Source organism: Proteiniclasticum sp. (assembly GCF_003514505.1).
Taxonomy (GTDB): domain Bacteria; phylum Bacillota; class Clostridia; order Clostridiales; family Clostridiaceae; genus Proteiniclasticum.
In genome coordinates, this window is record NZ_DOPX01000007.1 from 1 (window position 1) to 55,772 (window position 55,772).

Annotated in this window: 55 protein-coding genes, 7 tRNA genes and 1 pseudogene; 49 read left to right on the forward strand and 14 right to left on the reverse strand. The window is 42.2% G+C overall.

Annotated features, from left to right (window positions below):
- Window positions 1-257: 257 nt before the first annotated feature.
- From gyrA to dnaA, 7 genes are all read right to left on the reverse strand, one after another.
- A complete protein-coding gene (gyrA, locus tag DEF30_RS00900) occupies window positions 258-2,825 on the reverse strand; it encodes a DNA gyrase subunit A (protein WP_294095333.1) in 2,568 nt (855 codons plus the stop codon).
- 13 nt (window positions 2,826-2,838) lie between these two features.
- Entirely contained in the window at window positions 2,839-4,839 is a 2,001-nt protein-coding gene (gyrB, locus tag DEF30_RS00905) for a DNA topoisomerase (ATP-hydrolyzing) subunit B (protein WP_294095336.1), read from the reverse strand.
- Between the two features lie 14 nt (window positions 4,840-4,853).
- Window positions 4,854-5,114 carry an extracellular matrix regulator RemB gene (remB, locus tag DEF30_RS00910; protein WP_031575602.1) on the reverse strand — a complete coding sequence of 87 codons (261 nt, stop codon included), beginning with the start codon at window positions 5,112-5,114 and terminating at the stop codon, window positions 4,854-4,856.
- A 1-nt stretch (window position 5,115) separates the two neighbouring features.
- Window positions 5,116-6,210: a DNA replication/repair protein RecF gene (recF, locus tag DEF30_RS00915; protein WP_294095356.1), complete on the reverse strand. Its 1,095-nt coding sequence runs from the start codon at window positions 6,208-6,210 to the stop codon at window positions 5,116-5,118.
- A gap of 90 nt (window positions 6,211-6,300) precedes the next feature.
- Entirely contained in the window at window positions 6,301-6,513 is a 213-nt protein-coding gene (gene yaaA, locus DEF30_RS00920) for a S4 domain-containing protein YaaA (RefSeq protein WP_294095517.1), read from the reverse strand.
- Between the two features lie 6 nt (window positions 6,514-6,519).
- Window positions 6,520-7,620, reverse strand: coding sequence for a DNA polymerase III subunit beta (gene dnaN / locus DEF30_RS00925; protein ID WP_294095359.1), 1,101 nt, complete (start codon window positions 7,618-7,620; stop codon window positions 6,520-6,522).
- Window positions 7,621-7,922: 302 nt separating this feature from the next.
- The gene (dnaA, locus tag DEF30_RS00930) at window positions 7,923-9,272 is read right to left on the reverse strand and encodes a chromosomal replication initiator protein DnaA (RefSeq protein ID WP_294095362.1); all 1,350 of its coding nucleotides are present in this window, start codon (window positions 9,270-9,272) and stop codon (window positions 7,923-7,925) included.
- A 558-nt stretch (window positions 9,273-9,830) separates the two neighbouring features.
- Here dnaA and rpmH point away from each other — a divergent pair.
- The 11 genes from rpmH (at window position 9,831) to DEF30_RS00985 (ending at window position 18,695) form a co-directional block, all read left to right on the forward strand.
- Window positions 9,831-9,965, forward strand: coding sequence for a 50S ribosomal protein L34 (rpmH, locus tag DEF30_RS00935; RefSeq protein ID WP_031575587.1), 135 nt, complete (start codon window positions 9,831-9,833; stop codon window positions 9,963-9,965).
- A 50-nt stretch (window positions 9,966-10,015) separates the two neighbouring features.
- Window positions 10,016-10,393, forward strand: coding sequence for a ribonuclease P protein component (gene rnpA / locus DEF30_RS00940; protein ID WP_074913007.1), 378 nt, complete (start codon window positions 10,016-10,018; stop codon window positions 10,391-10,393).
- Entirely contained in the window at window positions 10,362-10,577 is a 216-nt protein-coding gene (gene yidD / locus DEF30_RS00945; protein WP_294095372.1) for a membrane protein insertion efficiency factor YidD, read from the forward strand. The genes rnpA and yidD overlap by 32 nt, the downstream gene beginning before the upstream one ends.
- Window positions 10,578-10,595: 18 nt before the next feature.
- Window positions 10,596-11,282 carry a YidC/Oxa1 family membrane protein insertase gene (locus tag DEF30_RS00950; RefSeq protein ID WP_074913005.1) on the forward strand — a complete coding sequence of 229 codons (687 nt, stop codon included), beginning with the start codon at window positions 10,596-10,598 and terminating at the stop codon, window positions 11,280-11,282.
- A gap of 40 nt (window positions 11,283-11,322) precedes the next feature.
- A complete protein-coding gene (gene jag / locus DEF30_RS00955; protein ID WP_294095379.1) occupies window positions 11,323-12,024 on the forward strand; it encodes an RNA-binding cell elongation regulator Jag/EloR in 702 nt (233 codons plus the stop codon).
- A gap of 218 nt (window positions 12,025-12,242) precedes the next feature.
- Window positions 12,243-13,610 carry a tRNA uridine-5-carboxymethylaminomethyl(34) synthesis GTPase MnmE gene (gene mnmE, locus DEF30_RS00960; RefSeq protein WP_294095382.1) on the forward strand — a complete coding sequence of 456 codons (1,368 nt, stop codon included), beginning with the start codon at window positions 12,243-12,245 and terminating at the stop codon, window positions 13,608-13,610.
- Window positions 13,611-13,622: 12 nt separating this feature from the next.
- On the forward strand, window positions 13,623-15,524 hold the full coding sequence (mnmG, locus tag DEF30_RS00965) for a tRNA uridine-5-carboxymethylaminomethyl(34) synthesis enzyme MnmG (protein ID WP_294095384.1): 1,902 nt from the start codon (window positions 13,623-13,625) through the stop codon (window positions 15,522-15,524).
- A 1-nt stretch (window position 15,525) separates the two neighbouring features.
- Window positions 15,526-16,242, forward strand: coding sequence for a 16S rRNA (guanine(527)-N(7))-methyltransferase RsmG (rsmG, locus tag DEF30_RS00970; protein ID WP_294095387.1), 717 nt, complete (start codon window positions 15,526-15,528; stop codon window positions 16,240-16,242).
- A gap of 322 nt (window positions 16,243-16,564) precedes the next feature.
- Entirely contained in the window at window positions 16,565-17,338 is a 774-nt protein-coding gene (locus DEF30_RS00975; RefSeq protein ID WP_294095389.1) for a ParA family protein, read from the forward strand.
- The gene (locus tag DEF30_RS00980) at window positions 17,338-18,174 is read left to right on the forward strand and encodes a ParB/RepB/Spo0J family partition protein (protein ID WP_294095392.1); all 837 of its coding nucleotides are present in this window, start codon (window positions 17,338-17,340) and stop codon (window positions 18,172-18,174) included. Before DEF30_RS00975 ends, DEF30_RS00980 begins: the two co-directional genes overlap by 1 nt.
- A gap of 8 nt (window positions 18,175-18,182) precedes the next feature.
- Window positions 18,183-18,695 carry a DUF4446 family protein gene (locus DEF30_RS00985; RefSeq protein ID WP_294095394.1) on the forward strand — a complete coding sequence of 171 codons (513 nt, stop codon included), beginning with the start codon at window positions 18,183-18,185 and terminating at the stop codon, window positions 18,693-18,695.
- A gap of 28 nt (window positions 18,696-18,723) precedes the next feature.
- Here the strand turns inward: DEF30_RS00985 and ytvI are convergent, their stop codons facing one another.
- Window positions 18,724-19,875: a sporulation integral membrane protein YtvI gene (ytvI, locus tag DEF30_RS00990; protein WP_294095397.1), complete on the reverse strand. Its 1,152-nt coding sequence runs from the start codon at window positions 19,873-19,875 to the stop codon at window positions 18,724-18,726.
- Window positions 19,865-21,025 carry an aminotransferase class V-fold PLP-dependent enzyme gene (locus DEF30_RS00995; protein ID WP_294095404.1) on the reverse strand — a complete coding sequence of 387 codons (1,161 nt, stop codon included), beginning with the start codon at window positions 21,023-21,025 and terminating at the stop codon, window positions 19,865-19,867. The genes ytvI and DEF30_RS00995 overlap by 11 nt, the downstream gene beginning before the upstream one ends.
- Window positions 21,026-21,197: 172 nt before the next feature.
- Between DEF30_RS00995 and DEF30_RS01000 the strand changes: the two genes are divergently transcribed.
- The 11 genes from DEF30_RS01000 to DEF30_RS01050 all read left to right on the forward strand — a co-directional run bounded on the left by DEF30_RS01000 (window position 21,198) and on the right by DEF30_RS01050 (window position 30,125).
- On the forward strand, window positions 21,198-21,455 hold the full coding sequence (locus DEF30_RS01000) for a DUF3343 domain-containing protein (protein WP_294095407.1): 258 nt from the start codon (window positions 21,198-21,200) through the stop codon (window positions 21,453-21,455).
- On the forward strand, window positions 21,452-21,640 hold the full coding sequence (locus DEF30_RS01005; protein WP_031575550.1) for a DUF951 domain-containing protein: 189 nt from the start codon (window positions 21,452-21,454) through the stop codon (window positions 21,638-21,640). The genes DEF30_RS01000 and DEF30_RS01005 overlap by 4 nt, the downstream gene beginning before the upstream one ends.
- 93 nt (window positions 21,641-21,733) lie before the next feature.
- Entirely contained in the window at window positions 21,734-22,021 is a 288-nt protein-coding gene (gene rpsF / locus DEF30_RS01010; protein ID WP_074912984.1) for a 30S ribosomal protein S6, read from the forward strand.
- Window positions 22,022-22,034: 13 nt separating this feature from the next.
- On the forward strand, window positions 22,035-22,457 hold the full coding sequence (gene ssb, locus DEF30_RS01015; protein WP_294095417.1) for a single-stranded DNA-binding protein: 423 nt from the start codon (window positions 22,035-22,037) through the stop codon (window positions 22,455-22,457).
- A gap of 23 nt (window positions 22,458-22,480) precedes the next feature.
- Window positions 22,481-22,744, forward strand: coding sequence for a 30S ribosomal protein S18 (gene rpsR, locus DEF30_RS01020; RefSeq protein WP_031575545.1), 264 nt, complete (start codon window positions 22,481-22,483; stop codon window positions 22,742-22,744).
- Between the two features lie 148 nt (window positions 22,745-22,892).
- The gene (locus DEF30_RS01025) at window positions 22,893-23,891 is read left to right on the forward strand and encodes a DUF2232 domain-containing protein (RefSeq protein WP_294095421.1); all 999 of its coding nucleotides are present in this window, start codon (window positions 22,893-22,895) and stop codon (window positions 23,889-23,891) included.
- Between the two features lie 26 nt (window positions 23,892-23,917).
- Window positions 23,918-25,885 carry a DHH family phosphoesterase gene (locus DEF30_RS01030; protein WP_294095423.1) on the forward strand — a complete coding sequence of 656 codons (1,968 nt, stop codon included), beginning with the start codon at window positions 23,918-23,920 and terminating at the stop codon, window positions 25,883-25,885.
- Complete coding sequence (gene rplI, locus DEF30_RS01035; RefSeq protein WP_294095426.1) at window positions 25,882-26,325, forward strand: 50S ribosomal protein L9; 444 nt, start codon at window positions 25,882-25,884, stop codon at window positions 26,323-26,325. The genes DEF30_RS01030 and rplI overlap by 4 nt, the downstream gene beginning before the upstream one ends.
- A gap of 54 nt (window positions 26,326-26,379) precedes the next feature.
- Window positions 26,380-28,218, forward strand: coding sequence for a Lon family ATP-dependent protease (gene lonC, locus DEF30_RS01040; RefSeq protein WP_294095522.1), 1,839 nt, complete (start codon window positions 26,380-26,382; stop codon window positions 28,216-28,218).
- A 13-nt stretch (window positions 28,219-28,231) separates the two neighbouring features.
- Window positions 28,232-29,563, forward strand: a complete 1,332-nt coding sequence (locus tag DEF30_RS01045) for a replicative DNA helicase (protein WP_294095429.1) — start codon at window positions 28,232-28,234, stop codon at window positions 29,561-29,563.
- A gap of 127 nt (window positions 29,564-29,690) precedes the next feature.
- Window positions 29,691-30,125, forward strand: a complete 435-nt coding sequence (locus DEF30_RS01050; RefSeq protein WP_294095434.1) for an NUDIX domain-containing protein — start codon at window positions 29,691-29,693, stop codon at window positions 30,123-30,125.
- 54 nt (window positions 30,126-30,179) lie between these two features.
- On the opposite strand, the gene pgsA is transcribed toward DEF30_RS01050, so the two are convergent.
- Entirely contained in the window at window positions 30,180-30,731 is a 552-nt protein-coding gene (pgsA, locus tag DEF30_RS01055) for a CDP-diacylglycerol--glycerol-3-phosphate 3-phosphatidyltransferase (protein ID WP_294095437.1), read from the reverse strand.
- A 290-nt stretch (window positions 30,732-31,021) separates the two neighbouring features.
- Between pgsA and DEF30_RS01060 the strand changes: the two genes are divergently transcribed.
- Together DEF30_RS01060 and DEF30_RS01065 are read left to right on the forward strand one after the other, a co-directional pair.
- A complete protein-coding gene (locus DEF30_RS01060; protein ID WP_294095439.1) occupies window positions 31,022-32,308 on the forward strand; it encodes an adenylosuccinate synthase in 1,287 nt (428 codons plus the stop codon).
- Window positions 32,309-32,382: 74 nt separating this feature from the next.
- The gene (locus DEF30_RS01065) at window positions 32,383-33,186 is read left to right on the forward strand and encodes an alpha/beta hydrolase-fold protein (protein ID WP_294095442.1); all 804 of its coding nucleotides are present in this window, start codon (window positions 32,383-32,385) and stop codon (window positions 33,184-33,186) included.
- Window positions 33,187-33,244: 58 nt separating this feature from the next.
- On the opposite strand, the gene DEF30_RS01070 is transcribed toward DEF30_RS01065, so the two are convergent.
- Window positions 33,245-34,486 carry an NAD(P)/FAD-dependent oxidoreductase gene (locus DEF30_RS01070; RefSeq protein ID WP_294095445.1) on the reverse strand — a complete coding sequence of 414 codons (1,242 nt, stop codon included), beginning with the start codon at window positions 34,484-34,486 and terminating at the stop codon, window positions 33,245-33,247.
- A gap of 182 nt (window positions 34,487-34,668) precedes the next feature.
- Between DEF30_RS01070 and DEF30_RS01075 the strand changes: the two genes are divergently transcribed.
- The 8 genes from DEF30_RS01075 to DEF30_RS01110 all read left to right on the forward strand — a co-directional run bounded on the left by DEF30_RS01075 (window position 34,669) and on the right by DEF30_RS01110 (window position 35,766).
- Window positions 34,669-35,046, forward strand: coding sequence for a CoA-binding protein (locus DEF30_RS01075; RefSeq protein WP_294095448.1), 378 nt, complete (start codon window positions 34,669-34,671; stop codon window positions 35,044-35,046).
- 122 nt (window positions 35,047-35,168) lie between these two features.
- A tRNA-Glu gene (locus DEF30_RS01080) sits at window positions 35,169-35,243 on the forward strand.
- Window positions 35,244-35,258: 15 nt separating this feature from the next.
- A tRNA-Val gene (locus DEF30_RS01085) sits at window positions 35,259-35,334 on the forward strand.
- Window positions 35,335-35,344: 10 nt separating this feature from the next.
- Window positions 35,345-35,421: transfer RNA gene (locus tag DEF30_RS01090), tRNA-Asp, on the forward strand.
- Between the two features lie 17 nt (window positions 35,422-35,438).
- A tRNA-Glu gene (locus tag DEF30_RS01095) sits at window positions 35,439-35,513 on the forward strand.
- Window positions 35,514-35,528: 15 nt separating this feature from the next.
- Window positions 35,529-35,604, forward strand: a tRNA-Val gene (locus DEF30_RS01100).
- Between the two features lie 7 nt (window positions 35,605-35,611).
- Window positions 35,612-35,688: transfer RNA gene (locus DEF30_RS01105), tRNA-Asp, on the forward strand.
- Window positions 35,689-35,691: 3 nt separating this feature from the next.
- Window positions 35,692-35,766 (forward strand) — tRNA-Thr (locus tag DEF30_RS01110).
- 253 nt (window positions 35,767-36,019) lie between these two features.
- On the opposite strand, the gene DEF30_RS01115 is transcribed toward DEF30_RS01110, so the two are convergent.
- The 3 genes from DEF30_RS01115 to DEF30_RS01125 all read right to left on the reverse strand — a co-directional run bounded on the left by DEF30_RS01115 (window position 36,020) and on the right by DEF30_RS01125 (window position 38,658).
- Window positions 36,020-37,003, reverse strand: coding sequence for an ATP-binding protein (locus DEF30_RS01115; RefSeq protein ID WP_294095451.1), 984 nt, complete (start codon window positions 37,001-37,003; stop codon window positions 36,020-36,022).
- Window positions 37,000-37,995, reverse strand: a complete 996-nt coding sequence (locus tag DEF30_RS01120) for a DnaD domain protein (protein ID WP_294095454.1) — start codon at window positions 37,993-37,995, stop codon at window positions 37,000-37,002. The genes DEF30_RS01115 and DEF30_RS01120 overlap by 4 nt, the downstream gene beginning before the upstream one ends.
- Window positions 37,996-38,106: 111 nt before the next feature.
- Window positions 38,107-38,658 carry a hypothetical protein gene (locus DEF30_RS01125; protein WP_294095458.1) on the reverse strand — a complete coding sequence of 184 codons (552 nt, stop codon included), beginning with the start codon at window positions 38,656-38,658 and terminating at the stop codon, window positions 38,107-38,109.
- 359 nt (window positions 38,659-39,017) lie between these two features.
- Here DEF30_RS01125 and DEF30_RS01130 point away from each other — a divergent pair, with 359 nt between their 5' ends.
- The 17 genes and pseudogenes from DEF30_RS01130 to tnpA form a co-directional block, all read left to right on the forward strand.
- Window positions 39,018-40,277, forward strand: coding sequence for a UDP-N-acetylglucosamine 1-carboxyvinyltransferase (locus DEF30_RS01130; RefSeq protein WP_294095461.1), 1,260 nt, complete (start codon window positions 39,018-39,020; stop codon window positions 40,275-40,277).
- Window positions 40,278-40,288: 11 nt separating this feature from the next.
- Window positions 40,289-41,077, forward strand: coding sequence for an MBL fold metallo-hydrolase (locus DEF30_RS01135; RefSeq protein WP_294095464.1), 789 nt, complete (start codon window positions 40,289-40,291; stop codon window positions 41,075-41,077).
- Window positions 41,078-41,080: 3 nt separating this feature from the next.
- Complete coding sequence (locus DEF30_RS01140; protein ID WP_294095467.1) at window positions 41,081-41,254, forward strand: CxxH/CxxC protein; 174 nt, start codon at window positions 41,081-41,083, stop codon at window positions 41,252-41,254.
- 50 nt (window positions 41,255-41,304) lie between these two features.
- Complete coding sequence (locus DEF30_RS01145) at window positions 41,305-41,802, forward strand: SEC-C metal-binding domain-containing protein (RefSeq protein ID WP_294095473.1); 498 nt, start codon at window positions 41,305-41,307, stop codon at window positions 41,800-41,802.
- Between the two features lie 155 nt (window positions 41,803-41,957).
- Window positions 41,958-42,575: a hypothetical protein gene (locus DEF30_RS01150; RefSeq protein ID WP_294095476.1), complete on the forward strand. Its 618-nt coding sequence runs from the start codon at window positions 41,958-41,960 to the stop codon at window positions 42,573-42,575.
- The gene (locus DEF30_RS01155) at window positions 42,559-43,026 is read left to right on the forward strand and encodes a 23S rRNA (pseudouridine(1915)-N(3))-methyltransferase RlmH (RefSeq protein WP_294095478.1); all 468 of its coding nucleotides are present in this window, start codon (window positions 42,559-42,561) and stop codon (window positions 43,024-43,026) included. Before DEF30_RS01150 ends, DEF30_RS01155 begins: the two co-directional genes overlap by 17 nt.
- An 11-nt stretch (window positions 43,027-43,037) precedes the next feature.
- Window positions 43,038-45,074, forward strand: coding sequence for an alkaline phosphatase family protein (locus DEF30_RS01160; RefSeq protein ID WP_294095481.1), 2,037 nt, complete (start codon window positions 43,038-43,040; stop codon window positions 45,072-45,074).
- A gap of 169 nt (window positions 45,075-45,243) precedes the next feature.
- Complete coding sequence (locus DEF30_RS01165; protein ID WP_294095484.1) at window positions 45,244-46,200, forward strand: NAD(P)H-dependent glycerol-3-phosphate dehydrogenase; 957 nt, start codon at window positions 45,244-45,246, stop codon at window positions 46,198-46,200.
- Window positions 46,201-46,469: 269 nt separating this feature from the next.
- Window positions 46,470-47,663, forward strand: coding sequence for a DUF3798 domain-containing protein (locus DEF30_RS01170; RefSeq protein WP_294095491.1), 1,194 nt, complete (start codon window positions 46,470-46,472; stop codon window positions 47,661-47,663).
- Window positions 47,664-47,775: 112 nt separating this feature from the next.
- Window positions 47,776-49,380 (forward strand): sugar ABC transporter ATP-binding protein, encoded by a 1,605-nt coding sequence (locus tag DEF30_RS01175; protein ID WP_294095494.1) that lies wholly within the window; start codon window positions 47,776-47,778, stop codon window positions 49,378-49,380.
- The gene (locus DEF30_RS01180; RefSeq protein WP_074912561.1) at window positions 49,373-50,467 is read left to right on the forward strand and encodes an ABC transporter; all 1,095 of its coding nucleotides are present in this window, start codon (window positions 49,373-49,375) and stop codon (window positions 50,465-50,467) included. Before DEF30_RS01175 ends, DEF30_RS01180 begins: the two co-directional genes overlap by 8 nt.
- A complete protein-coding gene (locus tag DEF30_RS01185) occupies window positions 50,467-51,942 on the forward strand; it encodes an ABC transporter permease (RefSeq protein WP_294095504.1) in 1,476 nt (491 codons plus the stop codon). The genes DEF30_RS01180 and DEF30_RS01185 overlap by 1 nt, the downstream gene beginning before the upstream one ends.
- 159 nt (window positions 51,943-52,101) lie before the next feature.
- Window positions 52,102-52,851 (forward strand): hypothetical protein, encoded by a 750-nt coding sequence (locus DEF30_RS01190; protein ID WP_294095507.1) that lies wholly within the window; start codon window positions 52,102-52,104, stop codon window positions 52,849-52,851.
- Between the two features lie 55 nt (window positions 52,852-52,906).
- Window positions 52,907-53,590, forward strand: coding sequence for a YjjG family noncanonical pyrimidine nucleotidase (locus tag DEF30_RS01195; RefSeq protein ID WP_294095510.1), 684 nt, complete (start codon window positions 52,907-52,909; stop codon window positions 53,588-53,590).
- A 106-nt stretch (window positions 53,591-53,696) separates the two neighbouring features.
- Window positions 53,697-54,587 (forward strand): alpha/beta hydrolase, encoded by an 891-nt coding sequence (locus DEF30_RS01200; protein WP_294095511.1) that lies wholly within the window; start codon window positions 53,697-53,699, stop codon window positions 54,585-54,587.
- 82 nt (window positions 54,588-54,669) lie between these two features.
- A complete protein-coding gene (locus DEF30_RS01205) occupies window positions 54,670-55,320 on the forward strand; it encodes an adenylate kinase (RefSeq protein ID WP_294095513.1) in 651 nt (216 codons plus the stop codon).
- A gap of 199 nt (window positions 55,321-55,519) precedes the next feature.
- Window positions 55,520-55,772, forward strand: a pseudogene (tnpA, locus tag DEF30_RS01210) (IS200/IS605 family transposase); the annotation flags it as partial.

Here is a 55,772-nt window from a genome sequence, read left to right on the forward strand (position 1 = left end):
TTTATACACAATTCGATTTAAGATAAATAAATCACTCATTCTAAAAATATCTCTTATTTTCTAAGTAATCCTTATTGTGATACACACGGGGTTGTTTGATTAAGAACAGCCATGTTACCCCTTCCAAAGATTGTTAAAAACAGCTAATTAGCGAACTAATTAGCTATTTTGTTTATTAATGTTCGTTTTTACTGTATTTCTTGCTTTTCTAAAAAAAGAAGAGATCTCCCATGATCATGGAAATCTCTTCTATCATCTTATTCTTCTTCCAGCTCTACATCAGAGTCTTCGTCATACTCTTCAACTAAGTCATCCATTTCAAAATCATCGTCCATGACTTCACTGAGTTTCTTCTCAATCATTTCATCACTGTCGATTTCTTCCACTTCAGGACCTCCATCTTCTCTGGAGGCAATGATCTTAGCCATAGATACAACTTTGGACTCTTCCGATGTCTTCATGAGTTTTACACCCATGGCATTTCTCGATGTGATGGAAATTTCGCTTACATTGATACGGATGGCAACTCCATCAGAATTTACAAGAAGCAGTTCATCTTCATTGGAACAGGAACGCGCACCCACAACATAACCGGTTTTACCCGTCACCTTATAGGCAATCAGTCCTTTTCCTCCTCTATTCTGCTGCTTGTATTGATCTGTTGGCGTTCTCTTGCCAAGGCCGTTCTCAGACACCACCAGAATGTCTTCACCAGCTACTGCAATGTCAAAGGACACGCAGGTATCTCCTGTACGAAGGGTAATTCCCTTCACCCCTGTGGCGGTTCTTCCCATAGGTCTCACATCGTGCTCATTAAACTTGATGGCATAACCATCTTTGGTTACAAGAAGCAGATCTGCATCTCCTCTTGTGTATTTTACATTAAGGAGTGAGTCTCCTTCTCTCAGGTTCAGAGCAATGAGCCCTGTTTTTCTGATATTGCTGAAATCATGGAGCGTTGTTTTCTTGATGAGACCACTTGCGGTGGCAAATACAAGATACCCGTCTTTCTCCATATCTCCAATAGAAATAACAGCCTGTATACTTTCATCCTGATCTACAGGAATCAGGTTCACAAGATTCACTCCCTTGGAAGTACGTCCTGAATCTGGGATCTCATAGGCTTTTAACTTATACACTTTACCTTTAGATGTAAAGAAGAGAAGATTCTTATGCGTAGATGTCACAAATACCTTGTTCACCACATCGTCTTCCTTGGTGGACATAGCTTGGATTCCTCTTCCACCTCTCTTTTGAGCAGAGTAGGCAGTTGCTGAAATTCTCTTGATATATCCATCCTGAGTCAGCGTAATGACGACATCCTCTTCATTGATGAGATCTTCATAATCAATCTCATCATGATTCTTTTCAATCTCAGTTCTTCTTTCATCACCATACTTGTCACGGATTTCAATTAGTTCATCCCGAATCACACCAAGAAGCTGTGCTTCGTCGCTGATGATTCCTTCCAGATAAGCAATGAGCTCCATGAGGGACTTGTATTCCTCTTCGATTTTATCTCTTTCCAAGCCCGTAAGCCTTCTTAATCTCATATCAAGAATCGCTACTGCCTGCTTTTCTGAGAGAGCAAATCTTGTCATCAGCTCTTCCTTTGCAATTTCTGTCGTTTTGGAACTTCTAAGAACTTTGATGACTTCATCAATATGATCCAAAGCGATTCTCAACCCTTCAAGGATATGAGCTCTATCTTTGGCTTTATTCATTTCGAATATACTTCTTCTGGTGACAACTTCCTTCTGGAAATTCAGGTAATTCTTGAGAATTTCTTTGAGGTTCAGAACCTTAGGTTCATTATTGACCAGTGCCAGGTTGATGATACCAAAGGTATCCTGGACCTTTGTCCTTTTATAAAGATAATTCAGGACCACATGAGCGTTGGCGTCTCTTTTTAGTTCAATGACAATTCTCATACCATCACGGTCAGACTCATCCCGAAGGTCTGAGATTCCAGCAAGTTTTTTATCTCTCACATGATCTGCAATATTTTCAATAAGCTTTGCTTTATTCACCATATACGGGATTTCAGTAATGATGATTCTCTGTCTGCCGTTATGTTCTTCAATAGCACTCTTTGCTCTGACGATAACCTTACCACGGCCTGTCTCATAGGCTTCTCTGATGCCAGTTACACCCATGATGGTTCCACCTGTAGGAAAATCTGGTCCTTTAATAAACTGCATCAGCTCAAGTACTGTCGTTTCTTCATGATCAATCAGATGAATCACACCATTGATGACTTCAGTAAGATTGTGAGGTGGGATATTGGTCGCCATACCAACTGCAATACCTGAAGAACCATTGACTAGAAGATTTGGAAATCTTGCTGGAAGAACCGTTGGCTCTTTTTCCTCTCCATCAAAGTTTGGTATAAAATCTACAGTATCTTTATTGATGTCCCGAAGCATTTCTGAAGAAATTTTAGCCAGCTTTGCTTCTGTATATCTCATGGCCGCTGCTCCATCTCCATCTACAGAACCAAAGTTACCATGTCCTTCGACGAGAAGATATCTCGTCGAAAAGTCCTGAGCGAGTCTTACAAGAGCATCATACACAGAGGAATCTCCATGTGGATGGTACTTACCAAGAACGTCACCGACGATTCTTGCGCATTTACGGAATCCTTTTTCGTTGTAAATACCCAGCTCATGCATGGAAAACAGGATTCTTCTATGTACAGGTTTCATACCGTCACGTACATCAGGAAGTGCACGACCTACAATTACACTCATGGCGTAATTGATATAACTGGTTTTCATTTCTTTTCTCAAATCTATGGGTAATACTTTACCTTCATTGTTATTCAACTATATGTGCCTCCTATACGTCCAAATTCTCGACGAGCTTCGCATTCTTCTCGATAAATTCTCTTCTTGGCTCCACTTTATCTCCCATAAGAATGGTAAAGATCTCATCCGCTGCCTTAGCATCCTCTATATCAGCACGTAAAAGAATTCTGTGCTCAGGATCCATTGTAGTTTCCCATAACTGTGAAGCATTCATTTCTCCAAGACCCTTATATCTCTGAAGCGCAATGGATGAATCTTTTCCACCTAGGCTCTCCACAATATCTTCCATTTCTTTGTCGGAATACGCATACTGCATCGTCTTTCCTTTTGTAATCTTGTAGAGCGGTGGCTGTGCGATATAAACATGCCCCTTCTCAATAAGCTCTCTCATATATCGATAGAAGAAAGTCAAAAGAAGCGTTCTGATGTGGGCACCATCCACATCGGCGTCGGTCATGATGATGATTCTTGAATATCTCAGTTTTGTGGTATCGAAATCTTTGCCGATTCCAGCACCAAAAGCGGTGATCATCGAGCGTATGGTATCAGAGCCTAGCATTTTATCCAGTCTTGCCTTTTCAACGTTCATAATTTTTCCACGAAGTGGCAGTATGGCCTGGAACTGTCTGTTTCTTCCCTGCTTTGCAGAACCACCCGCAGAGTCTCCCTCGACGATATAGATTTCTGATTCCAGAGGATCTTTAGAGGCGCAGTCTGCAAGTTTACCAGGTAGAGTTGTTCTTTCCAGTACACTCTTTCTCGTTAACTCTCTTGCCTTACGAGCAGCTTCTCTGGCTCTGGCTGCCATGAGGGCTTTATCGATGACGATTTTTCCAATGGCTGGGTTTTCTTCCAGAATGATTGAAAGTGCTCCACCTACGATATTGTCCACAATACTTCTGACTTCCGCATTGCCAAGTTTTGTTTTTGTCTGTCCTTCAAACTGTGGATCTGTAAGTTTTACAGAAACAACCGCTGTAAGACCTTCTCTGATATCATCTCCAGAGAGGTTCTTGTCATTTTCTTTCAGATGGCCGAAACGTCTTCCATAGTCATTGACAACTCTTGTGAGCGCTCTTTTAAAACCATCCAGATGTGTTCCACCTTCAATGGTATCAATGTTGTTGGCATAAGAGAAAATATTCTCACTATAGCTGTCATTAAACTGCATGGCCACTTCTACGATGTACTCATCTTTCATATCTTCAATGTACATGACTTCTTTATGCAGCACTTCTTTGTTTCTGTTGAGATACTCCACAAAAGATTTAATTCCACCTTCATAAAAGTAGGATTCCTCTTTTGCCTTGCCTTCTTCCTCATCCCGCTCATCTGTTAATGTGATGCGTAGGCCCTTATTTAGGAAAGCCAGCTCCCTTAGTCTCTCAGAAAGGATTTCAAAATCATATTCCACTTCATCAAAAATTGTTTTATCAGGAAGGAATGTGGTGGTGGTTCCTGTATGTTCAGAAACACCTACTTCTTCCAGCCCCCCAATGGGATTACCAAATTCAAATTTCTGACGGTAAATTTTACTGTTTCTTCGAATCTCCACCACACATGTTTCGGACAGGGCATTCACGACAGAGGCACCTACTCCATGAAGACCTCCTGAAACCTTGTATCCTCCACCACCGAACTTTCCTCCGGCATGAAGGACCGTCATGATGACTTCTACAGTGGACTTACCAAGCTTCTCATTCATTCCGATTGGCATTCCTCGTCCATCATCCACAACGGTAATGGAGTTGTTCTGATGAATGGTTACTTCAATATGGGTGCAGTATCCTGCAAGTGCTTCGTCGATACTGTTGTCAACTATTTCGTAGACCAGATGATGAAGACCCCTTGAAGAAGTGGAACCAATGTACATACCCGGTCTTTTTCTTACGGCCTCCAAGCCCTCCAGAACCTGAATGTTGCTGTCGCCATAAGCTTCTTCTACCTTCGTTTTGCTTCCATCTGCATTGATATTCTCACGAATTTCCTCTATTTCTTCTTTCATGGTTTGATCCATGTTATTCTCTACCATTCCATGGCCTCCTTCTAGTCTTCAAATCGGTACTTTGTTCTTTTGGATAGGGTCTTTGATGATATGGGTGAAAGATAAATGACAGATTTATGTTCAATTTCCGCAATAATGATGGACTTTGGTTTCTCGTCGGTGATCCTCGTCACAAAACCGTCCTCCTCTGCCAAACGCAGAAACTGGCTGGTGTCCGAGCTGTACATAGAGGATTCCACATCAAAAATCCCAATAATCGCTTTCATTGGGATGACTACATTTTCTCCTAAGTGTAAAAACAATCTAGACACCTCCTTGTTCTACTGTTCCGTTTCTTACAGTAAAGAGCCTGTAACTTCCTGTTAAGTATGCTTCCACATTTTCAACTCCGGTACAGGTAATTACAGTCTGAATGTTCTCTATGGACTTTAATATAAATTTCTTGCGGGACAGATCCAGTTCAGATAAAACATCATCCAGCAAGAGGAGAGGATACTCCCCCTTTAATTTTTTGATGATTTCAAGAGAAGCAAACTTCATGGTGAGTACAGCAGTTCTCTGCTGACCCTGAGAACCAAAATCTTTTGCATCGATACCATTGATGTGTATCGTAAAATCATCTCGATGGATTCCAGCGGAAGTTGTACCTCTTTCTATGTCTGTATCTCTTTTTCTGTAAAGCTCTTTTTTGAGATTTTCTTTAAGATCTCCCTCTAGAGAAAAAGAACACTTATACTCGTAGGTAATTTCCTCTTTTCCTGTGGTGATTTCATAATGGATGGGTCTTCCATGGGTATTCAAAAGTGCCACATAATTGATTCTCTGCTTCACAATATAACTCGCATATTCCGACAGCTTCACATCATAAATGTCCAAAACATTCCGGTCCATCCGTCTGGATTTCAATAGAGCATTTCGTTCCTGCAGCACCTTATTGTAGCCCACCAGGGCATTGTAGTATCCCTTATCCAGCTGACTGATCTCCATATCAAGAAATCTACGCCTGAGTCCCGGGGATTCCTTGACAATTTTCAAATCCTCCGGCGAAAACATCACTACATTGAGTACACCTAAAAGATCTCCTATCTTCGTAAGCTTTACTTTATTGATGGAAACAGATTTTCTCCCATCAGAAAGCATCTGAATATCAATGGTTTTATCCAATCGGTCCTTTTCAATATAGACTTTAATCTGTGCATTGCTTTGCTTCCACATAATCAGGTCTTTGGATTTCACAGTTCTGTGAGATCTTCCGAAGGCACAATAATAAATTGCCTCGAGAATATTGGTTTTTCCCTGGGCATTTTCTCCTTGAAAGACATTGACATCCTTGCCTAATTCGATATTCAGTTGGTCATAATTCCGATAGTTCATCAGACTGATATTTCTAATTTTCATAAAAAATCTCCTACAATATATTATACCACATAGAAGTCCGTCCTTCTATGTGGTATAAGGCTCAATACATATTGCAATTTTTATCTGGAATTATTCAGCCACAGCGATGAAAACTTCTCCATTGAACTCAACCTTGTCCCCTGGATAAATTTTCTTTCCTCTTCTCAGCTCCACCTCACCGTTAACTTTCACTAGCCCTTCCTGAACATAAGCCTTTGCTTCGGACCCTAATGAAACTGCCCCCGCCCATTTCAAAAATGAGTCCAGCTTGATAAATTCAGTCTTGATTTTAATTTCCATAATTTCCCCCTATCTGGTTAATCTAACTGGCAGCACCATATAAATACAGTTGTCAACCACGGTATTTTTGATGATGGCCGGACTGACACTGGAGGTCATCTCCAGAATAATCTCTTCTTCTTCCATGACCTTTAGCGTATCCAGGAGATAGTTTGCATTGAATGCAATTTCGATGGCATCCCCTTCCATATGAACCGATACTTCTTCTTTTACTTTACCAAACTGTGAATTGGAAGTAATCACTGCCCGGTCATTTTCGATCTGAAGCTTAATCAGCTTGGAGGATCCCTCTTTCGCCATCAGTGAGGCTCTTTCAATACTTTGAGCCAGCTGTGCTCTTTTCACTTTGAACTGCAGTTTATAGTCTGTTGGAATTATTGATTCATATTTGATAAAACTGCCGGAAAGAAGTCTGGACACCACTTTCGTATTTTGAACTTCGAATAGAATATGATTCTCATTGAAACTGATATAAAGAAGCTCGTTTTTATCTCCAAGGATTTTAGATACTTCATTGAGTGTTTTACCTGGAATAACTACGGACAGATCTTCATTGGATTCCAAATACTCGCTGCGAAGAGCCAATCTGAATCCATCCAGAGCAACCATATTGAGAACTTTATTCTTCACTTCAAAGAGAACACCCATGAGAATAGGTCTGGATTCATCCTGGGCCACGGCAAACGATGTCGCTTTAATAAGATTTTTAAAGACATCTTCTCTGATTGAAATCTTTTCTCTATTTCCGATTTCTGGGAGCATCGGAAACTCTTCAGCATTTAAATAAAGAAGATTGAACTCTGAGTTCTCACAGGAAATAAGGATGGTATTATTCTCCATTGTCGCGATCTCTACTGTAGCATCTGGCAGCTTTCTGATAATATCACCGAATAGTTTGGAGTCGATGACGATTCTACCATCCTCCAGAATACTTGATGAGACTAAAGTTTCAATACTGAGATCAATATCAGAACCTCTCATGATAATTTCATTGGCACCAGTCTCAATATAGATTCCTTCTAGAACAGCCATAGGAGATTTTCCTAATATCGCTTTCTGTACGGTTGAGATTCCTTCGACTAGATCTTTTTTCTGACATCTGAAATGCATGATGCAATCCTCCCAATTTCATAAGATAAAACAATGTTTCGTGGGGATACTTTTACTGCACAGTGTATGTTTTCATCCACGCAGAAGAGTAATAATATAATAGATTATGTAGTAATAGTAGTAGTAGGCGGCGGTATTATGTGGATAAGAGATAAAAACCATGAGGCAGAAGCAATCTGCTGATTTGAAACTATGTGCATAAGTTTTAAGATTTCTCTCAAGTTATCCACAGTTTTCCACAGGGTATTTTTATAATTAATTTGTCCACATGTGGATGAACAGGCAATTTAACAACTTGTGGATTACTGGCTGTTCACTTTTTTTGTGATGATCCTGATGGCACTGGCAAGGGAATCATCACTTTTTAATGCGGCACTGATTTTTTCATAGGCATGAATGACAGTGGTATGATCCCTGCCTCCAAACTCATCTCCGATTTTAGGCAAGCTCATATCGGTCAGTTTTCTGGAGAGATACATAGCGATCTGCCTTGGATAGGCCACATTTCTTGTTCTTCTTTGAGATTTCAGCTCTTGTACTGAAAGATTATAATAATTTGCCACAACATCCTGAATCAGATCGATGGTGATGGATCTGGTTTGTGTGGAAGAGATGATGTCCTTCAGCGCCTCAGCAGCCAAATCAACAGTGATGTTCTTGTTGTTGGTTAATGAGGAATAAGCCATAACTCTTGTAAGAGCTCCTTCCAGTTCTCTGATGTTGGATTTGATCTTGGTTGCGATATAGACCATGACATCGGAAGAAACAACATACTTCTCAATCTCTGCTTTCTTCTTAAGAATTGCAATTCTTGTCTCAAAATCCGGTGCCTGAATGTCAGCTTGAAGCCCCCAGGCAAATCTTGTTCGCAAACGATCTTCTAATGTAGGGATTTCATTCGGCGGTCTGTCGCTGGAGATGATGATCTGTTTTCTTGCCTCGTAGAGTTCATTAAACGTATGAAAGAACTCTTCCTGGGTGCTTTCCTTACCTGCAATGAACTGAATGTCATCCACAAGAAGCACATCCACGTTTCTATATTTGTTTCTAAAATCAAGATTCTTATCGTATCGGATAGAGTTGATCAGCTCATTGGTAAACTTCTCAGAGGAAACATAGACTACCTTCGCTTTCGGATTGTTCGCCTGGATATGGTGACCAATGGCATGCATGAGATGTGTTTTTCCAAGTCCAACTCCACCATACAGAAAGAGTGGATTATAAGCATTAGCCGGTGACTCAGCAACCGCAACAGAGGCCGCATGGGCAAATCTGTTGGAATTACCGATGACGAAGGAATCAAAGGTATACTTGGAGTTCAAAGAGCCAAATGCTTCTTGTGCAGGTTTGATGGCATCTTTTTGAACTTCTTCCTCCGTTTTTGAGTCATCGGATTCTGGTTCTCCAACCACACATTGCACTTCCACATCCTGGTTCAGCACATGTTTGATAGATTCTTTAAACAAAAGCATATATCGCTGGTTAATGATATCCAGCGTCAGCTCATTGGGTACACTGATCATGAATACACCATTTCTCATTCCGATTGGTTTCAATCCAAGAATCCAAGTGTTGTAACTTACCTCAGACATGATCTCCACCTTAAGAATCTTGAGTACTTTTTCCCATGTTTCAGCTAATTGGGTATTCATGTATTATGTCCTCCTAAATAAAATAAAAATAATTTAAAAAATAAAAGTACCTGAATAAACAAGTTTTAAACAGGTTATCTACAGAAAAATATAAAATAATAATTTCCAAAAACTATGTTGATAAAAAAGAAGTTTTGGCTGTTGATAAAGTGAATTCAGAAGACTTCTATATAAAATCCACAATAGATTCCTACAAGTTCCACACATTGTACTTTCGGCCTAAAACATTGTAGTATCAAGGGTACAGAAACAGTATAATATATTTTAGACAGAAAAGGAACACTTTATTCACAGGGTTATCCACAATTGTGGAAAACTACAGAAAATAGAGTAAGTTATCAACAATTCTTTTCTATGATAGCACATGGTCCTTCAAGGGGACAATGAGTTATCCACAAATACCATGGTCTAAATAAATACTAAAGAGAGTCTTCGAGTTTTCTTGACACCCTTCATCACCATGAGTATAATAGTGTAGTAAAATCGAAGTATTGGGTTAAGTGCGCAATTTTTGCGCTTAAGACTAATATGAATAAAGTATACGAAGGGGGTGTCAACATGTGGATGACATTTCAGCCTAAGAAGAAGCAGGGTAAGAAAGAACACGGCTTCAGAAAGAGAATGGCTACAAAGAATGGTAGAAACGTTCTTAAGAGAAGAAGAGCAAAAGGAAGAAAGAGATTATCAGCATAAGGTCGCTTAAATGTGGCCTTTTTCTGTAATGTCAAGAAAGGATTATCTCCATGAAACATGAAAAGATTCGGAAAAACGGTGAATTTCAAGTCGTATACAGGAGAGGCCGATCTTTTGCCAATCATCTTCTGGTTTTGTATGTATTTAAAAACAGAAGAAACCAGATTCAAGGAGTTCCATATAATAGGATAGGAATTTCTGTCAGCAAGAAAGTAGGTAAGAGCGTAGTCAGGAGTCGGGTGAAGCGTCTGATCAGCGAGTCATATCGTTTGAACAAAGATGTTTTTGACACAGGATATGATTTTGTGATCATTGCCAGGGTATCAAGTCATGACAAGAGTTATGCCGAAATCGAAAAATCACTGATGCACGTCTTTAAAAAGGCGGGTCTAAAAAATGATGAAAAAAATACTGTTACGATCAATTAGATTTTACAGAAAGTATATTTCTCCAAACACGCCTCCCAGCTGCAGGTTTACACCAACATGCTCTGTCTATGCCATTGATGCCATAGAAAAGTATGGTGCGCTTAAAGGAGGCTATATGGCTATGAGGAGAATTTTAAGATGCCATCCTTTTTATAAAGGAAGCCTGTATGATCCGGTTGAATAAAACTTGGAGGTAAAAGGATTGTCTCAATTAAATCAATTATTTATTTGGATTTTTGAGCAGCTGAAATCTGTAGTAGAGCTTTTTGTTGCAGATCCAGGAAATCAATGGGGTATTACCATTGTATTTTTCACTATACTGTTTAATATCCTCATGCTACCTGTCAATTTATCTCAGATGAAAACCATGCGAAAGCAGCAGGCACTTCAACCGGAAGTTGCAAAGCTTCAAGCGAAGTACAAGAACGATCCTCAGAAAATGCAGGAAATGCAGATGAAACTCTACAAAGAAAATAATGTAAGTATGTTTGGTGGATGTCTTCCCCTACTCATCACTTATCCTATTTTCATTGCGATGTTCAGTGTATTCAGACAGCTGGCAGCAGATGGAAAGCTCACAGGTATGAGATTCACACCGCTGATTCCGGATTTGTCTGCAAACAATAACATCATTCTTGCAGCACTTTCTGTAGGAACAATGCTTCTTTCAACGTATATTACAACCATGAGAACCAAGACCGCAGATAACCCTGCAGCAGCCTCTGCTAATAAAATGCAGTATATGATGGCAGTCTTATTTGGATGGATTACATACACATCCAATTCCGCTCTAGGACTTTACTGGATTACCGGTAATTTATTCCGAATGATTCAAGGGCTGATTCTCAATGCGGTAGAAAAGAAAAAGGAAGAGCAGGTCATAAAATAGTAGTTTGTTGGTAATGATTGCCAAATAAGGTGGTATTGAAATGAATAGTATGCAGTTTTCAGGTAAGAATGTGGAAGATGCTCTTCAGACAGCACTGAAGGAGCTTCAGGTAACAAAAGACAAAATTACATATAAGGTCATCGAAGAAGGTTCAAAGGGAATCCTTGGACTTATTGGATCCAAACCAGCAATCATCCAAGTGGATGTCATTCAGGAAGAAGTTGCTGAGGTAAAGGAAAATCTTCAGGACTCTTCTGAAGAAATGCCAACAGAAACAGTGACTGTTTCCAGAAACCATAAAGAAGAGGCAGTACAGTTCTTGAACGGAGTCTTTGAAAAGATGGATATAGAAGCTGAGATGAATGCTTCTTTAGAAGATAATATCCTGAAGGTAGATATCTCTGGTCCTAAAATGGGACTGGTTATAGGATACCGTGGTGAGACACTGGATTCGCTTCAGTATCTCACAAGCCTTGTAGTGAATAAGAATCGTGAAGATGAATACATCAGAGTGATTCTGGACACAGAAGGCTACAGAAGAAAAAGAGAAGAGACACTGGAAAGATTAGCAGAAAAGACAGCGTACAAGGTGAAGAAGTACAGAAGAAGTATGAAGCTTGAACCTATGAATCCATATGAAAGAAGAATCATTCATTCTAAGCTTCAGAAAATTGATGGAATCACAACACGTAGTGTTGGTGAGGAACCTTTTAGAAGAGTTGTCATAGAACTGGATAAGTAATGCAGGAGCCTGAGATCATCTCAGGCTTTTTTGTAGTAAAAAAAGCATAAATCGAAGTAATGGTTAAGAATAGTCAAAAGTGCCTCTTTAGAGAGACTTGAAATTCTTTCAAAATCACTATAGAATTGTTCAGAAGCATACCGCTTCAATTCATTTGAGAATAAAGGACTATCATGTAGTTCTATGATGATAGAGTCAGAAACCTTAGGAGGTTTTTTATGAGAGCATACGATACAATAGCTGCAATTTCAACAGCTGTAGGTGAAAGTGGTGTTTCAATCATAAAGGTATCTGGAGACAGATCCAAAGAGATTGTGTCAAAGATATTCAGGATAAAAAATAAAACAGATTTCATGGAAGCTGCACCTTGGACCATTCAGTATGGTCATATCATTCGTCCTGATGGTGAGATTGTCGACGAAGTCCTTGTGAGCTTCTTCCAAGGACCCAAGAGCTTCACTGCAGAAGATGTGGTGGAAATCAACTGTCATGGAGGCAGAGTGGCCACAGAATCCGTTCTTAATGAAGTGTTTCAAGCAGGTGCTAGACCAGCAGAACCTGGAGAATTTACAAAGAGGGCATTTCTGAATGGACGTATCGATCTTTCTCAAGCTGAAGCAGTCATTGATATCATTCAGGCTAAAACGGTTCTTTCTATGAAAGCAGCATTGGAGCAGAGCGGCGGTAAGCTTTCTGCAGAAATAAAGGAGATCAGAGACAGCATCCTGAATCTTTTGGCTTTTATAGAAGTAACAGTTGATTTCCCAGAAGAGGATTTGGAGTTTACAACAGGTCAGGAAGTCAGTGAGAAACTATCTGGACTTCTTCAGAAAGTTGCAAGCCTTATTAGAACCTCAGAGGAAGGAAAGATCATCCGAGATGGACTAAGCATCGCAATCATTGGAAAACCCAACGTAGGTAAGAGTTCACTCATGAATGCGCTTCTGAAAGAGAATAGAGCCATTGTTACGGATATTCCAGGAACCACAAGAGACATCATCGAAGAGTATCTCAATATAGATGGGATTCCAATAAAAATAACAGATACCGCTGGTATCAGAGAAACGGATGATGTTGTTGAGAAGATTGGTGTGGACCGCTCCAAAAGCAAGATTGACGAAGCGGATCTCATAGTGTTTGTTCTGGACAGTTCCAGGCCACTAGATCAGGAAGACAAAGATATTATTAAATATATAAAAGATAGAAAAATAGTAACACTAATTAATAAAGTAGATTTAGAAGAGAAACTGAATCTGGAAGGCTACGACTTGGGTGAAACCATTCAGGTATCAGCCCTTAACGGCTTTGGACTTAATGAGCTGAAAGATAAAATCAAGAAGCTGTTCTTCCATGGACAGGTGGAAGCAAAAGACTATATGGTGACAAACCGAAGACACAAAGAAGCACTGATGCGTGCAAATGAAAAAATGTATGCAGCAAAGACAGCCATAGACCAAGGGATATCCTTAGATTTGGCGGCCATTGATCTGAATGCTTCATGGAATTATTTTGGAGAAATAACTGGAGATACCCTATCTGAAGATCTGGTGGATAAAATATTCAGCGATTTCTGTATAGGAAAATAGAGGTGAAAAATTATGTTAACATATACAGCAGGTCACTATGATGTGATTGTTGTAGGAGCTGGACATGCGGGTTGTGAGGCTGCACTGGCTTCAGCAAGACTGGGATTAAAAACCCTTATGTGCACCATGAATATAGAAAGCTTGGCTTTTATGCCCTGTAATCCGAATATCGGAGGAACTTCCAAAGGTCATTTGGTGCGTGAGCTCGATGCACTTGGAGGAGAGATGGGCGTCAATATTGACAAAACTCTGATACAGTCAAGGATGCTGAACACATCCAAAGGCCCTGCAGTTCATTCTCTCAGAGCGCAGGCTGATAAAGTTGAGTATCAGAAAGAAATGAGAAAGGTAATTGAAAACACCGAGAATCTTTTCTTGAGGCAGATTGAGGTAACAGATCTTCTCGTAGAGAACGGTGAAGTACAAGGCGTTGCAACAAGAAATGGTGGCAATTTCATGGGCAAAGCTGTTATTCTTTGTACTGGTACTTACCTTGCCAGTAAGATTATTATTGGGGAAGCATCTTATGAGAGTGGTCCCAATGGACTCGCAAGTTCAAAGCTTCTGTCTGAGAATCTAGAAAAAATCGGATTTGAGATGCATCGTTTCAAGACAGGTACACCGGTGCGAGTTCATAAGAGAAGCATCGACTTTTCTCTGATGGAAGAGCAAAAGGGAGATGATCGGATTATCCCCTTCTCTTTTGTGCACGACCACTACCTCGAAGCACCCGTTGACCGCAATCAAATCAGCTGTTATCTCACATATACCAATGAAGAGACACATAAAGTAATTGCAAGAAACAGAGACCGCTCACCCATGTTCAATGGAAGCATAGAAGGTGTTGGCGCAAGATATTGCCCATCAATTGAAGATAAAATTTACCGTTTTCCGGATAAATCAAGACATCAGATCTTCGTAGAGCCTGAAGGAAAAGAAACGAATGAGATGTATGTGCAAGGCATGTCCTCTTCTCTTCCAGAAGAAGTTCAGATTGAGATGCTCAAAACTATACCAGCCTTCAGAGACATTGAGATTACGAGAACGGGATATGCGATTGAATATGAGATGATCGATCCTCTTCAGCTTTTTCCAACCTTAGAGTTCAAAAATATCAAAGGGCTTTATGGTGCAGGTCAGATCAATGGAACTTCTGGCTACGAAGAAGCAGCCGCTCAGGGGATAGTAGCAGGAATCAATGCTTCACTCAAAATTAAAGGTGAAGAACCTATGGTTCTGGACCGCTCACAAGGATATATTGGTGTTCTCATCGATGATCTGGTGACAAAAGGAACCAATGAACCCTATAGAATGATGACCAGTCGTGCGGAATACAGACTGCTTTTAAGACAGGACAATGCAGATCTGAGACTTACAGAGATCGGTAGAAGAGTAGGTCTGGTTTCAGATGAGAGATATGAAAAATATTTATACCGAAAAGAAATGATTGAGAAGGAACTGGAACGTCTGAAAAATGTTCAGGTTACTGGAAAACGGGAAGTTAATGAGTTGTTGGAAAAGAAAGGTTCAACAGAGCTGAAGAAACCTACATCACTGTATGAACTCATCAAGCGGCCAGAACTGGATTATTTTAAAGTAGCAGATTTTGATCCGGATCGACCACAGCTTCGTATCGACATCCAAGAACAAGTAAATATCATGAGCAAGTACGAAGGTTATATAAAGCAGCAGTTTGATGAGGTCGCACAGTTTGCAAAATATGAGCAGAAAAAGCTTGATGGCATTGAGGATTACTTCACCATTAAAGGGTTAAGAATCGAAGCAGCCCAGAAACTGAATAAGCTCAGACCTGTGAACCTGGGGCAAGCTTCGAGAATATCAGGTGTGAACCCCGCAGACATTACAGTCATTCAGATTTATTTGGAGACAAAGAAAAAAAGCCGGGAGAGATGAGATGTATTTTGAATTGATGGAAGAAAGTGTAAAGAACCTAGGCATTACGATTGATAGAAATCAGTACGAACAATTTGAGAAGTATAAAAATCTTCTTAAAGAGTGGAATGAGAAGATGAATTTAACTGCTATTACAGAAGATGAAGAGATTTTCAAGAAACACTTCATTGATTCGATAAAAGTATTTGAGTTCAAAGAAGTGTTGAAAGCTAGTAGTATCATTGATGTGGGTACTGGCGCTGGATTCCCTGGGATTCCAATAAAAATAATGATGCCTGAGGTGAAACTCACTTTACTGGATTCATTGAATAAAAGACTGAACTTTTTAAAAGCAGTATCTGAAGAACTTAAACTGGCTGATGTTCAGTTTATTCATAGCAGAGCCGAGGATGGCGGAAGGCTTGAAGAACATCGTGAAAACTATGATATTGCTGTATCTCGTGCTGTAGCAAATCTTACATTGCTTTCTGAACTTTGCATCCCCTACGTAAAAAAGGGTGGATATTTTGTGGCTTTAAAAGGACCAGCAGTAGAAGAAGAAATAAAAGAAGCAAGTAAAGCCATTACAGTTTTAGGTGGAAAGATCCGTGAAATCAAAGAAATAACCATTGAGGGAATGGACTATAAGCATAATCTGGTGATCATCGAAAAAGTTAAGAATACACCTAGGATTTATCCCAGATCCTCTGCCGCCATCAAGAAATCGTTAATTAAATAGGAAACTGAATGTTTCACGTGGAATGTTTCACGTGAAACATTTTTTTGTTTTTGGATGTCTGCTTCAAAATGAAATGCAGCTCAGCAAATGCTGGGAGCAGATGACATGGAATATTGAAATACTAAATTTTAGCATATCAAAGAGCTAGAAGTCTCTGGAAATAAAGCTTTAGAAGGAAATCCTATAAGGAATGTTTCACGTGAAACATTCCTTATAGCAGTCTGTAATCGTAATGTTTCACGTGAAACATTGTAGCTTTACTATGAAAAATCGAATAATAAGGTTATAATCAACAGTAAGAGAACAGGACAGGAGGACTTTTATGAAGATTGTTAGTATTTTCAATCAAAAAGGTGGTGTAGGAAAGACGACCACAAACATCAATCTTGCAGCGTATATTGCACTGCAGGGACATAGAGTTCTTGTTATAGATATTGATCCCCAGGGGAACACTTCAAGTGGCCTTGGTGTTGATAAAGATAACATAGAAAACACCACTTATGAACTGCTGATTGGTGAAACGGATATCAATGATACAGTTATTTCCGTCGAGAATATAGAAAACCTAAAAATAATTCCTTCCAATATGAATTTGGCAGGTGCAGATCTTGAACTAAGCTATATGGAGAATCGGGAATCAATACTGAAAACAAAGCTTCAAACACTGGAAGAAGCATTTGATTTTATCATCATCGACTGTCCTCCATCACTTGGACTTCTGACCATCAATGCACTCACAGCTTCAGACAGTGTTCTCATACCAATGCAATGCGAGTATTACGCACTTGAAGGAATCAGCCAATTGGTAAAGACCATTCAAAAGGTTAAGAAGGGACTGAATAAGAACTTGGAGATCGAAGGTGTGGTATTAACTATGTTTGATCCTAGAAGAAATCTTCAAATTCAGGTAGCAGAGGAGCTGAAATCCTATTTTGGAGAACTTGTATATGAAAGCTCTATTCCGAGAAATATCAGGCTGGCAGAGTCTCCAAGTTTCGGAATGCCGATCGCATTGTATGATCCTAGAGCAAAAGGTGCAGAAGCTTATGAAGATTTAACACATGAGTTTTTACGTAAGCAAAAAGGAGGTAAGTAATGGCAAAAAAGTTTGGATTAGGGAAAGGGTTAAATCAGCTGATTCCTGAGGAAGAAGAGATTATAACTGTTTTGAATATTAATAAGATCAAGGCGAACAAAAAACAGCCCAGAAAGTACTTTGATGAGGAAAAACTAGTACTCCTCTCAGAATCCATCAAAGAACACGGTATGATACAGCCGATCATTGTTCAAAAAGATGGAGAGGATTATAGCATCATTGCTGGTGAAAGACGGTGGAGAGCAGCCAAAAAAGCCAGTCTCAAGGAAGTGCCTGTCATTGTTATGGATATTGCAGACTCTACTGTTCTTGAAGTATCACTCATTGAAAACATCCAAAGACAGGATCTCAATCCCATTGAAGAAGCTTCGGCATTCAAAAGACTCATACATGATTTTAAACTGACGCAAGAAGATCTGGCGAAAAAAATCGGGAAATCCAGAACAAGTATTGCGAATACCATGAGGCTTATTCAACTTGATGAGAGAGTCCAGCAGTTTCTTATAGAAGAAAGTCTCAGTGAAGGACATGGTCGAGCATTACTTGGGCTTGAAAGCAGTGAGGATCAGTATTTGGCTGCTCAAAAAGTAATCGATGAAGGACTAAGTGTCCGTGAAACAGAGAGATTAGTGACTGCTTTCCATAAAGTGAAGCCAGTTGCGAGGAAAATGAAACTGGATCCTTACTATAAAGATATTGAAAAAAGACTTGCCAAAAACATGGGAACGAAAGTATTATTAAAACCGAAAGCTAAAAATAAAGGGAAAATAGAAATTGAGTATTACAGTATGGAAGACCTCAATCGATTGCTTGAGTATCTGAGACTGGAAGAGTAGGAGTAAACATGGATTTTACAATCATCAGTACATTTATCAATAATAATTTGGAAATAGTTTTGCTGGCTATAGCAGCATCTTTCATGATCATGGTTGTGTTTTTTATCATTATGCTTGTATCCAACAGGAAACTGAAGAAGAGATACAATCTTCTGATGAAGGATGCTGACAAAGGTAGTCTCGAGGATATGATAAAGGGCTACCAGAAAAAAATTGATGAAACCTATGTGGATGCGAAAGTGGCATTGGAGGATTTGAAGCTTTTAAGCAATCAGGTCAATCATTGCATTCAGAAGGTTGGAGTTGTAAGATTCAAAGCTTTTGAGGATATTGGAAGTGATCTTAGCTACAGTGTCGCGCTTTTAGACAATAAAAATGACGGAGTTGTCATAACCAGTATCTTTGGCAGAAATATCAGTACATCATATGCGAAGCCGATTTCTAAGGGGATATCAAAATATACGTTGTCTGATGAAGAGATCTACGCGATGAATAAGGCTCTAGGCTTAGAGAAGAAATAAGAAGAGTGCAGCTTTTGCTGCACTCTTCTTATTTCTTGTTTGATTTTCTGTCGCGAGTCTTCTTTTTCTTAGGTTCACTTGATTGGAAGGTATCGAGAACACCAACAGTTTGGAGTACTTTAAAGCCTACGGCCATAAATATCAGGAAAAACATTCCTAAGACTCCAGCCATTTTAAGTCCGATGAAGATGGCTCCAATGGTGATCACTGGGTTTATGTCCAGACTGCTGGATAGGATTTTAGGTTCCCAAATGTTTCTGCCAACTGCAACAATAATCCAAAGAATACCTAGACCTATGGGGACTGTGTAGTTCCCCTGGAAGAAGTAATAAACTGCAAGGGGAACATATGCCGCAGAAACCCCCAGGACTGGCAGAAGATCAAGAAATGCTGTGATTAGTCCTAAAACCAGCGGATAAGGAACTCCAAGAATGAGATAACCTACTACAGAAATCATACCTGTTATGAGGATGATCAGCATATAGGATACGCCATAGCGGACAACCATGTTTTTTCCCTGGGTGATGATGTTTTTAACTTTGTTCTCTTCCCGATCGGATGTGGGGAGATAAGCGTAGATAAATTCTGGATTATTCAGCAGCTTCTTGGTAAAGAAGAAAGAGCAAACGATGGTAAAGATGATAATCAGCATGAGATTAGGAAGTCCTGCGACTATGTTCAATGTAAAACCACCAATCGCTTTGCCTAAGGTGATGACAACTTCCTGTAATGAAGCCAATGCACTGGTGAGCATCTCGCCGCCTGTTTCAATAATACTGGGATCCAGTTCCTGGATATTCGAGGCAACCCATTCATACTGAGCCTGAATCCACGATGCGATACTATCATAGTTCTCATTGAGATAGCTGATTGAGTTCGTAACTAGTAATATGCTCTGATTCACTAGACGAATAATCAGTGAAACAATGAGAGTACCTAAAAGACCATAAAAACTCAGCAGGGTGACGAGTATCAGGAAATTCTCATTGATTTTCTCGCGGGTCCACAGGATAAGCCTCTTAACCACAGGACTGACAATGGCGGCGATGGCAAATGCCAGTACAAAGGGAATGGTATAGGGAAGTGTCTTCACAAAAAGAAAGAATACGATGGTATAAACAGTAATGTAAATCAGGATCTTGTCATATTTCTTAATGTATGAAGTTCTGTTAGTCTCCATAATTCACCTCATCTAAATATTTAAGTGCCACAATAAGCTGTTCTACTTCATCCCTTGTAGTAAAATGGCCAAAGCTGATTCGAAGAGCTCCTGTTTTCTCTGTTCCCAACGCCTTATGAGCTAATGGTGCACAGTGGTAGCCTGTTCTTGTAATAATGCTAAACTGACTTTCTAGGATAAAACCTGCTTCGGAGGGAGTGTAGTGATCAAACCAAAGACAAAAATTTGGTATTCTGTCACGGACATCAGGTGAGCCAATTAGATGAACCTTCGTCAAGTGCGAAAGTGCTGACAACATCATTCCAGATATAATATAAATATCGCTAGATATTGAATCAATGTGTTTCCTTAATAGATACTGGACGCCTGCGCCCAATCCTGCAATTCCTGGTAAATTGTGAGTACCAGCTTCAAATTTATCAGGAAGATAGGAAGGCTGTTGCAAGCTAAGAGAATCAGAACCTGTACCTCCAGTGAAAATGGGGTTCAGCACTTCATTGATCCGGTTGTTCAACACAAATCCACCTGTTCCCTGAGGTCCAAGAAGACCTTTATGACCAGTGAAAGCAATGACATCAGCATCTATCTCATGTAGATTGACTGGAATATAGCCTGCGGTCTGAGCGGCGTCTATGATGATGAAAATATCTTTATTCTTCAGTTTAGATCGGACTTCCCATACTGGCTGTATGGTACCAGTAAGGTTTGAGGCATGGGACAGAATCACTGCTTTTGTATTCTTTTTCTCGACCTCATTGAGTTTATTGATATCAATCAATCCTTCGCTGTCGCAGGGGAGAAGATCATAAGTGATGACTCCATCTAATCGAAGTTTCTCCAAAGGTCGTAGAACAGAATTATGCTCCATCACAGAAGAAATCACATGATCTCCAGGTTTCAGAAGGCTAAGCAGTACTGTGTTTATTGATTCTGTCACAGAGGATTTCAGAATTACATTCTCAGGCTGGTTTACATCAAATAAATCAGCCAGAGATTTCCGAGCAGAGTAAATTATTTTGGCGGCTTCCATGGAAATCCGGTTGGCTCCTCTTCCTGGATTTCCCGATCCGCTTCGAAGAGTTCTATCAACAGCTTCATAAACCCCTTGAGGCTTAAGGAAAGACGTGGACGCATTGTCTAAATAAATCATATTCTTATCTCCCAATTCTTCTTATCAATAATTATAGAACATTAACGAATAATTGGTATGAAAAAGAAAAAAATTTACACCAAATTTAGAGAAATGTGTATTGGTTCATTGAGGTAAAAGTAAGAGATTCGTGTATAATAATCTAAAAGAAAGTGTGTACTGGAGGATTTTCATGGATTTTTACTTATTGGTATTTAAGAATACAACAGATGCGTTAGTAGGAGAAGAAGATCTCAAGAAACACGAGATTCCTCATGCAGTATATCCCACCCCACCACAGATCATCGGTAGCTGTGGAATCAGCATGCGCTTTACAGAAACCGAGCTTCCAAAGGTGGAGGAGCGTCTGGAAAAGGGGCTGATGTATAAAGCCCTCTATAAACTGTCCAAAATCAGTATAATGAAGATTAAGGAGAATGAAGCGAGTTGATTAAAGAATATGAGCTTGGAACCATTGTCCAAATGAAAAAGCAGCATCCTTGCGGAAGCTATTTATGGGAAGTGACCCGATTAGGAGCTGACATTAAAATCAAATGCAAAGGATGCGACAGAATCGTCATGCTGCCGCGAAATAAATTTGAAAAAGATGCAAAAAAAGTGATTACTGAAAAATAATATTTGCATAATAACGTCATAAGTGCTAAAATTTAATGATGTAATCCCCGCCGCGAAAATCGTGGCCTTAGTCCGGGGGGAGGAGGTGACATGATGAGAAACTATGAAACTATTTTCATACTACATCCATCATTTGACGAGGAGGCAGTAACTGCTGCTGTTGAGAAGTTTAAGGGTGTAATTGAAACAGAAGGTGGTATCATTGATAACGTTGATCTATGGGGTAAGAGAAGACTTGCTTACGAAATAGACAAAGTTAACGAAGGTATTTATGTTCTGGTAAATTTCCAGGCAGAAGCTGAATTACCTAAAGAGTTAGACAGAATATTCAGAATTACTGATGGCATACTGAGACATATTATCGTTAAATTAGACAAGTAAGGATGGTGCAGCAATGAATAAAGTGGTTTTAATTGGTAGACTAACAAAAGATCCCGAGCTGAAGTATACGCCAGGATCCGGAACTGCGGTTACTACGATCACATTAGCTGTTGACAGACGTTTTTCCAAGGACAACCAAAGAGAAGCTGATTTTATTCCAGTAGTGATCTGGGGTAAATCTGCTGAATCCACTGCTCAGTATATGAACAAGGGAAAACTTATGGGTGTTTCCGGAAGAATTCAGACCAGATCTTATGAGGCTAAAGATGGCGGAAGAAGATATGTCACTGAAGTAGTTGCTGAGGAAATCAAATTCCTGGAGTGGGGCAATAAGAACCAGTCCGGTGAAGGTGGATACTCAGACAACTCAAGCCAGGAGTATGGCTCATCCTATGAGGATATGACTCCCATAGATGATGGAGATATTCCATTCTAAACGATAGGTAAGGAGGAAAAAAAATGAGCAGAGAAAACTCATCCAGGGATTTCAAGAGAAATAACCCTAGAGGAAGAAGAGCGAAGAGAAAAGTTTGTTCTTTCTGTGTTGATAAGGTTGATCATATAGATTATAAAGATGTTTCCAAGCTTAGAAAGTACATCACTGAAAGAGGAAAGATTCTTCCAAGAAGAATTTCCGGAACATGTGCTAAGCATCAGAGAACATTGACCGATGCAATCAAGAGATCCAGAAATATCGCATTACTTCCATTCACACAAGATTAATTGATAAAACCGTGATCCCTTGGGTCACGGTTTTTTGCTATCCTAGTACCGATATGTGCGTAGAACAATGAATATTAAGTGAAAAGCACATTCATTCTTCTGAGCATATATGCTAAAATTCAAGATAATAACTAAAATGGAGCTAAATATGAATACAATGATGAAAACAAACAAACTCGTTACAACGTCCATGCTGGTAGCTCTTCTCGCGGTGTTCTCACTGCTGGGGACTTTACCATTTTTCAATACAATTTCGTTGGTGATTGCGCCGATCATCGTCGCGCTGATCTATCACAGAGGTGGAAGAAACAATACCATCCTATCCTTTGTGGCTACCATGATACTGGTGACCATACTCACGGATCCAATCTATGGAATTACCATGACCATTCTGAACTATAGTATGGGCGTCGGCCTTGTGTATATGATATCGAAGAAAAAAGGACCATTGGCTAATTTTGTGGTTCTAGCTCTAGCCATTGCAGTAGGAATCACTGCAATGTTTCTCATCGAGATCAGATTCCTTACAGACTATAGTCTCATGGAATATATTGAAGTTTTCGTGATGGACATTAAGAATGCCTTACCATCTATACTGGAACAGGTGGAGAGTCTTGGTGGCAATGTGGAGGATAATGCAGCACTGATCTTTTTTACCAATCTTACAGTAAAAGGTCTAATCATGCTCCTTCCCAGCGTGCTTCTCATGTATGCTATGATTTCGGCAGCATTTGTTTATAAAGTTTCTCAAGTGGTCTTCAAAAGACTTGGGATTTATGTGACACCACTGCCAAGACTCAGTGAGATCAAATCCAATATGTATCTGATCATGGGAAGTCTCTTTCTATCCATGATTGGTATTTTACTGGTTTATACAGGTTTTGAGTATGGCGAGGCTCTGATGTCCTTGGGTAACAATATATTCAGCATTACAGGAATTATAGGAGGGATGTCTTTACTTAGTTATCTGATGGAAGTAAAGTTAAAGTATCCCACAGTCTTTAGAATCGTGATACTGTTCTTTATTTTTGGCTCAAGCCTTGTGAGCATCATAGCCATTGCAGGTATCATCGACAGTGCTTTCGATTTTAGAAGATTGACAGACCATGGTCTATACTCATTACTGAAAAGCAGGCAGCAGCAGTAACCTTAAAGGATGAACAAGGAGATCGTATGAAAAAATACTACGAGTATCGAAAAAGCGACTATATTTACAACCTGCTGATTATCCTTTCCATTGTTCTTCTTTATGTGGCAGGACAGTGGCTTTTTGCCACGGGATTGCTCGTCGCATTTGCCATCGTGGTGTTTTATTTCAATAGCTTGTACACCTACAAGAAAAAGCGATGGGAGAGATTTGTTGTAAATATTCTCACGAAAATGTCCAATACGGTGATAGCAGCTCTGGAAAAGAGCAGCATTCCCATTGTTCTTGTCAGAGAGAATGGGGAGATCATCTGGTACAACAAAGAGACCCTGGAGCTTTTTAAAGAGAAACACCATAATTTTCGTCTGGAAGAAATCACAGCTGACTATAAAAGTGACATATTAGGCGTTTCTGAAAGTAAGGAGCTGGAAATTAAGATCCATGAAAAAAACTATCAGGTTCTTGTGATTCCAGTAAAACACCAGGAAAAAGAATTTGAAGAGAACCTTCGAATTGTAGTGTTCCATGATATTTCCATGGTTAAAGAGGCAGAGGCGAAGATCACATCCGTTCTATCCATCGAAGTGGATAATTACAGTGATCTTTTGAATAGTGTGGACTCAGAAAAGAAGCCGTTTCTTCTGGCAGAGATTGAGAACTATATCTACTCCTATGGCCATGAGCTGAAAGCCATGGTTCGGAAATATGAAAGCAATAAATTTATGATGGTGGTGCCTGAGTATTACATTCACGAACAGATTCGAAAAAAATTCCCAGTGCTGGACCATATCAAGAACATTCATCAGGGGAACTCCATAGAACCCACATTGAGTATAGGCATTGGAAAAGGCGGGAAAAATCCGGAAGAGAATCAGAGCCTTTCCAAAGCGGCGAAAGAACTTGCTCTTGGTAGAGGGGGAGATCAGGTGGTCATAAAGACCCCCACAAATTTATCCTTCTATGGCGGCTCCTCCAAAGAGATCGAGAAGAAGTCCAGAGTCAGATCGAGAGTGGTGGCCCATGCTCTGGAGGAGATTATAAAAGACAGCCATCGGGTGTATATCATGGGGCATAAAAATCCGGATATGGACTGTTTTGGTTCTGCGGTGGGCATTAAAGTCATCGCCAGAGGACTGGGGAAGAAAGCGGTTATCATCAATGAAGAGCCCTATCTCAATATCCGTCCAATATATGACAAGTTCATTGAACTTAGTGAGTACAAAGAAGATATCATATCCCTGGAAAGAGCTAAGGCGAAAATCAAAAAAGAAGACACTCTCATCATCGTAGACGTCCATGCTAGAAATCATGTGCTGAATAATGACATCATCAGCATGTTTGATAAAGTGGTCATCATTGATCACCACAGACGAACGCCAGATCAGATTACAGGGGCAGTGCTGTCATTTATTGAGACCTATGCATCTTCGACGTCAGAACTTGTGACAGAGCTCATCCAATATATTTTCGACAAACCGGAAATGTCAGTACTGGAGGCAGAAGCTTTGTTTGCGGGGATTCGTGTGGATACCAAGAGCTTTAATTTCAAGACCGGTGTACGTACTTTTGAAGCAGCTTCCTTCCTGAAAAGACAAGGAGCAAGAACACAAGAAGTGCGAGAGATGTTTGCGCAGGACCTTGAAAGCTATAATAGAAGAGCAGAGATCATTCGAAATGCGGTGATCATTGACAAGATGGCCATAGCCACTGTTGATGACTCTGAGGATCCTGTGCTTTCCGCTCAGGCTGCAGATGAACTGGCTAATTTTAAAGACATTCACGCGGCATTTGTTTTAACTCGTCAGGATAATGATATAATAATTAATGGACGGTCTCTCAAAGAGCTGAATGTCCAGCTGATCCTTGAAGAACTTGGCGGAGGTGGTCATATGACCATGGCAGGAGCTAAAATCAAGGACTGCACTTTAGAAGAGGCATTTGAGATGCTCATGGAGGCCATCACAAAACATAGAAAAGAGGAGAGTAACATATGAAAATTATACTTTTAAAAGATGTTAAGAATATGGGGAAAAAAGGAGATGTTCTTGAAGCATCCGATGGATACGCCAGAAACTATCTGTTCCCAAGAAAGCTTGCCCAGGAAGCTACCCAGGAAAATCTTCATATCGTCAATCTGAAAAAAGAAAATGAAAGACGTATCAAGCTAGAAGAAACAGAAGCGGCACAAAAGCTAGCAGATTTATTAAGAAATAAAGACCTCATCATCAAGACAAAGGTTGGCGAAAACGGCAGACTTTTTGGTGCCATTACGAATAAGGATGTTGCCGAACTGATCAATAAAACCTTCAATACTGATTTTGACAAGAAAAAAGTACTGGTCAGCACCATTAAACTCGTAGGCAGCTACGATGTGGAAGTGAAGATCTATCCTGAGATCAGTACGAAACTGAAGGTTACTGTGCAAGAGGGCTAAAGGAGCAAAAATTTGAGTAAATCATTCAATAGATCTTTTTACGAGGACAGCGATATTCAAGCGGAAATTAATGTTCAGCTGGATATACTGGAGAATGTTCTCGATAAGGGAGCCATTAAAACAAGAATCAATAAATTCAGGCTGAAGAAGCACATGGAAGGAGATACCCTTCAAAGAGCCTATGCAGTCAATATGATAGCATCCGATGGGATGTCCAAGCTTGTGATGCCTGATGAAGACAATCTGACAGACATGGTGGATGACACCAATAAATGGATATCTGAAATCATCGCAAGAAACTATATCCAGAGAAAAGTGGAAGAAGAAGTAGAAAAAGAGCTCATGGACAAACAGGATAAGTACATCGATGAAATGAGACTCCATGTGCTTCGTAAGAAAAAAGGTCCTGAAAATGCCAAAACCACGAAGAAGTATGAAGATCTGGTGGCTCTTGATGAGAAACATCTGGCAAAGAATCTTCAATCCCTTCTAAGACCAGAATCATTTGAGGAGATTATTGGACAGGAAAGGGCCATTAAGTCTCTTCTTTCAAAAATCGCATCTCCTTATCCGCAGCATATCATTCTGTATGGACCTCCTGGGGTAGGAAAGACCACAGCAGCAAGAATCGCACTGAATGAGGCGAAGAAGCTCAGTTTCACGCCTTATGAGGCAGATGCGAAATTTGTGGAAGTAGATGGTACAACCCTGCGCTGGGATCCCCGTGAAATCACCAATCCTCTTCTAGGATCCGTTCATGACCCTATTTATCAGGGAAGCAAGAGAGATCTGGCTGAAGGTGGGATACCGGAGCCTAAGCTGGGGCTGGTTACAGAAGCTCATGGTGGAGTGCTTTTTATCGATGAGATTGGCGAGCTGGATGAGATTTTACAGAACAAGCTGTTAAAAGTCCTTGAAGATAAGAGAGTGGAGTTCTCATCTGCGTATTATGACCCGGATGATGAAGGGACCCCACAATACGTCAAATACCTCTTTGACAATGGAGCACCAGCGGATTTTGTGCTCATTGGTGCAACCACCAGAGAGCCCCAGGAAATCAATCCTGCACTCAGATCCCGCTGTACCGAAGTATTTTTTGAGCCTCTGACATCGAAGAACATCCAGAGAATCGTTCAGGATGCAGCAAATAAACTGCAGATTGATATGGAAGAAGGTGTTGCGGAGATGATCTCCAACTACACCATTGAAGGCAGAAAAGCCATCAATCTCTTGGCAGATGCCTATGGAGCCATTCTTTATGAAGGAAGAATCGAAGATGGAAAAAGGATTCTTGTTACAGTAAAAGACATCGAAGAAGTGATCCAGATATCAAGGATCACCCCTTACGAAGTGCATAATCTGGAACATGAGACAGAAGTTGGCCATATCTATGGTCTCGCTGTATCCGGATTTGTAGGCTCTACGTTAGAAATTGAAACCATGGTCTACCCTGCGAAAGAAAAAGGCAAAGGGATTGTCAGGTTCAATGATACTGCAGGCAGTATGGCAAAGGATTCCGTCTTCAATGCAGCCTCTGTCATCCGAAAAATCACTGGGCTTGATATGAGTGATTATGATATTCATGTCAATGTCATTGGAGGAGCCAAGATCGATGGTCCATCTGCCGGTGCGGCCATCACTGTATGCATCATTTCTGCCCTTCAGAATAAGCCCATAAGACAAGATATGGCGGTCACTGGAGAAATATCCATCCGTGGCAAAATAAAGCCCGTGGGTGGCATATTTGAGAAAGTCTATGGGGCAAGAAGAAAAGGAATCAAACATGTGGTGGTGCCTTATGACAACCGTCAAGATATTTCCAGTTCCATGGAGGATATCAAAGTCACACCCGTAAAAGACATTGAAGAACTTCTGAAGTTAATTTTGGTATAAGGAGAAGATGAGAATGGAAAATAGACCGCTGAGAATCATGCCGAACAATCAGGAAGCAGAACAGTCTGTCATCGGCTCTATGATTCTTGACAAGAATGCCATAGCTACGGTGTTAGAAAAGCTTCACGCTGATGATTTCCATCGTGACGGGCATAAGATTATTTTTCAGGCCATCTTGGATCTGTTCACCAAGGATACTCCCATCGACTTAGTCACCTTGGCGGACCATCTGAAATCCATCGATAAGCTGGAGTATGTGGGAGGCATTTCGTATCTCACGGAGATTGCCTCTTCTGTTCCCACCACCTTGAATCTGGTGTCTTATATCAATATTGTTTCTGATAAATCCATGCTGAGAAAACTGATCCGTGCTTCTACAGAAATTATGGACGACAGCTACACCAAACAGGATGAAGTGAATGTGGTGGTGGAAGAAGCGGAAAAAAGAATCTTCAATATTGCAGAAAAGAGAAATTCTGGTGGGTTTGAAGCCATCAGTACCATCCTTGAACGTGGCTTTGTGGAGATTGAAAGAGTCTACAACAATAAAGGAACCACCACCGGTGTTTCAACTCCCTTTCCAGAGCTGGACAGAATGACATCAGGGTTCCAGAAAGGGGACATGGTGCTGATTGCGGCAAGACCTTCCATGGGAAAAACCACTTTCGCCCTGAACCTGGCGGAGCATGCTGCTTTAAGGGAAGGAAAATCCATTGCTATATTTTCTTTGGAAATGGGTATGGACCAGCTGGCGTATAAGTTCCTTTGTTCTGAGGCCAATGTGGAGCTGACGAAGCTCCGTAATGGAGATCTCGATGACAGAGACTGGGAGAACATCGCAAGAGCCTCAGGGCCGCTTTCCCAGGCAAAAATCTATATTGATGACACAGCTGGTATCTCTGTGACTGAAATGCGCTCCAAATGCAGAAGACTGAAACTGGAGCATGGAATAGATCTGATTCTCATTGACTACCTACAGCTGATGAGTGGTAAAGGGGAAAGCAGACAGCAGGAAGTTTCAGAAATATCAAGATCCATCAAAGCTTTGGCAAAGGAGATGCAGTGTCCTGTCATTGCTCTTTCCCAGCTATCTAGAGCACCTGAACAAAGAGCGGATCATAGACCCATGCTGTCTGACCTTAGAGAATCCGGTTCCATTGAGCAGGATGCTGACCTTGTGATGTTCCTTTATCGTGATGAGTACTACAATCAGGATACGGAAGACAAGAATATTGCAGAATGCATTATTGCGAAGCAAAGAAATGGCCCGGTAGGAACCATCAAAATGGCGTGGCTTGGCCAGTACTCGAAGTTTGCACGGCTGGATATGGTTCATCAGAATTGATATAAGAGAAAATGAGTAAGGCTTGATGATATCAGGCCTTTTTCTTTTTGTATATTTTCTGTATAATGAAAGTAGAGGTTGGTGCAAGCGTGATGCACCAAAATGTGAAATCCAGTGGAGGTTTAATTTGGGCATTCAATTCGGTCAGGAAAGAGAAAAGTCTTATGGTGCTGTGATTATTAACGAAAAGAAGGAGTTTCTTCTGATCAGACATAGAAACGGTGGACATTGGGATTTTCCAAAAGGGCACAAAGAAGAAGGGGAATCCAGCAAGGAAACTGCGATGAGAGAAGTATTTGAGGAGACAGGCCTTCGGGTTCGGCTTATTGAGGGATTCAAAGAGAAGTCCAAGTATTCTCCGAAGCCTGGTGTGGAAAAAACTGTGACATTCTATTTGGGCTTTTCCATGGGGGAAGTTAAGATTCAGGAAGAAGAAATTCTCGCCTATGAGTATCTTTCCTATGATGAGGCAAAAGTAAAAATAACATTTAAAGAAAGCAAAAGCATCCTTGCATCTGCGAAGCAGTTCATGGATACCTATCTTCAGTCCAATGAGGACTGAGTCAATTAGATAATGGCAAATGAAAAAGAGCTGCAGTACTGCGGCTCTTCTGCTTTATGCTTCATTTTTCTGTTTTTTCTTTTCTAAAGTGGTTCTGATGTAGCTGAATCCTGCGATAAACCCAAGTATTGCAGAGAAGAAGAGAAATGCGATTCCGAGGGTTTTCTGGAACAGCAGGGTCAGAATTCCGATATAGAAGGAAAAAGTAACAAATTTGCCAAGCTTGTTGGCTGGGTTGATGATCCCCATCTTATAGACAATGATGCCTCCAAGAATCATGAGAGTCTCTCGAATACCCACGAGAATCAGGATGGCATAGGGAATCACATCGGTGATGGTATAGGAGACAATGGCTGTCAGAAGCATCAGCTTATCGGCCAAGGGGTCCATGACGGTACCAAAAGGAGTCACCAGATTGTTCTTTCTTGCCAGATATCCATCCAGGAAATCTGAAATCCCCGCCACGAAGAAAATAACGACAGAATAGAGAAGATTCTCTTCTGGGTTTTTAAAATACACATAGATAAATATGGGAATCAGTAAAACTCTAAAGGACGTGATGAGATTCGGCAGGTTAAAATTCGATGCTGTCTTTTCTTTTTCCATGAATGATCACACCTTTTCTTTCGCTCTAAGTCTGGAACATCGATGGTCTTCGTACTTCTATTATACCGAATCTCTGAGTTTTTGTCCTGATTCTCAAGGAAAAAGTGAAGGCAAGGGGGGAGTGTGAAACAGTTCCCTGCTGATTCAGCTGTACATTCTCGATTTAAACGGACGATATTATTCGTGTCTAAGTTATCGTTCCGATAATATCATATGATAAATAAAAAATTGATGTGATTGTCCGTTTCTGTTAAGATAGTACTGGCAATTTGATTTGGAGGGAAAAAATCATGTCTACAGTAGTAATCGTTGGTGCTCAATGGGGTGACGAAGGAAAGGGGAAAATCACAGATTATCTGGCAGAAAGTGCTGAGGTTGTGGTTCGCTTTCAAGGAGGTAACAATGCGGGACATACCGTGGAAGTAGGAGAAAAGCAGTATAAGCTTCATCTCATTCCTTCCGGTATCATCCATGGAAATAAGAAGAACATCATAGGCAATGGTGTTGCCTTTGATCCTGGGGCATTTTTCAAAGAAGTGGAGTATCTGGAAGCCCTGGGTGTTGAAATCACACCTGAGACTCTTCAGGTGAGCGACAGAGCCACAGTGATCATGCCGTATCATCAGGTGCTGGATCAGCTGAAGGAAAAGGCTCGTGGAAAAAACGACATCGGCACCACAGGAAAAGGGATAGGGCCAGCCTATACAGACAAAGTGGAGAGATCCGGTATCCGTGTCTGCGATCTGCTTCATGAGGATGTGCTCCGGGAAAAACTTCATCTGAATCTCCTGGAGAAAAACCGCTATATTGTGGAGATTCTTGGTGGAGAAGAACTGGATGAGGAGACTGTTTTCCAGCAGTACCTTGCCCTTGGAAACAGGGTACGGCCTTTTGTGCGGGATACGTCCGTTGTCCTTTATGAAGACATCAGAAAAGGTAAAAAGGTTCTTTTTGAAGGTGCTCAAGGGATGCTTCTGGACATAGATTATGGAACCTATCCCTATGTGACATCATCCAATACCACAGCAGGTGGCGTGGCTTCCGGAACAGGTGTTGGTCCAAGGTTCATTGAGAGAGCTGTAGGCGTCACCAAGGCTTATACCACAAGAGTAGGAAAAGGACCATTTCCAACGGAGCTGGAAAATGAGGTTGGAGAATGGATTCGTGAAAAAGGTCATGAATATGGCACCACCACCGGCAGAAGCAGAAGATGCGGCTGGCTGGATCTTGTCATTGTGAAGACTTCCATCCGCGTTTCTGGATTGACCTCTCTTGTACTGACGAAGATTGATACTTTGGCAGGTCTTGAGAAGGTGAAGATTTGTGTCGGATATAAGCTGAAGGATCAGGTGATTGATTACTTCCCTGCAAGTTTAAAGGATCTGGCGGAATGCGAGCCAGTATATGAAGAGTTTGACGGCTGGGATGACAGTGTGGCAGAGGCGAAAACCTATGAAGAGCTTCCATTGAATGCAAAGAAGTATATTGACAGAATCGAAGAGCTTCTTGAGATCAAGTGCTCTATCATCTCTGTAGGTCCAAGAAGAGATCAGACCTTCCAGAAAGACTCCCTATAAAAAAAGCCTGTGGAACGTGAATTCCACAGGCTTTCCTGTTATGATGGTAAAAAAGAGATGACGAGGTGTTGTGGGTGAAACGGGAAGATATCCTTATTGAAATGCTCTCAGGAGAAAAAAGAAGAGTACGGCTGCTGCTTCCAGAGCAGGTTAAAGCTGGAGAGAAAGTGCCAGTTCTCTATATGTTTGATGGACAGAATCTTTTTGAGAAGGAAGATGCCTTTGGCGGGGTAACCTGGGGTGTCCAGGAAGCTTTGAAGGCTCTTCTGGAGAGAAAGGACGCTGTTCCCATGGCTGTTGTTGGTATAGACAATGCAAAAGATAAGCGACTGGATGAATATGGTCCATGGCCATTCACGGTCGAGAATCATTCATCGGCTGGGGAAGGGGATATCTTTGCGAAGGACTTCATAGAAAGAATCCTTCCGCTTCTGGAAAAAGAATATCCGCTGAAAACAGGAAGAGAATACCGTGCATTGGCGGGAAGTTCCATGGGAGGACTCATGACTGCTTACATCGGCGCCAAATATCCTGAGATGTTTGGGACCCTGGGCGTATTTTCCTTAGCGTCCTGGGTTTCGGAAGAGCCCTTTTTAGAGATGCTGGAGACCGAAGGAGAGTTTCAGAATGCCCGTATCTTCCTTCAGGTAGGCACAGAAGAGGAAAGAGAAGCAGAAGGGAAAGTGGAGTACGGACATTCCCAAACCTATATAGACAACAGTATGCGTTTTCTGAAGAAAGCACTGAAAAAAGGAGCATCCCTGGAAGACCTTGTGATTAAAATCGGAGCTGGAAAAACCCATAATGAAGGAGCTTGGGCCAGTTATATGGAAGAATTCATCCAGTATGTCCAGAAGCCTTATCTTCAGAAAGACTGATTAAATGACAGTGAATAGGAAAGAGCAGGAAATCTGAAGGAGAGATTTCCTGCTCTTTTTAGAGCTGATTGGTCAGTGCTTTCATGACGGTTCCTGCGGTAGACCAGGCCCACTGAAGATTATACCCTCCGCAGGCGCCCAGAACATCCAGAACTTCTCCAGTGAAGTACAGCCCAGGAACAATCTTGGACTCCAGGGTTTCTTTTATCTCACTGGTATCCACACCTCCATAGGTGCCCTGTGCAGTATTGAAGCTCTGTGTACCCATGATCTGGAACTCCCAGTTCTGAAGGAGCTTAATCAGCGTCAGAAAGTGCTTTGGATCCACTTCAGAGACGAGAGAAGAGGGCTTCTGAATCCCTGATTCTTTAAGCAGTACTGGAATGAGTTTTCCTGGGAGGAGGCTTCTAAGTGCATCCTGGCAGGTTCTGTGGGAAAGCAGCGCCATCTGGTTGAGGACAAGATCTTTCAGCTCATCTTCTGTCATTTCAGGAAAAAAATTCAGTCTTAGAAAAAGAGCTTTTCCGCCAAAGAGGTAGGGATGGACAAAACGGGAGACTTGGAGAATGGGAGGCCCGGAGATGCCATAATCGGTGAAGAGCAGTTCCCCCTTTTCCACCCGAAGAATCTCCTGGCTTGTATAGAGTGTAGCTGTGCCATCCAGTTTCACTCCGCTTAAAGCCCGAAGATACGGTGCATTTAAGTTCAATTGAACCAGAGCAGGCATGGGGGGAATGATTGTATGCTTGAATGATTTCAGAAGTTTAAACATGGCTCCATCAGAACCCGTGTTAGGTGCAGACATTCCTCCGGTGCTGATGACAAGAGTCTTGCACTGATACTCCTTCTCATCGGTACTCAGAGTAAATATGCCTGGATCTTTTCTGATTTTTTTCACCTTGGACTGAAGATGAACAGGAACGCCTTTTTCTTCTAGCGAAAGCCTCAGCGTATCCACTACTGAGGAAGCTTGAAGTGACAGCGGATACATTTTATGATCTTCGAGGGTTTTCAGGTGTAGTCCGAGACTGCTGAAATAGCCCAAGGTCTCTTCTAATGGATAAGTGTATAGAGGGGAGAAAGTATACCTTTTATTTGAGCTTGTATAGCGGTCTTCGATCTCATTCATCACATTCTCATTGGTAATGTTGCATCTTCCATTTCCTGTAGTGAGAAGCTTTTTGAGGATACGGTCTTTTGCCTCCAAAAGCAAGACATCTTTACCATAATCCTTTAAAAGCAAGGAGAGAAAAACACCCGAAGCGCCTCCTCCTACAATGATAATGTCATATTTTTCCATAATGATTCCTCTTCTTTCATGTGCGTCATAATCTGTTATCTTATCTTCATTATAAGGGATGTGGTTCTCCTTGTCTTTAGGAGAAGTCTGGTCTAAGTTTACTGAGGTATGGAATTCTAAGAAAACTATGAGTATAATAGGGATATAGAATCAGCTCATCATCCTGAAGCAGGAGGGGTTATATGGAAGCAAAAGATTTTTTGAAGTATAAGAACTGGGTAGTGGCTGGGGATGTTCTCAATGAAATGAAGTATGCCGGCAGAATCTATCAGAAACTGAACCGGAGAGGATACCATGTTGCAGGACTTCACCCCAAAGAAGAGAATCCATCCGTCTTTAAATCTTTCCAGGACTTGGAGGAAGAAGACGTGAAGTATGAGGTGCTGAATCTGGTGATCAATCCGACCAGAGGACTGGAAATTGTACAGGAAGCGGAAGCCTATGGGATCAAAATGGTTCTTGCGCAGCCTGGGGCAAGAAGCTATGAGATTCAGGACTTTTGTGTAAAGCATGGTATGGAATATGTGGAAGGTTGCACCTTGGTGGAACTCAGCTACTAACAAATTAGAATTTTTTTTCATAAAAAATGTTGACAGTCTGTTAAATGTTAGGTATTATAGTCTTTGTCAGGTTAACGCCTAGGTTAATTCTGATGGAAATAAATACTCATTAATGGCGATATGGCCCCTTGGTCAAGCGGTTAAGACACCACCCTTTCACGGTGGTATCAGGGGTTCGAGTCCCCTAGGGGTCACCATTTTTTATGATGCATGGGAGCATAGCTCAGCTGGGAGAGCATCTGCCTTACAAGCAGAGGGTCACAGGTTCGATCCCTGTTGTTCCCACCATTTTTTTTGTGGCCCAGTGGCTCAGTTGGTTAGAGTGCCGGCCTGTCACGCCGGAGGTCGAGGGTTCGAGTCCCTTCTGGGTCGCCAATTAAATATTTAACTATGGCCCCTTGGTCAAGCGGTTAAGACACCACCCTTTCACGGTGGTATCAGGGGTTCGAGTCCCCTAGGGGTCACCATTTTTCATTATGTATGGGAGCATAGCTCAGCTGGGAGAGCATCTGCCTTACAAGCAGAGGGTCACAGGTTCGATCCCTGTTGTTCCCACCATATATATGGCCCAGTGGCTCAGTTGGTTAGAGTGCCGGCCTGTCACGCCGGAGGTCGAGGGTTCGAGTCCCTTCTGGGTCGCCACATGCTGGTGTGGCTCAATGGTAGAGCAGCTGATTTGTAATCAGCAGGTTGATGGTTCGATTCCGTTCACCAGCTCCACTAACTCACTACTTAGGTAGTGAGTTTTTTATTTTGTCCAAAAATATCATGGTCTAGAATTTGTTTATGAAATGTGAGCATTCTGTGGAAAAGTAAGGACTTATACCAAAGTTATCCACATTTCCTGCGATTTCAAAGGATGTTTTTCCATTGAACTGTGGATAACTTATTATTTCAGGGAAAAGATTTAGACCAGAAAAAGAGCAGTTCTGATGACCATAAGTAAAAGTGCAAAAGAAAAAGCTTAGGCGTCCTAAGCTTTTTTATTACGTTCATGATTCTTTTTGATTCGAAGATCATCCCCTAGGAATTTGAATAGATTGAAGTCTCCAACGAGCCTGGAGTAAATTCTCTCATCATACTTATCCTTCAGGTTTTCAATGGTAAGGTTTGTTGAAATCAGCATTTTTTTCTTCCTGAGAAGTTTGGAGTTTAAAAAGTTGAAGAGCTCCACCTTACTGAATTCTGTTGTCAGCTCAGTACCCAGATCGTCAATGATGAGCAAATCGCAGCCCAGAAGCAGTTCAAGGAGTTCCTCATTTTCATTGAATTTCACATCCTTGAGATTCTGGATGAGACCGTCCGCAGTGCGGTAGACCACAAGATATCCGGCAGTAAGAAGTTCTTTGGCGATGCAGCTGGAGAGGAAGGTTTTTCCTGTTCCTGGACTGCCATAAAAGAGAAGATTCACAGAAGAGTCCTTGAAGTTCCTGATATAATCCATGGATGCTTCCAGAATATTAGCCATGTTCTCCTTTGGAGACAGAGGATAGGGACCTTCTTCGTCATCATAAAGGTCCAGCCTGAACTTATCAAAGGTGAACTCCTTGATAAGGGCATTGAAATCTGAGGTTCTGTGATAAGCCTCAATGAGATGCTTTTTGTAGCAGGTGCATTTTTCCTGCCGGATGTAGCCGGTGTCCTGACACCTGCTGCAAGCATACTGATGGTCCAGATAGTTTAAGGGATATCCGAGACTTGTGAGAATTTCCAGCCTCTTTCCTCTAAGATCGACAATCTCGCTTTTCAGCTTGGAAAACTCTTCCTGATGGTTCACGTTTTTTTTGAAGTTCAGGACAGCAAGGTCCATACTGAGTTTTGCGATTTTCCTCTCGATATCCAGGAGCTCCGGTGCTTTCGCTTCTACTTCCATCTTTCTTTTCAGGAGGGAGGAACGTTCCTCCTCCCGCAGCTCTTCGTATCGCTTCATGATGATTCCATGGTATCCCTTGATCATTTATCCCACCCCAATAGTTTTCGTTCTAGCTCGTCATAGTCATATTCCCGTTCGGTGAAATCTTTTTTTACAGTTTTCTTTTGTGCAGTCTTTCTTGGCTTCCGCTCATTTTTCTCCAGATCTTCCAATGTCTTGATCCCATCCTTCAGCCACGCTCTGAGAATGCCGTTGATATAGCCCATTTCCACTTTTCCAAGGGTATTGAAGCTGATGTCACAGGCCTTTAGAATCATTTCCGTCGTAAAGCCATAGGTATAGAACCACTTTTCCAGAAGATCCTCCTGGGGCTTTGGAATATCTTTTTCGCTGATACCAAGATAAGTCAGTACTTTTCGGTAGTTCGTCCACTTGTCCTCATGTTTTCTGATGTTCTGCTGGGCAAGCTCCTGAGTTTTGATTCCTTGACTGTCCCAGCTGATGGCCACTGTTTCAATATAGCGCATACTGGTTTTTCCTTTGGAGACGCAGTGCTGCACCAGTAGAATAATCACTTCTTCCGGGAAATGATACTTCTCCTTGAAATAGAGAAATTTCTCCGCATCAGAGGAAGAGAGGGGTCTACCCATGAGCATGGAGATTTCGTGCAGCAGCGGACTTCTGTCCTCGATAGGACTGGAGGCAGTTTTAGGCTCCGGCATTGGCTCAGAAGAAGAACCTGGTTCAGGCTTCTTCTTGGGCAGCTCGGGACTTACCAGGGTTTGGCTCTCTTTGATCTCAATGGACACATTACCATAAGCATCAATGGTCTTCATGGAAAGAAGACCCACTTCATCCCAATAGGTCAGAGCTTTCAATACATCTGTCTCCAGGAGTCCTAAGATTTCAGCAAGAAAAGCAGTAGTTACGCCATCTTCTCCCATTTGGGTATAGCGCAGCAAAGTGATGTATACTTTCACATACTCACCTCTGGCTTTGGGCAGATAGTAGTCCACAAAGCTTGCGGAAAGGGTCACTGTATTTGTTTTATAGGGACGTAGCATAATTGTGCTCATTGTTATCTCTCCATTTGATTACTAAGAAAATTATAGCAGAAACAGGGAATCTTATTCAGCTGCCTGTTTCTGTATTATTTGCAAAAGAAGGGACCTTAAGAAGGTCCCGTGCTATAAAGAAATGATATTGGGATCCTTTAGTGGGATGGTAGCCACCACAGAATCTTTCTTGAAATTGAAGTTTTTCCATAGTTCAAACCGGTCTACCCGATATCGGATGCCAGCATTCTTTCGGAGAACATTCTGGTACTGGTTGAGATCCTTTGTGATGCCTCCATTGTACAGCACAAGCTGAACAGACTCTTTCTCTTCCACTTCACTTTCTTCCCGGACTTTGAACCCGTGAAGTGATAGCATGGTGTTGAAATTTCTGGAAAGGCTTTTCACATAGCCGAAGTTCATAACATCGAGACCGATGGTCTTCAGTTTTTCATCATAGCTGAGTTTTCCTTGCACATCAATCTTAAAAAGGCGGATGGGTTTGGCCATGTCTTTGATGATTTCTTCCAGCTTGAAAAGATCCGGATCTTCTATGGTCTCAAGAACGATGCCATAAAAAGCAGTTTTCTTTTTGGGTTTAATTTTCTTAATGAGATGTCTTGTGGAATTTTCTATGGCTTTTCCAGATTCTTTGTCTAGAAGTGCTACAAGATAGTATTTCATCAGCTGCTGCCTCCGCGATTGTTTTTTTCTATTATACCATATATGCAGGTTCTCATAGGGGCTACCTGTCTACGTTTCGAAGAGCCACTCTGGTCTATTTTCTGAAGGACTCTTATCCTATGAATCTGCATTTCATGAAGAACCTTGATACATCTAGATTATAGCGATTTATTCATTTCCCGTAAAGTTCATAATTAGTGAAGATAAAGGGTGCAGATTTGTGATATAATGTATTGTGTTATTTTATCATGGGATGATTGTAATGTGGCTTGAATGCCATTTGATTTGAGATGTGACAAAAGAGAGTGCCCATGCTCTGAAGAGTACAAAAAAAGCGATGAATATTAAAGGTGGACTATATGGAAAAATTAATTATCAATGGTGGAGCAAAGCTTCATGGCGAAGTGGAAATCAGTGGAGCAAAAAATGCGGCAGTAGCCATCCTTCCCGCTGCAATTATGGTGGGAGAGGGAACCAGTATCATAGAGAATATTCCTGATATTGACGACGTGCATTGTTTAGAAAGGATTATTGAAGCCATCGGTGGAAAGATCGAGAAGAATGGAACAACCTATTCTCTGGACTGTACTGGAGAACTCAAGGTCATTGCAGATACTGAGGATGTCAGAAAAATGAGAGCGTCCTATTACTTGGTAGGCGCTTTACTGGGCCGATACAAGAGTGCCAAGGTGGAGCTTCCTGGAGGGTGTGCCATCGGCGTCCGTCCCATGGACCAGCACATCAAAGGATTTGAAGCACTAGGTGCTAAGGTGACCATGGACCATGGATCCATCTCAGCAAAAGCAGAGAAGCTCATCGGTGCCAACATATTTTTTGACGTGGTATCCGTTGGAGCCACCATCAATGTGATGCTGGCAGCCACGCTTGCGGAAGGCCAGACTGTACTTGAAAATGTAGCCAGGGAACCCCATGTGGTGGATGTGGCGAACTTTCTCAATACCATGGGTGCGGACATCAAAGGCGCAGGTACGGATGTTATCAGAATCAATGGTGTGGAGAAGCTTCATGGATGCACCTACAGCGTGATTCCTGACCAGATAGAAGCAGGGACCTATATGATTGCCACCGCAGCTTGTGGAGGTAGAGTGACAATCAAGAACATCATTCCAAAGCACATGGAATCCATTTCTGCAAAGCTTGAAGAGATGGGCGTTCTTGTGGAGGAGCTTGATGACAGCCTCATCATCACATCAGATCCAGAAAAGCTTATTGCATGTAACATCAAGACTTCCCCTTACCCAGGATTCCCAACAGATGTGCAGCAGCCCATGAGCGTTCTCATGAGCATTGCAAAGGGAAGAAGCATCATCAATGAGAGTATCTGGGAATCCAGATTCAAGCATATGGATGAGCTGAAGAAAATGGGAGCCAGTGTTCTTGTGGAAGGCAGAACTGCCATCATAGAAGGTGTATCGAAGCTTTCAGGGGCCAATGTCCGCGCAACAGATCTTCGGGCAGGAGCTGCCATGGTCATTGCTGGACTCATTGCAGATGGCAGGACGGAGATCAGTGATATTGAGCACATTTACAGAGGCTATCCTGATATTGAGAAGAAATTTAAAGCTCTTGGAGCAGACATTCACGTGGAAAACAACTAGGAAGTGGAACTATGATTTTTTGTTCATTATACAGTGGCTCCAGCGGCAACAGCATATTTGTTGCTTCTGAGAAAACAAGGCTTCTGGTGGATGCCGGTCTCACGGGAAAAAGCATCATCAGCGCCTTGGAGAACATTGGAGAAGAGCCCGGAGAACTGGATGGAATCCTTGTGACCCACGAGCACATTGACCATGTGAAAGGGGTTGGCATTCTATCCAGAAAATTTGATATCCCTGTGTATGCTGATGAAAAAACTTGGGTGGCCATGGAGCGCTGCCTGGGTAAAATCAAAGAACACAACATCAAAGTCATTGATGGTAATTTTGAAATCAAGGATCTGGAAATTTCCAGTTTCCGCGTGCCTCATGACGCGGTTTCCTGCCATGGATACACCATAGCTCATGCCGGGAAGCGGATCAGTGTGGCTACAGATATTGGTGTTTTTACCGAAGAAATCCGCAGAGCGATTCTGCATTCTGATCTGGTTCTTCTGGAAAGCAACCATGATGTGGAGATGGTGAAATTCGGTCCCTATCCCTATGAACTAAAACGGCGGGTGCTCAGCGAGCTGGGGCACCTCTCCAATATGGATGCAGGACTAGCAGCTTTGGAAATTTTGAAGGAAGGTCCGAAAAAGATTGTGCTTGGCCATTTGTCGGGTACAAACAATATTCCGGAACTTGCCTATAAAACAGTGGAAAATATTTTTCTGGAAGAGAAACTGCGCATAGGTCCTGGCATGGATGTTGAACTGTCTCTTGCGAGCAGAATTCGACCTTCCAGTTATACGGAGGTATAAGGGATGGAATACACATACAGCTGTCTTGAAGACTATGATATGGCCATAGATGATTTTATTTTAGAGCATGAAACATTTCCCATCATTGAGAAGGATGAGGAGCATCTTTGCGCTTACTGTTCTTCTAAGTCGTCATACAGGCTGAGTTTAGGGAAGCCGGTGGAAAAAGATCAGTAGGGTATGATATAATAGCGAAGCATATTTTATAGAGTAGAGGAGATTTATCAATGAATTTATACAAACGTTGGAACGATATGGTAGTGGATTATGTGAAGACCAAGGGTGAAAAAGCATTCTGGGATGAGTATTCTAAAGTGGAAGGCACCATTTATGCAAGAATTCTTGAAAAGCCTGAGGAGAAGTTCACCTATAAGATCGGAGAACTGGCGAAGGAAATCGGCACAACTCCAGAGTTTGTCATGGGGTTCACAGATGGAATCAATGATTCTCTGAATACCACCCTGGATCTGGAGACCATCGGGGAAGAAGATGAAATCACCCTGGATATCGATCTTGAAAGACTATATTACAATATGCTGGATGCGAAAGCAGAGTATCTATACAATATTCCAGCCTGGGATCATATTCTCACAGAAGAAAAACGGGAAGAACTGGCAAAACAGCTGAAGGATTCCAGAACCGTCCGTAATGAGAACAAGGTTGGCAGAAACGATCCATGTCCTTGTGGAAGCGGAAAGAAATACAAAAAGTGCCATGGAAAATAATCAGAAGGCATAGGAACACATACTGCAGATCCATGACAAAAGTCGGGGTCTGCTTTTTATTTTACGAGCACTTCTTCTTTTTTTTGAAACCCTTTTATAAATGGGACGGGGTACCATAGAGGAAAACAAATAAACAGGAAGAAAATGGTGAGTATATGAAGAAGACAGTGGGCATTGGTATGTGTTTGGTGCTATCCCTAGGTATGATCTATGGATGCTCCAGTTTGGATAAGACAAAAGAAGGGATGGACCCTGGCACCTCGGTGTCCAGAAAAGAACCGGAAAAATTTCAGGTGTATCCCCTTGATCATGGCATGCACAGGATCTTGATCACAAACCGTTTTGCAGAAAAGAATATAGAGACCCCGGATACGATTTATTTTTATAATGAGCAGTATGAAAGTCATTTTCTCATCAAAGAGGAAAAAAAGTCTGAAGCATTGGACAGCCTTTCCTTGGATGAATATCTGAGCCTTTCAAAGGAGAGTATTTCAGCTAAACTGGAAGAGGTGGAAGAATCCTTTGAAGAGACGCTTTCCTTAAAGCCCGATCAGAAAGAGTACTACATCAGAGGGACTCTGGAGGGCAAATCTATCACCTATGCAGTGGAAGTGATCGAAACGGAGAAAGCATTTATTGAAATGATCCTGTGGAGCTTCACAGAAAATATGGAAGAGAACAAGGGATATTATGAAGATCTCCTGAGGTCTTTTGAGAGGATGGATGTAGCTTCAGAAAATTCTAAAGGAGAAATGAATGAACCAGAACTTTGAAGTACGGATCATTGCCGTGGGGAAGCTGAAGGAAAGCTATTTGAGGGAAGCCGAGGATAGACTCAGCACAGTCTTAAGAAAGAAAGTGAGACTGACCCTTTGGGAAGTTCCGGATGAAAAAACAAAAGAAGGCGCCAGTGAGAAGGAAATCGAAAAGGTAAAAACACTGGAAGGTAAAAAAATGTTAAAACACTTTCTGCCCTCAGGGAAGATTGTGGCTATGGATTTAAGAGGAAAAAAGCTGAAGTCTGGGGAGTTTCAACGGATGGTACAAAAGTTTTCAGAAGAGGAGACTGCAGTGCAGTTTGTCATTGGTGGAAGCCTTGGCATATCTGAGGAAATTCTATCGATGGCACACCAGAAAATTTCATTTGGAGAGATGACCTATCCTCATCAGCTGTTCCGAATTATGCTGCTGGAAGAACTTGTGAAAATAGAAGACAGAGTTTAAAGGAGAAAGCAATGCAAGAAAGGCAAACAAACAGAAGGACATCCAGAAGGAAGACACACCACTTTGAAGGAATCCAGATCCTTCTCTATTTATGGGTCTCGGTGATTATTTTTGAACTGTTCTTAAGAACCCAGACAGAATCCGGGTTTTTTAATGAAGGTATTTTTTATTCGCTTCTTTTATCCAGTGCACTGGTTTTTCTTTTTTATCTTCTCAGCACATTTCTGCCGAAGAAAGCAAAGAAAGTGTTCTTAGGGTTTTTCCTGGGATTCATGACACTGCTTTTTGCTTCTCAGCTTATTTACTATAAGATTTTCAAGACATTCTATACGGTTTTTTCCGCGAAGAACGGAGGACAGGTGCTGGAATTCATCAATGACATTCTTTTTGCCATGGGTAAAAATGCATTGGGCTTACTGCTTCTTTTTGTTCCGCTCCTCGGGTATATTCTTCTCAGTGTGAAAGGAAAGAATCTAAAAACAAGATATCAACATACCTGGTTTGAAAGAGGATTTGTTGGCGTCCTGATGATTCTCTTTTTCGGCAGTGCGCTCCTAGGCATCAACTTAGGAAATCAGGATGTGAACTCTGCCTATGACCTTTATTATAGAAACAATTATCCTGTAGCCAGTGTCAATAAGCTGGGACTTCTTACCAGTATGAGACTAGATCTTCAAAGAACCATTTTTGGATTTGAGCAGGTGCTGGCACCACCACCACCAAAAGTGGAGATTCCGGATGTGGCGGAAGAACCGGAGAGTCCTGTCAATGAGGGTCCTGAGGAAGAACCTGCTCCAGTTTATGAAGAGCAGGTGGCGGATATTGACTTTGCAAAGCTCATCGCAGAAGAAACCAATGAGAATCTCAAGAATATGCATGTGTACTTCAGTGAGAGAACGCCAACAAAAGAAAATGAGTATACAGGTATGTTTGAGGGGTATAATCTCATTCTGATCACAGCAGAAGCTTATTCTCATTATGCCATCGACAAGGAACTGACTCCTACATTGTATAAGCTTGCCAATGAAGGGTTCCGGTTCACAAACTTCTACAATCCCATCTGGGGCGTCAGCACCTCTGATGGAGAGTATGTGGCCACCACAGGACTGATTCCAAAATCTGGTGTATGGAGTATGTATAAGTCTGGATCCATTTCCATGCCCTATGCCATGGGAAATCAGCTGAGACCTTTAGGTTATAAGACCATGGCCTATCATAACCATACCTATGACTACTATGAGAGAGACATCTCCCATCCAAACCTGGGGTATGACTATAAAGGATTGGGCAATGGCCTCAATGTGAGAAAGACCTGGCCTGAGTCGGATCTTGAGATGATGGAGCTGACCACGGATGAATATATGAAAGATGAGCCGTTCCATGCGTACTACATGACCGTATCTGGACATATGCGCTATGATTTCAATGGAAACTACATCGCCTATAAAAATAGAGACCTGGTTTCCCATCTGCCATATGGGGTAGGCGGAAAGGCTTACATGGCGACCCAGATAGAGCTGGACAAAGCTCTGGAGCATCTTCTAGCTAAACTGGAAGAGTATGGGGTTGCGGACAAGACGCTTATAGCCATGAGCGCAGACCATTATCCTTATGGTCTGGAGAAAGCGGATATCGATGAACTGGCAGGCCATACGGTGGAAGAGAACTTTGAGCTTTATAAATCCAGTTTTATTCTATATGCAAAAGGTATGGAGCCAGTAACCATTGACAGACCGGTTTCCAGTCTTGATATCATCCCGACCATTTCCAATCTCATGAACACGGACTTTGACTCAAGACTTCTCATGGGCGTGGACATGCTTTCGGATGCCCCTCCAAAAGTCATCTTCAATGACAGGAGCTTCATCACAGATGTGGGCAGCTACAATGCGACCAAAGGCGTATTCACTGTGAATCCAGGGGTCACCATGACGGAAGAAGAAAAAGAAACTTACAGAAAGGCCGTTTCTTCTGAAATCGAAAGGCAGTTTTACTACTCTGCGATGATCCTTGATACGGATTATTATGGAAAAGTTTTAGGAGAATAGAGAATGCAATACCTGCTGCATTAACGAGTGCAGCAGGTATTATTGTCTTAAGAATCCTTGAAGATTTCCAATATTCTTTGTAGAATTCTGGGAGCCTTTCTATAATAAAGAAGATGGACAACAGTTTGTTCACCTAAAATAGATTCATTGAAGAGATTGGAGAGAAACGATGAAGATAACAGTTTTAGGGTGTGGCAGATGGGGGTCTTTTATTGCGTGGTATTTGGACCGCAGAGGGCATGAAGTGTCCCTTTATGGAAGAGAAACCTCCAGAAACATGGCTAGATTTCTGGAAACCCGTGACAATGGACTTCTGACACTACCCGAATCAATCACACTGACAACAGAACTCAAGAAGAGTAAAGATGCGGAAGTACTTATTATTTCTGTGAACTCCCAGGGACTTCGGAGTCTCATGGAGGAACTTTCGGCCTATGACCTTCAGAATAAGACCTATGTGCTTTGTATGAAAGGCATGGAGATCTCCACTGGAAAAAGGCTGACAGAAGTGGTGGAAGAGTTTATGGATATAAACTCCAACGTAGCGGTATGGCTTGGACCTGGACATGTTCAGGAGTTCTACCGTGGAATTCCAAACTGTATGGTCATTGACGCCAAGGAAGAAGAGATAAAAGATAAGCTGATCCAAGCCTTTTCCTCGGATCTTATCCGTTTTTATTACGGAAATGACCTGATTGGGAATGAGATTGGTGGTGCAACAAAGAATATCATTGGCATTGCTGCGGGAATGCTGGATGGACTGGGATTATCCTCGTTAAAAGGGGCGCTGATGTCCAGGGGCACCCGGGAGATTTCAAGGCTCATGGAAGCCATGGGCGGAAATGGGATCTCTGCCTATGGGTTATGTCATCTGGGTGATTATGAAGCCACAGTCTTTTCAAAATACAGCCATAATAGAATGTTTGGAGAACTCTTTGTGAAGAAAGAGGACTATGACTCCCTTGCAGAAGGGTACTATACGGTAAAGGCCATCATGAAGCTTTCAAAGAAATATCATGTGGATCTGCCCATCTGCAGTGCGGTTTACGATGTTCTTTTTGAAGGAAAAGACCCCAAAGAAAGTCTCAACAGACTGTTCGTAAGAAGCTTAAAAGAAGAATTCTAAATCATCTGAGCCCCCTAGGAAATAGGGGGCTTTTTTGCACAAATGAATGATATCCTGCGCAGTAAACTCATCATACAAAATTGACTTGCAAAATTTTCTGATATTTTAATAATATGATACAGTACTTCACTAAAAATTTGATAATTATTAATAAAATTGTTGAATTATAAACAAAGTAGCTGTATAATCGTCATAATTCATAATGATTCGTAGTGGATAATACGAACATTAATATGATGAAGGGGGAAAGAAATATGTTGAAAAAAGCCATGTCACTTTTAATTGCATCCCTGATGGTGATTTCCATGGTTGGCTGCCGTAGTGGAGAAGCTCCGGAAGAGACTCCAGGCGAAGAAACACCGGTGGAAGAGCCAGGCGAAGAGACACCTGAAGAGCCAAGCGGAGAAGCTGAAGACTATAAGATCGGTATCATCACCGGTACAGTGTCCCAAGGAGAGGAAGAATACCAGGCTGCTCAGAACATGCTGAAGAAGTATGGAGACAAGATTGTCACTGCCACTTATCCTGACAACTTCTCCTCTGAAACTGAAACGACCATCGCAAACGTTGTTTCCTTAGCATCTGATCCAGCAGTGAAGGCTATTGTATTTGTACAGGCGGTTCCTGGTGCAGCTGCTGCCATCGACAAGGTACGTGAAACTCGTCCCGATATGTTGTTTGTCTCTGGTGTAGCAGCAGAAGATCCAGCCACCATCGCATCCAAATCTGATATCGTTATGCTGGTGGATGAAATCTCCATGGGCAGATCCATTCCTCAGAAAGCCGCTGAAATGGGGGCTAAGACTTTTATCCATTATTCCTTTGCTCGTCATCTTTCCTATGCGACCATAGCAGCCCGTCGTGAACTGATGATTGATGAATGCAAGAAGCTTGGCATTGAATTCGTTGATGTCAATGCGCCAGACCCAACAGGAGATGCTGGTGTATCCGGAGCTCAGCAGTTTATTCTGGAAGACGTTCCACGTCAGATCCAGCAGTATGGAAAAGACACCGCGTTCTTCTCCACCAACTGTGCTATGCAGGAACCACTCATCCGTTCCATTCTGGAACAGGGTGCAATTTACCCACAGCAGTGCTGTCCAAGCCCATACCATGGCTATCCAGCAGCACTTAACGTGAATGTATCCGGTCATGAAGGCGATGTAGACTATATGCTGGCTTCCATCGATGAAGTTCTCACAGAGTACGGTCAGGAAGGCAGAATGTCCACTTGGAGCGTTCCAATCAACATGCTGATGGTAGAAGCTGGTGTAGATTATGCTATTGAATTCCTGGAAGGCAGAACCAGTGGCAGAGTAGATGAACCAGCTCTAACAAAGATCGTCAACAGAATCGCAGGTGGAGAAGGTTCCGCTCAGATCACTCACTTTAATGAAGGTGGCGTGAAGCTGGACAACTACTACATGATTCTCTGTGATTTCTACGATTTCGGAGACAACTAAAACTCAGTAAGTTATTAGACTGATTACATAAAGAGTCGCCGGCTTCAAGCGACAAGCCGGCGACTCTTTTCGATAACAGAAATAAAGATACAACTTCAAGGGGGGATTCTATTTGGACACGAATTATCTTCTCCACATGGACAATATCTCAAAAGAGTATTATGGCAATAAAGTGCTGAAAAATGTAAGTCTTGCCATAAAGCCTGGAGAGATTCATGCACTCATGGGTGAAAATGGAGCGGGGAAGTCCACACTCATGAACATTCTTTTTGGCATGCCGGTGATTCACCAGACGGGTGGATTTGAAGGAACCGTTAAAATCGACGGGCAGGCCGTTTCCATCGATGCGCCCCACCACGCCATGAATTTTGGCATTGGTATGGTGCATCAGGAGTTTATGCTTATTCCGGGATTTACCGTAACAGAGAACATCAAAGTCGGGCGAGAAATCACCAATCCTACTTTTTTGAGCCGTGTTCTGGGGAAAAACCTTGAAACTTTGGATACAGAGCAGATGAGAAAGGATGCGAAAAAAGCACTGTCAGATATTGGTCTCAATATCGAAGAGTACGTGAAAGTCGCGGGACTGCCCATCGGGTATATGCAGTTTGTGGAAATTGCCCGTGAGATTGACAAGACCGGAATCAAGCTTCTTGTGTTTGATGAGCCCACTGCGGTGCTTACAGAAAGCGAGGCGGAAAGACTTCTTGAAATCATGAAACTCATCTCCAGCAAGGGCATTGCCATTATTTTTATTACCCATAGACTGGATGAAGTCATGGCTGTGGCTGACAGCCTGACGGTGCTTAGAGATGGTGAGTTTGTGGCCAGAAAAGAAGTGAAAGACTCCAATGTGGTGGAGATTGCAGAGCTTATGATCGGTCGTAAAGTAGAAAAACTGGTGGATGGCCTCGAAGATGAAAAAAGAGAAGTGGATCCCAAGAAAATCGCCCTGTCTTTAAGAGACTTTCATGTGATGATGCCTGGAGAAATGGTGAGAGGGATTGACCTCGATGTCTTTGAAGGGGAGATTTTTGGCATCGGCGGACTGGCAGGACAGGGGAAAATCGGTATACCCAACGGAATTATGGGGCTGTATGAGACAGAAGGGGCTGTAACTTTTTTTACCGAGATGCTGGAGCTGGATAAGCTTGGCAATGCCCTTCTACATGGAATTGCCTGTGTTTCTGAAGACCGTAGAGGAGTGGGTCTTTTACTGGAAGAATCCATTGAGGAAAACATCGCTTTCTCTGCCATGCAGGTAAAGGAAAATTTCCTGAAGAAAATCGGACCCTTGAAGCTTTTTGATCAGAAAAAAGCCAGAGACCATGCCAAGGACATGATTAAGCTTCTGGATATCCGCTGTACTGGACCCAAGCAGCCCGTAGGAGCGCTATCTGGTGGAAATCAGCAGAAGGTTTGCCTTGCCAGAGCACTGACCATGTCACCAAAGCTTCTCATTGTATCAGAACCAACACGAGGGATTGACATTGGCGCAAAAAAACTGGTGCTGGAGTATCTTATGAGGCTCAATCGTGAAAAGGGCATCACCATCATGATGGTCAGTTCTGAGCTTGTGGAGCTTCGGTCTTTATGTGACCGTATCGCCATTGTTTCAGACGGTAAAATCGTGACCATACTGAAACCTGATGACAAAGATGCGGAGTTTGGTCTTGCCATGGCGGGATCCAGGAAAGAAGGTGCGAAACATGCGTGAAAAACTCCATAAGATTTATGATAACATCGGGCTTCCAAGAATCATCATCATCAGTTTCTTCCTGTTTATGCTGATCATTGCCCTGCCATTGGGGCTTAATGTGCAGAGTCTCCTGGGGGATGCCATAAGACGTTGGGCTATGTACGGAATTCTGGTGCTTGCCATGGTGCCTGCGGTTCAGTCAGGTATTGGACTGAATTTTGGTATTTCTCTGGGAATTGTGGCTGGACTCATTGGTGCCACCTTTACCATTGAAATAGGCGTCGGCAACCCATTTCTTAGTATATTCCTGGCACTGTCTATCGCCATCGCCCTGGGAAGTCTCTTTGGCATCGGTTATGGACTCCTTTTAAACCGTGTGAAGGGCTCTGAAATGACCGTATCCACCTATGTGGGATTCTCTGTCATTGCCTTTATGAATATGGTATGGCTTTCTCTTCCTTATAAGAATGGAGATCTGATCTGGCCGCTGGGGGGCCAAGGCATGAGAAACACCATCAGTCTTTCCAGCAGTTTCGGTCATGTGTTCAACAATATTCTGGATTTCAGTTTTGGCATCAAAGATGGCGCATTCTACGCGACACCTGGGGATGACAAGTTCGGCCTTTATATTCCAACAGGACTGATTCTTTTCTTCCTGTTCTCCTGTTTCCTGGTATGGCTGTTTATGAGAAGCAAGGCTGGCATGGCCATGAGCGCTGCCGGTGCCAATGAGCAGTTCACAAAAGCATCCGGGATCAATGTGAACAAGATGAGGATTCTTGGTACCGCTATATCGACAGCTCTGGCTGCGGTAGGAATCATTATTTATGCCCAAAGCTATGGATTTCTCCAGCTTTATAATGCACCTCTTATGATGGGATTCCATTCCGTTGCTGCCGTGCTTATCGGCGGAGCAAGTATCAAGAGAGCGAAAATCTCCCATGTGCTCATCGGTGCGTTTCTGTTTCAGGGAATTCTCGCGGTGGCACTTCCTGTGGCCAATAAGATTCTTCCAGAAGGAAATCTGTCGGATGTCATCCGAATCATCATTTCCAATGGAATCATTCTCTATGCGTTATCGAAGACCAAGGGAGGTGCAAAATAATGACCATGAAGAATAAAGTGATGCACTTTCTCAATGAAAACAAGGTAGTACTCCTCTTTGTACTTCTATGTATCGGTGCCATCATCGCCTCGAAGAATCCATTGACCTTCGTTGCGGGAGAGCTGTTCACAAGAATCGGCCGTAATGGATTTATGGTACTGGCACTTCTCATTCCTGTTCTGGCGGGTATGGGACTGAACTTTGGTATCACCATTGGTGCCATCGCAGCACAGATTGCTGTATTCTGGGTGGTGTACTGGGGATTCAAAGGGATTGAAGGATTTATTCTCAGTCTTCTTATGGCAACACCTGTGGCCATTCTCTTTGGCTATCTCGTTGGAAAGCTGTTCAATCAGATGAAGGGCGCTGAAATGATTGCAGGTATGGTTTTGGGATTCTTTGCAGATGGACTGTATCAGCTCTTTTTCCTGTATGTCATTGGTGGCATCATTCCTGTGAATAACCCTACCTTGATCATCTCAGGAGGGATTGGCGTTAAAAATACCATTGACCTGGCGGGGAACCTCAAGTATTCTCTGGATACCGTATCCATGCTGAAGCTCATCGAGATTCTGTTTTTCATCTCTGTGGCGCTGCTTCTTATCAAGATGATTTTTAACAAAGTGAAAAAGACCGGTGCACCGGTGCTGAAAGACATCCTGACCCTTGCGGTAGTTCTTGGGATCTATGGTCTGACCTTTGTGCCATCAGTGGAGAAGTTCCTGTCTACAGATAGGCTCCTTCTACTGGACGGCGTCACCATAGGGGTGATCGCCTTAGCCATCTTACAGCTCTATAAGATGGTGGACGCAAAGTTCATCTCAAAGAAAGAGAGTTTCAATTTCAAGGAGCCCGTGGCAATGCTGATTGTTTTAGGCATCACCTATGCGCTGACTTATGTGAAGCCCATTGAGACAATACTGCTTTATGTTAAGATTCCTGTGACCACCTATTTTGCCATTGTGCTTCTTTGTATTTTCAACAATATGCTCCTGAAGACAAGACTTGGCCAGAATATGAGAACTGTAGGCCAGAGCAGAGTGGTTGCCAATGCTGCCGGTATAAATGTGGATCGGACAAGAATCATCGCCATGGTGATTTCTACAGTACTGGCTTGCTGGGGACAGCTGATATATCTCCAAAACATCGGTACCTTCTCCACCTATGGAGCCCATACTCAGGTGGGACAGTTTGCCATCGCCGCTCTTCTTGTAGGCGGTGCTTCTGTACAAAAAGCCACGAATAAACAAGCCATCTTGGGGGTAATCCTGTTCCATACACTGTTCATTGTGGCACCCCAGGCGGGAAAAGAGCTTTTCAACAATGCTCAGCTGGGTGAATACTTCCGTGTGTTTGTGGCCTACGGCGTAATCGCGGTATCTCTTGCCATGCACGCCTGGAAGGGGAAGGTCAAACCAAAGATCGAAGCGCCTCCCACACCACCAGCTTCTGATCCAGCCCTTGAAAAAGCATAGAACTTGGAAAAGAGTCTGCATGCAGGCTCTTTTTTTCTTGGATAATTAAGTGAGGATACGGAGTTATGTTCTTTTTTCTCTGAAAACTTAAGATATTGTTTAGAAAAGGGTCTGATAGGCTGTGCTACACTGAAGAAAAGAACAGGAGAGGTGAGTTTTGTGGGGAAAAAAATCATCATAGGTCTTTTAGGTCTCCTACTGATTGCGGTCACAGCTTTAACCATATTCTTTTATACGGACCACAGATACAGTTATGTCATCAGAACCTACCGGGCTCTTTCAGAGGTTCAGTCCATGGAAATCGCCTATAAAAGCAGAATGGGTCTGGGAGAGAATCAGTTGGGCATCCACGGCACTGCATCCATGACCTTTGCACCGAAAGCATCTTTTATTGAAGTGTATACAGAACTTCCCTTTCTAGGGTCCCAGAAGATCATGGATATTTATACCGAAGAGAAGGAGGTTTATCATAAATTCAATCTGGCATTTCTGCCTTGGCAAAGGGGCATTCCCATGCTTTCAGAGGATGCCTTCAATCCTTCTAATCTCACAGAACTGTCTCCAAAAGCGGAGCTAATTCCGATTCTTCGGTTTCTTTCTTCCCTAGAGAAAGAGGAGGATGAGGAGAAACTCGTCTACTATACCACGGACTTCTTCACGCCGGAAGAGTTTAAAAAAATCATATCAGAAACACTGAAGCTGGAGGGCATGAACACAGAAGACTGGAACATCACGTCCTACAGGATCTCAGCAGTTTTTGACAAGGAAGAAAAACTGCTGAAGGAGATTCGGGTGGAGTTTACGAATCAGGTGCGGAATCTGTCCTTGGACAATGAGTTCTCTTTGGAGATTCTTTCTGTGAACTCCGTGGAGACCATTGAAAAACCCCAGGGACTTCCTGAGGAATAAGGAGAAAATGGTATATAATGGATAGAGACTATACGTAAAGAGAGGAATTGGAATTTTGAAATACGACATACTTTTATTTGACGCAGACGATACACTATTTGATTTTAAAAAGTCTGAGAAGGAAGCTTTTCTCAGCACGCTGAAGGATTACGGTCTGGAGGAGCACAAGTCGGTTTATTTTGACACTTATCATGAGATCAACACGAAAATATGGAAAGAATTTGAGGAAGGAAAAATCACCCAAAGTGTTCTGAAGATTGAGCGCTTCCAAAGACTGAAGGAAGCGCTTTGCGGAGATTTTCAGGCCGAGGATTTCGCGGAGCGCTATACAGATCATCTGGCAGAGGCTTCTTTCCCTTATGAGGAGTCCCATGAGCTTCTTCAAAAGCTTTCGGGCAAAGTCCGGATGGGCATCATCACCAACGGACTGAAAAAAGTCCAGAGAAAAAGGATCAGACAATCGGTCCTCAGCCACTACTTTGAAGCCATTGTCATTTCTGAAGAGGCACAGGTCTCCAAGCCCGATGAGAGGATCTTTGAGCTGACCCTGGATCTCCTGGGTGAAGCACCAAAGGATAGAATCCTCATGGTGGGAGACAGTTTGGGGTCGGATATTCTAGGAGGCATACGCTTTGGTATCGATACCTGCTGGTTCAATCCGAGAGGTAAAATCAATAAAGGAGAGATTGTGCCCACTTATGAGATTTCTCATCTTCATGAGATTCTGAACCTGTTGTAGGATGGAACCTCCTTAGTACCGGTGTTTCTCCCGCTGCCATTTACTTTGATTTAGTAGTGCTCATCTGCCTTGGGTGTTCCTTTGCTCTACTGAAAGGATGAGGAGAATGGAAGGCATTCGGTCATTATTCAAGAGTGGTTTCACGAAAGAGTCCCGGAGAATGGAGTTTCTCGTCCACTATGACAAAGCCATGAGATTTCTGCCCCGAGCCCGGACCATTTATGATGTGGAAACCACCTTTGGTACGGTACGTATTTATTATTATGCCAGTAAAGGGAGCGAGGAGAAGGTGCCCCTTATTCTGCTCCATGGACATTATGCATCCACCATCATGTGGCAGCCGAATCTTCTCCCTTTGTCTGAGAGAACGCCGGTATATTCTGTGGACCTTTTGGGAGAACCAGGAAGAAGCAGATTAAGTAAACCTCTCTGGAAAGACAAAGATCATGCCGCTTGGCTGAAGGAAGTCATGGGAAAGCTTGAAATATCTTCTGCCATCCTCATGGGATCATCCATGGGAGGGTATTATGCGGTGAACTTTGCGAGGTATTACCCCGAAATGACGGAAGGCCTCATCCTTCTGGATCCGGTCTTTGTATTTTCTGGAGTATCCGCCCATACAGTGAAAGAGTTTGTGAGAATGGGCTTCAGCAAAGATAAAATGATCCCCTTTCTTCTGAACCGGAAAGACTTTCCCTTCAAAGACACCTTGGGAAAATCCATCACTCTGGGTCTGAAGTACTTTCGGTTCAGGTCCCCGGTGCCAAGAAGAATCCCTGAGAAAGATCTTCGAAATCTGAAGATTCCAGTGCTGGCTCTGATGGCTGGAAACAGTCTTCTTCATGATGCGGAAAAAGCCTTCCAGTACGGAAGAAAAGTCGTGCCATCCATTGAAATGGAGTACTGGAAAAATGCAAGCCATGCCTTGAGCTTTACAGAAAGTGATGAAGTCAATGAAAGGATTCTTTCCTTTCTTCTGGCCCACTTTGACCTCTAAATACGCTCTTTTTTCATATGCTTGTCTGTGGTATGCTTAACGTAAAGATTCAGAATAGTTTGTGAATGCATGGAGGTGTCATATGCGAGTAGTTCTTTTGGGTCCCCCTGGTGCTGGGAAAGGCACACAGGCAAAAATCATTTCTAAGGTTCTTTCTGTACCTCATATCTCCACCGGAGATATTTTCATGAAAAATATCCGGGAAGAGACAGAACTTGGTATCAAAGCGAAGGAGTACATCCACAAAGGCCTTCTGGTGCCAGATGAGGTGACCATCGGTCTTGTGCAGAGGAGACTGGAAGAAAAGGATGCTGGGGAAGGGTATCTTCTGGATGGATTTCCAAGAACGCTTTCTCAAGGAGAAGCCCTTTTAAACCATCTGGAGTCTTCCCATAAGATGCTGGATGCGGTTGTGTTTTTGGATGTCCCCCATGAGGAGCTGCTGCTCCGTATGGAAGGAAGAAGAGTCTGCAGCAGCTGCGGCGCAAGCTACCATCTGACTTTCAATCCACCCAGGGAGATGGAGGTCTGTGATCTTTGCAGTGGCCATCTCATCATCAGAAAAGATGACACCGAAGAAGCGGTGAAGGAAAGGCTTCGGGTGTATGAGTCGGAGACAAAACCTCTCGTTCATTTCTTCGAACTGAAAGGACTGCTGAGAAGAGTGGATGGCACAAAAGAGATAGATGAAGTCACAGAAGATGTTCTGGAGGCACTTCAGATCAAAGTATGAGGAAAAGATGACTTCAATGAATGAACCGGAAAGACTTTGTTAATATCTGACGATATCGTGGAATCTGGAGAGATAATTATGTTACAGGAATTGTGCCAGAAAGCCCATACCGAGCTTGCCCGGCTTCAGCCGTGGGATGAATGGCGCTTGCGTGGCAAAACATATTGCAGTTTGAATCTCATACCGATACAATGTGTTTATGAGCCAAACATATAGAAGAGCTCAAACAACTGTATCGCTGATCAATTATCATTTTGTATTCTGCCCTAGATACCGCAGAAAAGTATTGGTAGGTGCAGTTGAAGAACGATTGAAAATTCTACTTTCTGAAATTTGTGAAAAAATAGAGATTCAAATACTGGCAGTGGAATGTGATAAAGATCATTGACCCCTTTCCGTCAACGCATTGCCAACAATCAGCCCATCAGACATAATGGCAAAATTGAAAGGAG

Excerpts from the sequence above, each read along its gene's own strand:
- gyrB (WP_294095336.1), bottom strand. The coding sequence starts at position 4,839 with ATGGTAGAGAATAACATGGATCAAACCATGAAAGAAGAAATAGAGGAA.
- recF (WP_294095356.1), bottom strand. The coding sequence starts at position 6,210 with ATGAAAATTAGAAATATCAGTCTGATGAACTATCGGAATTATGACCAA.
- dnaN (WP_294095359.1), bottom strand. The coding sequence starts at position 7,620 with ATGCATTTCAGATGTCAGAAAAAAGATCTAGTCGAAGGAATCTCAACC.
- dnaA (WP_294095362.1), bottom strand. The coding sequence starts at position 9,272 with ATGAATACCCAATTAGCTGAAACATGGGAAAAAGTACTCAAGATTCTT.
- rpmH (WP_031575587.1), top strand. The coding sequence starts at position 9,831 with ATGTGGATGACATTTCAGCCTAAGAAGAAGCAGGGTAAGAAAGAACAC.
- rnpA (WP_074913007.1), top strand. The coding sequence starts at position 10,016 with ATGAAACATGAAAAGATTCGGAAAAACGGTGAATTTCAAGTCGTATAC.
- yidD (WP_294095372.1), top strand. The coding sequence starts at position 10,362 with ATGATGAAAAAAATACTGTTACGATCAATTAGATTTTACAGAAAGTAT.
- jag (WP_294095379.1), top strand. The coding sequence starts at position 11,323 with ATGAATAGTATGCAGTTTTCAGGTAAGAATGTGGAAGATGCTCTTCAG.
- mnmE (WP_294095382.1), top strand. The coding sequence starts at position 12,243 with ATGAGAGCATACGATACAATAGCTGCAATTTCAACAGCTGTAGGTGAA.
- mnmG (WP_294095384.1), top strand. The coding sequence starts at position 13,623 with ATGTTAACATATACAGCAGGTCACTATGATGTGATTGTTGTAGGAGCT.
- rsmG (WP_294095387.1), top strand. The coding sequence starts at position 15,526 with ATGTATTTTGAATTGATGGAAGAAAGTGTAAAGAACCTAGGCATTACG.
- DEF30_RS00975 (WP_294095389.1), top strand. The coding sequence starts at position 16,565 with ATGAAGATTGTTAGTATTTTCAATCAAAAAGGTGGTGTAGGAAAGACG.
- DEF30_RS00980 (WP_294095392.1), top strand. The coding sequence starts at position 17,338 with ATGGCAAAAAAGTTTGGATTAGGGAAAGGGTTAAATCAGCTGATTCCT.
- DEF30_RS00985 (WP_294095394.1), top strand. The coding sequence starts at position 18,183 with ATGGATTTTACAATCATCAGTACATTTATCAATAATAATTTGGAAATA.
- ytvI (WP_294095397.1), bottom strand. The coding sequence starts at position 19,875 with ATGGAGACTAACAGAACTTCATACATTAAGAAATATGACAAGATCCTG.
- DEF30_RS00995 (WP_294095404.1), bottom strand. The coding sequence starts at position 21,025 with ATGATTTATTTAGACAATGCGTCCACGTCTTTCCTTAAGCCTCAAGGG.
- DEF30_RS01000 (WP_294095407.1), top strand. The coding sequence starts at position 21,198 with ATGGATTTTTACTTATTGGTATTTAAGAATACAACAGATGCGTTAGTA.
- rpsF (WP_074912984.1), top strand. The coding sequence starts at position 21,734 with ATGAGAAACTATGAAACTATTTTCATACTACATCCATCATTTGACGAG.
- ssb (WP_294095417.1), top strand. The coding sequence starts at position 22,035 with ATGAATAAAGTGGTTTTAATTGGTAGACTAACAAAAGATCCCGAGCTG.
- rpsR (WP_031575545.1), top strand. The coding sequence starts at position 22,481 with ATGAGCAGAGAAAACTCATCCAGGGATTTCAAGAGAAATAACCCTAGA.
- DEF30_RS01025 (WP_294095421.1), top strand. The coding sequence starts at position 22,893 with ATGAATACAATGATGAAAACAAACAAACTCGTTACAACGTCCATGCTG.
- DEF30_RS01030 (WP_294095423.1), top strand. The coding sequence starts at position 23,918 with ATGAAAAAATACTACGAGTATCGAAAAAGCGACTATATTTACAACCTG.
- rplI (WP_294095426.1), top strand. The coding sequence starts at position 25,882 with ATGAAAATTATACTTTTAAAAGATGTTAAGAATATGGGGAAAAAAGGA.
- DEF30_RS01045 (WP_294095429.1), top strand. The coding sequence starts at position 28,232 with ATGGAAAATAGACCGCTGAGAATCATGCCGAACAATCAGGAAGCAGAA.
- pgsA (WP_294095437.1), bottom strand. The coding sequence starts at position 30,731 with ATGGAAAAAGAAAAGACAGCATCGAATTTTAACCTGCCGAATCTCATC.
- DEF30_RS01060 (WP_294095439.1), top strand. The coding sequence starts at position 31,022 with ATGTCTACAGTAGTAATCGTTGGTGCTCAATGGGGTGACGAAGGAAAG.
- DEF30_RS01070 (WP_294095445.1), bottom strand. The coding sequence starts at position 34,486 with ATGGAAAAATATGACATTATCATTGTAGGAGGAGGCGCTTCGGGTGTT.
- DEF30_RS01075 (WP_294095448.1), top strand. The coding sequence starts at position 34,669 with ATGGAAGCAAAAGATTTTTTGAAGTATAAGAACTGGGTAGTGGCTGGG.
- DEF30_RS01115 (WP_294095451.1), bottom strand. The coding sequence starts at position 37,003 with ATGATCAAGGGATACCATGGAATCATCATGAAGCGATACGAAGAGCTG.
- DEF30_RS01120 (WP_294095454.1), bottom strand. The coding sequence starts at position 37,995 with ATGAGCACAATTATGCTACGTCCCTATAAAACAAATACAGTGACCCTT.
- DEF30_RS01125 (WP_294095458.1), bottom strand. The coding sequence starts at position 38,658 with ATGAAATACTATCTTGTAGCACTTCTAGACAAAGAATCTGGAAAAGCC.
- DEF30_RS01130 (WP_294095461.1), top strand. The coding sequence starts at position 39,018 with ATGGAAAAATTAATTATCAATGGTGGAGCAAAGCTTCATGGCGAAGTG.
- DEF30_RS01135 (WP_294095464.1), top strand. The coding sequence starts at position 40,289 with ATGATTTTTTGTTCATTATACAGTGGCTCCAGCGGCAACAGCATATTT.
- DEF30_RS01140 (WP_294095467.1), top strand. The coding sequence starts at position 41,081 with ATGGAATACACATACAGCTGTCTTGAAGACTATGATATGGCCATAGAT.
- DEF30_RS01145 (WP_294095473.1), top strand. The coding sequence starts at position 41,305 with ATGAATTTATACAAACGTTGGAACGATATGGTAGTGGATTATGTGAAG.
- DEF30_RS01150 (WP_294095476.1), top strand. The coding sequence starts at position 41,958 with ATGAAGAAGACAGTGGGCATTGGTATGTGTTTGGTGCTATCCCTAGGT.
- DEF30_RS01155 (WP_294095478.1), top strand. The coding sequence starts at position 42,559 with ATGAACCAGAACTTTGAAGTACGGATCATTGCCGTGGGGAAGCTGAAG.
- DEF30_RS01160 (WP_294095481.1), top strand. The coding sequence starts at position 43,038 with ATGCAAGAAAGGCAAACAAACAGAAGGACATCCAGAAGGAAGACACAC.
- DEF30_RS01165 (WP_294095484.1), top strand. The coding sequence starts at position 45,244 with ATGAAGATAACAGTTTTAGGGTGTGGCAGATGGGGGTCTTTTATTGCG.
- DEF30_RS01170 (WP_294095491.1), top strand. The coding sequence starts at position 46,470 with ATGTCACTTTTAATTGCATCCCTGATGGTGATTTCCATGGTTGGCTGC.
- DEF30_RS01180 (WP_074912561.1), top strand. The coding sequence starts at position 49,373 with ATGCGTGAAAAACTCCATAAGATTTATGATAACATCGGGCTTCCAAGA.
- DEF30_RS01185 (WP_294095504.1), top strand. The coding sequence starts at position 50,467 with ATGACCATGAAGAATAAAGTGATGCACTTTCTCAATGAAAACAAGGTA.
- DEF30_RS01200 (WP_294095511.1), top strand. The coding sequence starts at position 53,697 with ATGGAAGGCATTCGGTCATTATTCAAGAGTGGTTTCACGAAAGAGTCC.
- DEF30_RS01205 (WP_294095513.1), top strand. The coding sequence starts at position 54,670 with ATGCGAGTAGTTCTTTTGGGTCCCCCTGGTGCTGGGAAAGGCACACAG.